Origin of the sequence: Streptomyces sp. NRRL S-87 (assembly GCF_000719335.1) — a bacterium.
Taxonomy (GTDB): Bacteria; Actinomycetota; Actinomycetes; order Streptomycetales; family Streptomycetaceae; genus Streptomyces.
In genome coordinates this window covers 1-41,879 of record NZ_JOGB01000060.1, presented here as the reverse complement: position 1 = coordinate 41,879, position 41,879 = coordinate 1, and the positions used below count along the sequence as shown (strand labels likewise).

The following is a 41,879-nucleotide window of genomic DNA, read 5'->3' as shown; positions in this document are numbered from 1 at the left end:
CCCCACACCCACCCGAACCCCCCCAGTCCCCTAGATGAACCCCTGCCGCATCGCATAAGCCACCGCGTGCGAGCGGTTCCGCAGCTGCAGCCGCGTGGTGACGTCGTGGAGGATGTTCTTCACCGTCCGCTCCGAGAAGGCCAGCGCCCGCGCGATCTCCGCCGTGTCGCTGCCCTCCGCGACCAGCCGCAGGACGTCGATCTCGCGCGGCGCGAGCCCCGTGAAAGCCAGCCCCCGGGGGTCGAGCACCTGCCGCTGCAACCGCCCCACCTGGTCCAGCAGCCGGCCCAGCAGGTCCGCCGGCACGCTGCCCTCGCCCCGCGCCGCCGCGGTGATGACCTGTACCAGCCGCTCCGCCGACGCCTCGGCCCGCCGGACGACCCCGACCACCCCGCATTCGACCGCGGCCACCAGCCCGCCGTCGTCGATCTCCGTCACGACCAGCACGATCCGCCCCTGGCCCGCCCGCTGGAACCGGCGCAGCGTCTGCAGCTCGGCCTCCCCGACGCGGTCGGCGGAGACCACCGCCACGTACGGCCGGTCGTCCCCCGCCCCGTCCTCCTCGCCCAGCAGCCGCAGCTCCGGGCAGGTGCGCAGCTGCCCGGCCAGCCCCGCCTGCGAGATCGGGTCCTGCGCGGTCAGCCGCACCGGAACCCGCTCCGCACCGCTCTCACCCTGGTACCGCATGGCACGTACCCCCCTTGCTCGGCGCCCCGCGCCCGCGCGAGATCCCCACCTGTCCCCTCTGCGGCGTCCAGTGAACACCCGGGCAGTCAGCAGGCACTTAACGAGGACTCAACGGGCAACGCAGCATGCCCTCGCGTGTGTCCGTCCGGATCCGGCGCCCCCACACACCCGTCCCTAACGTCCTGACCATGACCACTTCCGCTCACCTGGACGCCTCCCCGACCTCGGTGCTGCCCGGGGAGGAGGTCCGGATCCCGCTGGAGCTGCGCAACAGCGGGAACGTCGTCGAGGCGTACAGCTTCGAGGTGCTCGGGCCCGCCGCCCGGTGGTCGGTGGTGGAGCCGGCGACGATTTCGCTGTACCCCAACACGGCAGGTCAGGTGGAACTGGTCGTCCGCCCGCCGCGCGATACGACCGTCGCACCGGGCGAGCTCACGTACGGGGTGCGGGTGCTTCCGCAGGAGCAGCCGCAGCACGCCACCGTGCCCGAGGGCGTGCTGCACGTCCGCCCGTACGCCGAGTTCGCGGCGGAGCTCACGCCGCGCATGGGAACGGGGCGCACCGGCGCCGGCTACCGCGTCGCGCTCGACAACCGCGGCAACTACCCGCTCTCGGTTGCCCTTTCGGGCAAGGACACCGGTGACCTGCTGAAGTTCGGGCTGCCCTCCGGGCCCACGCTCGTGGAGCCGGGCCGGGCGGCGTTCGTCAAGGTGCCGGTGAAGCCCAAGCGGTGGTTGTGGCGCGGCACGCCCGTCCCGCACGCGTTCCAGCTGCACGCCGTTCCCGCGGCCGGCCCGGAAGGCGCCCCCGAGGTCGCGCCCGTCGCGCTGGACGGCAGCCTCCTCCAGCGCCCGGTGCTCTCGCCCGGGCTGCTGAAGGCCGTGCTGGCGGTGGTGGCGCTGGCGGCCGTACTGGCCGGGCTGTGGTTCGGGGTGCTGCGGCCGGTGGTCCGGTCGGCGGCCAAGGAGGCCGTCAAGGAGCCGGTCAAGGCGGCCCAGGCGAAGGCGGAGGAGGCCAAGAAGGCCGCCGAGGACGCGAAGAAGGCGGGCGGCGGCGACGGCGGCTCGGACGGCAAGCCGGGCGGCAAGCCAGGCGGCCCGGGCAGCTCCCCCTCCCCCTCCCCCTCCCCGTCACCGAAGAAGCCGGGCGAGGGTCCCGGTCCGCAGCCGCAGGCCGCCCTCTTCTCGGCCCGTCTGACGGCCGCCGCGGCCGCGGGCGGCTCGGACACGGCGACGTACACGGTCCCGGAGGGCAAGGTGCTGCGCCTGACCGGCCTCATCCTGGAGAACCCGCAGGGCGACAACGGCACGGTCGTCTTCTCGGTCGGCGGCAAGCCGCTCCTCGCGCCGGCCCTGGAGAACTTCCGCGAGCAGGACTTCCACTGGGGCTCCGGGCTCCTGGCGGCCGAGAAGCAGGAGGTCACGATCACCCTCACGTGCCGCACCGTGGGCCGTCCCCCGGCCGCCCCCGCACCGACCAAGTGCTCCGCCGCGGCCCTCCTCAACGGAACCCTGGAGTGAGGCGGCCCAGCCCAGCCCGCAGCCCAGCCCAGCCCGGCCCACAGCCCAGAACACCGCAGAACCCACCCCAGAACCCACCCCAGAAGCCCCGACCCGGAACCTCCGGACGGCCTCCAGAAGCCCGACCGACAATCCGGCCGCTCCCCACCCGTACCCCGAGCCCAGCCCGTCGTTGACCAGGGCATGGTGCTCTGGCTGCTCAACAACGTCGGTACGTTCTTCCTCGCCGTCCTGATGGTCGGCGGTCTCGTCCTCCTGGCCGTCGCGGGAAGCCTCGCCGCCCGGCGCCGCTTCCCGCACCTGGCCCAGGGCGAGCACAACGAGATGGTCGGGGTCGCGCTCGGCATGTTCGGCGCGATCTACGGCATCATCCTGGCCTTCGTCGTCGTGAACCTGTGGACGCAGCTGGAGACCGCCGAGAACGTCATCGCGAGCGAGTCCACCGACCTGGCACTGATCGTCCGCAGCGCCGAATCCTTCCCGCCGGCCGACGGGGCCCGCATCAACCGCTCCGTCAGCGACTACGTCCACGCCGTGGTCACCGTCCAGTGGCCCAAGATGCAGGACGGAACCCCCAGTTACGAGGCCACCGCCGGCCAGGTGCAGGCCATGTACCGGGCGCTGCAGGCGTACGAGCCGACCACGTCGCGCACCCAGACCTTCTACGAGGAGGCCGCCGCCCGCCTCAACGACGCCGCCGCCCAGCGGCGGGCCCGCGTGACCATGGCCGAGCGCCAACTGCCGGGCCTGCTGCAGGTGCTGGTCTACGGCGGGGCACTGGTCATCCTGCCGCTCACCTTCCTCTTCGGGCTGCGCAGCCTGCGCATGCAGCTGCTGTTCGTTTCGGCGGTGGCGGCGCTGATCGGCTTCAGCCTGCTGCTGGTCCTGGTCCTGGACCGGCCGTTCGCGGGGGAGCTGAGCGTCAGTCCGAACCCGTACAAGGAGGGGGCGCTGGCCCAGTTCTGGCCGTAGGGACCCGGCGCGGCGGCCGAATTCCCGGGCTCCCGGGCTACCGGGCTCCCGGGCTTCCGAGGTCCCCCGGGCGGCAGGATGAGGGCATGGCTGTCATCCACCACACCACCATGAGTCCCACCAAGACGGAGCTGCTGGCCGCATGGCTGCCCGCGCAGCCCTGGTAAGCCGGCGACCCCGCCCTCGACCCGCTGCTGACCCGTGTGGGCGGGTTCCGGCTCGACGAGCCCGAGGGGGAGGTGGGCATCGAGTTGGCCGACCCGGGAGCCGACCCGGGAGCCGGCTCGGGCGACGGCGTCGAGCCGCAGGTCGTACGCGTCCTGCGGGCGGGCTCCGACACCGAGGAGCGGCGCGGCCACGTGGCCACGGCCTGGCGCCTGCCGTCCGGGCCGGCGGAGTTCCGGGGCGTCTTCGCGGTCCTGGCGGCCCCGGGGGCCTGAGACGGAGGCGGGGCCGGGCGGGGTCGAGGGGGGGCCGAGGGGGGGCGGAACACAGGGCGTGACCCCGCGAGGGCGGCCGGGGCTCGGGGAAGGCTCGGCCGCGCTGCTCGCGGGGTCACGTCGGCGGGACAGGGCCCCGGGGACCGGGCGCTGCCGGGGAACCCGCCGGACCGTACAGCGCGTGGGGCGTGGCGTGCGGGCCGGGACCGGCCCGGGGTTACAGGCCGTCGATGCTGTCGCCCGCCCAGCCGCCGGCCGCCTTCAGCGGCGGGGTGAGCGCGGGGGCGGCCCCGCCCAGGGTGGCGCCGAGGGCCTCGTCGGCGGCGACGCTCGCGAACTCGGCCTGCTCGACGGCCTCGTCCGGGTTCTCCGCGAGGTCCAGGACCTGGGAGGTCACCTCGGCGGCGGGCAGCTGCGGGAGCTTCGCACCCGTGAGGTCCGGCACGCCGGCCGTGGGGACGTCGAGGACGTCGGGCATGCCGGCCAGCGGGACGTCCGGGAGGTCCGGCAGCGGGGCGGCCTGGGCGGCGGTGGAGGCCAGGCCCAGGGCGGCGCCGGCGAGGGTGATCGCGGCGGCGGCGCGCTTCACGGTGCTGAGGGTCTTGTGGTTCTTGAGGTCCATGCCCCGGACAACGAAGCGGGGTCGGCGCGGTCACCGGGGGTGGCGGTCGAGGTCCCACCATTGGGCGTACCCGTGCCACTACCGGGTCGGGTTCGCTGTGCGGGCTTTACCCCTCGGCTTGCCGCCGCGTGTCGGCTGCGGGCCGTCGCCCTGCGGCGTCGGTCCCCACCCGCCCTTCCCCCGTTATCCGGGACCCCGCCCCGGACCCCACGCCCGCGGACGCCGGGCGGCCCCAGCCCGGGCCTGGGACTCCGCACCGGCTACCCGGGCCCGGCCGGCCCCCGCCCGGGCCGGTGGCTCCGCGCCGGCTACCAGACGATCGACTGCACCTCGCTGTACGCGTGCAGGGCGTACGAGCCGACGTCCCGCCCGACCCCGCTGCGCTTGAAGCCGCCGAAGGGGGCCTCCATGTTGCGGCCGATCGTGTTGACGCCCACCCCGCCGGCCCGCAGCCGGCGCGCCACCCGGAACGCCCGGGCAACGTCCCCCGACCACACGTAGCTCAGCAGCCCGAAGTCGCTGTCGTTGGCCAGCCGTACCGCGTCCTCCTCCGCGTCGAAGGGCAGGACCACCACCACCGGCCCGAAGACCTCCTCCCGCACCACCCGCATGTCCGCGGTGCAGTCCGCGAGCAGCGCCGGGGCGACGTAGAAGCCCTTGCCGTCCTCGCGGACCGTCGGTCGGGTGCCGCCCGCGACCAGCCGGGCGCCCTCCTTGCGGCCCAGCTCGACGTACGACTCGACGCGGTCGCGGTGCGCGGCGGAGATCACCGGGCCGACGACCGTGCCCTGCGCGGCCGGCTCCCCGACCTTCATGAAGGCGAGGTAGCCGGTGAGCTTCTCGATCAGCTGCTCGTACACGCCGCGCTGGGCGATGACCCGGGTCGGGGCGGTGCAGATCTGCCCGCTGTAGAAGGAGAAGGTGGTGCCGATGCCCATGACGGCCGCGTCGAGGTCGGCGTCGTCGAAGACCACCGCCGCGCCCTTGCCGCCGAGCTCCATCAGCTGCCGCTTCATCCCGCGCCCGCAGACCTCCGCGATCCGCTGCCCGACGGCGGTGGAGCCGGTGAAGGAGACCATGTCCACGTCCGGGGAGTCGACGGCCGCCTCGCCGACGGCCACCGACTGCCCGTTCACGACGTTGACGACCCCGGGCGGGGCGCCGGCCTCGTGCAGCGCCTCGGCCATCGCGAACACCGACAGCGGGTCCTGCGGCGCGGGCTTGACGACCACCGTGTTGCCCATGGCCAGCGCGGGGGCCACCTTGCCGGCCGGATTGGCCCACGGGTTGTTGTACGAGGTGATGCAGGTGACCACGCCGACCGGCTGGCGCACCTCCAAGGCGCCCAGGGCCGCCGCCGGACCCATCGGGCCGGCGTCGGTGACCTGCGGCGGCAGACCGCGCTCGACGGGTTCGAGGGCTCCGCGCGCGTACCGGCGGAAGCGGGAGACGCCGACCCCGACCTGCATGCCGCGGGCGATGCCCGTGGGGGCGCCGGTCTCCGCCCGCGCGAGCCGGACCAGCGGCTCGTAGCGCTGCTGGATCAGGTCGGCGGCCCGGTCGAGGATCGCGGCCCGCTCCTCGGGGCGGGTGCGCGACCAGCTCTCGAACGCCTCGCGGGCGGCGGCCGCGGCCGCGCGCACCTGGTCCGGGGAGGCCTCGGGGGCACGGCCGACCACGCTCTCGTCGCCGGGGTCCACGACGTCGTAGTGGCCGTGGTCGGGGGCCACCCACGCGCCTCCGATGTACAGCGCCTGCGCGTCCGCGGTCATCGCGTGCTCACCGTCCTCGTGTCGCGGCCCGAGCGCAGGACGGTGCCGGGCAGTGCGCCGGTGACCACGTCGTCGCGGATAGCCTCCACGCCGTTGACGCGTACGGAGACCACGCCGACGGCCTTGGAGTCCAGCCGCGGGCTGTCGCCGGGCAGGTCGTGCACGAGGGTCGCCGGGCCGGCCTCGATCCGCTCGGGGTCGAAGAGCACCAGGTCGGCGTGGTACCCCTCGGCGACGCGGCCGCGCTCGCGCAGTCCGAAGAGCCGGGCCGGGTCGTCGGTGAGCATCCGCACCGCCTGCTCGAGCGGGACCAGCCGGCGCCCGCGCAGGCAGTCGCCGAGGAAGCGGGTGGTGTACGGGGCCCCGCACATGCGGTCGAGGTGCGCGCCGGCGTCGGAGCCGCCGAGCAGGACGTCCTCGTGCTGCCAGGTCTCGGCGCGCAGGGCCCAGCTGTCCGGGTCGTTGTCGGTGGGCATGGGCCACAGCACCGTGCGCAGGTCGTCGGCGGCGCAGATCTCCACCAGGCAGTGGAAGGCGTCCTGGCCGCGTTCGGCGGCGATGTCCTTCACGACGCGGCCGCTCAGGCCCTCGTTGGCGGGGCTGTAGGTGTCGCCGATGACGTAGCGGCCGAAGTTCGCCAGCCGCCGGAACACCCCCGCCTCCTTGCTGTCGGCGCGGCGCAGCAGCTCGGCCCGGACGTCGGGGTCGCGCAGCTTCGCGATCCGCTCGGGCACGGGCAGGCCCAGCACCTCGCCCCAGCCGGGGATGAGGTTGAGGGCGCAGAAGGTGCCCAGCGACATGTTCATGGGGGTGAGGATCGGCATGGTGAGGGCGACGATCCGGCCGCCGGCCTTGCGGGCCCGCTCGCTGGGCACCAGCTGGCGGGGCACGCGCTCGGGGACGGCGGCGTCGACGGTGAGGACGTTCCAGTTGAGGGGGCGGCCGGCGGCCGCGGACATCTCGACGAGGAGGTCGATCTCGTCGTCCGAGAACTGGTCGAGGCAGCCCGCGACGATCGCCTCCAGCTGGGTGCCCTCGTGGTCGGCCACGGCCCGGGAGAGGGCGAGGAGCTCGTCGGGGCGGGCGTGGCGGGAGGCGACCGGTTGCCCGTCGCCGTCGGAGTGGGTGGCGGACTGGGTGGTGGACAGGCCCCAGGCACCGGCGTCCATCGCGTCGTGGAAGAGCCGCAGCATCTCGTCGAGCTGGGCCGGGGTGGGCTGCCCCCCGACCGCGTCGGCGCCCATGACGTGGCGGCGCAGGGCGCAGTGGCCGACCATGAAGCCGGCGTTGACGGCGATCCGGCCCTCCAGGGCGTCCAGGTACTCGCCGAAGGTGTGCCAGCTCCAGTCGACGCCCTCTTCGAGGGCGGTCAGGGACATGCCCTCGACCTTGCTCATCATGCGGCGGGTGTAGTCGGCGTCCTCGGGCCGGTCCGGGTTGAGCGGGGCGAGGGTGAAGCCGCAGTTGCCGCCGGCGACGGTGGTGACGCCGTGGTTGAGGGACGGGGTGGCGTACGGGTCCCAGAAGAGCTGGGCGTCGTAGTGCGTGTGCGGGTCGACGAAGCCGGGGCAGAGCACCAGGCCGGCGGCGTCCTCGGTGGTGCGGGCCGGTTCGGTGACCGTGCCGGGCTCGGCTATGACGGCGATGCGGCCGTCGCGCAGGCCGACGTCCGCGGTGAAGGCGGGGGCGCCGGTGCCGTCCACGACGGTGGCGCCCCTGATCAGGTGGTCGAGCATGGCGTCCTTCCTGGCAGTGCGGCCGGGGCGGGAGCGACCGCCGGCCGGGCGTGAGCGGGCGGCCGGGGGCCGGCCGGGCGTGAGCGGGCGGCCGGGGCGTGAGCGGGCCGGGGCGCGTACGGCAGGCCGCTGCCGCACGCGCCCCGGCCGGTTGCGGGGCGGTGGTCCGGGAAGACACCGCCCCGGTACGGGGCCCCGGTACGGGGCTACGCCGTCACGCCCCGGCGGCCTCGCGGAAGCGCGTGGTGCGGTGCACCGGGTCCGTGTCGATCTTCGGGATGACGTGCTCGCCGATGAGCCTGATGGTGTTCATCGTGTCCTCGTACGAGACGCCCGTCGGCAGACCGAAGGACAGCTGGTCGGCGCCGGCCTGCTCCCAGCGCTTGCACTGCGCGAGCACCTCGCCCGGGTCGCCGCAGATCAGCAGCTCCTCGGCGATCAGCAGCTCGATGATCTCCGCGTTGTACTCGGGCAGGATCTCGGGCCACTGCGGGATCGCCTCGGGCCGCGGGAAGGTGTCGTGGTAGCGGAAGACCAGCGACTGGAAGCGGTTCATGTTCGCGTTGACCGCGATCTCGACGGCCTTGTCGTGGGTCTCGGCGCAGATCGCGGTCGAGGTCACCATGACGTTGTCGTTGACGAAGGCGCCGATCGCCTTGGCCTCCTGGATCGCGGTCTTGTACTGCTCCAGCACCCACTCCATGTCGGAGACCTTCTGGACGCTGAAGCCGAGGACGCCCAGGCCCTTCCTGGCGGCCATGGCGTACGAGGACGGCGAGCCCGCGGCGTACCACATGGCCGGGTGGGCCTTGCCGTACGGCTTCGGGAAGATCTTGCGCGGCGGCAGCGACCAGTGCTTGCCCCGGAACCCCTCGTACTCCTCCTGGAGGAACATCTTGGGGAACTCCGCGATGGTCTCCTCCCAGATCTCCTTGGTGTGGTTCATGTCCGTCACACCGGGGAGGAAGCCGAGGATCTCGTGGCTGCCGGCGCCGCGGCCGGTGCCGAACTCGAAGCGGCCCCTGGAGAGGTGGTCGAGCATCGCGACCTTCTCGGCCACCTTCACCGGGTGGTTCACCGGCGCGAGCGGGTTGAAGATGCCGGAGCCGAGGTGGATGCGCTCGGTGGCATGGGCGAGGTAGGCGAGGAAGACCTCGTTCGCCGACAGGTGCGAGTACTCCTCCAGGAAGTGGTGCTCCGAGGCCCAGGCGTACTTGAAGCCGGACCTGTCGGCCTGGATGACGTACTCGGTCTCCTCGATCAGCGCCTTGTGCTCTGCTTCGGGGTCGACCTTGGACCGCGCCTCAGGCACGTATCCCTGCACGAAGAGACCGAATTCCAAGGGGGTTCACCGTCCTTTGGTTTCTGACTGTCCGTCAGATAACGATGCAGTCGACTGTTCCACTGCGGGCGGGGACCGTCAATACCTGACGATCCATCAGATAGGTCTGCGGGAGTGCCCCTCAGAGCACGCTGACGCCGGCCGTCCAGCCGCCGTCGATGACGAACGGCTGGCCGGTGATGTACGACGAGTCCTCGGCCGTCAGGAACAGCGCCAGCCGGGCCACCTCCTCGGGCCGCCCGGCCCGCCCCAGCGGCACCACCCGCTTGTACAGCTCCGCCATGGCCTCGGTGGCCTCCGCGGAGGGCCCGTCGGGGTCCAGCAGGGCCGGGTTGGCCATGGGGGTGTCCACCGCGCCGGGACACATGGCGTTGACGCGGATGTTCCTGGCGGCGAGCTCCAGGGCGGCCACCCGGGTCAGGCCGACGACGGCCGCCTTCGTCGCGGCGTACGCGCCGACGAACGCCATGCCCGTCAGACCCGTGTAGGAGGAGGTGTTGACGATCGTGCCGCCGCCCGCGGCCGCGATCTCGGGGGCGACGTGCTTGATGCCGAGGAAGGCGCCGATCTGGTTGACCTGGACGATCTGCTGGAACTCGGCCAGCGGGGTCGCGGTCAGCTCGTTGAAGCGCAGGATGCCGGCGTTGTTGACCAGGCCGTCGATCCGGCCCCCGAACGCGTCCTTCGCGGCGGCGACCGCGGCCGTCCAGTCCCCCTCGCTGCCCACGTCGAGGTGGACGTACCGGACCCGGTCGGAACCCAGGTCCGCGGCCAGCTCCCCGGCCACCGCCCGGCCCTGGTCGTCCAGCACGTCCCCGAGCAGCACGCGGGCGCCCTCGGCGGCGAACAGCCGCGCCTCCTGCTCGCCCTGACCGCGGGCGGCTCCGGTGACGATGACGACGCGTCCGTCCAGCTTGCCCATGGGTACTCCTTGACGAGGGATGGAAGAGAGCGGCTCAGGCATTGAGGAGCGGGCCGACCTCGGCGCCGAAGGACGTGATCTGGTCCACGAGTTCGGCCCGGTCGCGACTGCGGAACCGGACCTGGATCTGGTCCACGCCCAGGGCCCGGTACTCCCGCAGCGACTCGGCCAGCTCCTCCGGCTTGCCGGTGCGGGTGCGGCGGCCCGTCGCCCAGGCCGGCTCGCCGACGTACAACGGCTCGGTGATCGCACCGATCTCGATCGGGTCCGCGATCCCGGCGGCCTCGCGCAGCTGCCGGATGCGGCCGATCTGCGCCGGCAGGGCCTCGCGCGGGTCGCCCTGCGGGAGCCACCCGTCGCCGCGCACGGCCGCACGCCGGACGGCCGCCGGCGAGGACCCGCCGACCCACACCGGCACCCGCTCCTGCGCGGGCCGGGGCAGCTGGCCCAGGTCCCGGAAGGACAGGCTCGGCCCCTCGAACTCCGGGTACTCGGCCGGACCGAGCGCAGCCCAGAGCGCGTCGACGGTCTCGTCCAGCAGGGGTCCGCGGCGGGCGAAGTCCACGCCCAGCGCCTCGAACTCCTCCTGCACGTGGCCCGCGCCGACCCCGAGGACCAGCCGGCCGCCGGAGAGGTGGTCGAGGGTCGCGTACTGCTTGGCCGTCGCCAGCGGGTGGCGCAGGGCGACGATCGCGACATGGCTGAGCAGCCGGACCCGCTCGGTGGCGGCGGCGAGGAACGCCAACGTCGCCACCGGGTCGTACCAGACCGTGCTCATCGCCCCCGCGAGCCGGCGCGGGATGGCCACGTGGTCGCACGAGGCGAGGTAGCCGAAACCGGACCGGTCGGCGGCCCGGGCGATCTCCAGGAGGTCACCCGGGGTGGCGGCGGCCTCCCAGGGTTCGGCGTAGATGGTGCTCTGCGACTGGATCGGGAGCTGCATCCCGTACACCAGCCGGCCTTCCGGAAACACGCGCGCCATGGGCTCCGCCCCGCCTTCCGCCTCACCTGACGATTCGTCACATCAGTGCGTGCGGTGCCCATGCTGGTAGCTGACGCCCCGTCAGGCAAGACCCGGGCGCGCACGAGCTGCGCACCCGAAACCACGGGGCGGCCGCCCCCGAAGCGAGCCCACCCCCCACCCCCACCGGGCAGGCCCAGATCGCCCCGCCCCGTGGAGATCAGGCGCCCGCGGGACCCATGACGATGACCGGGCGCCGGGCGGGGTCCAGGGTCCGCAGGAGGGTCTCCATGGCCTGCTTCGGGATGCCGACGCAGCCCTGGGAAGGGCCGTCGTGGTCGACGTGCAGCCAGATGTTGCCGCCCTTGTCCTCACCCTCGGGCTTCTCGGGGTCCAGGGGGGACGTGCCGGGCACGCGGTTGAAGTCGATGGCCACGACGTGGTCGAAGGAGCCCTCCAGCGACTCCCCCTCGACCCCGAGCCCGGACGCGACGAAGCCCTCGTTCTCGTCGTACGGCAGCCTGGTGCCGGGCGGCGGGGGCAGCAGGCCGCCGGCGTCCGTCAGGCGGAACACCCCGACGGGCGAGGTCAGGTCGCCGCCCCTGCGGTCGACGGACCAGCCGTTCGCCCCGTTGCGGCCGTTCCAGCTGGGACCCGGGGTCCAGTCGGGGGAGCCGGGGGTCCGGGTGTAGAGGGTGACGGTGTTGTACGAGGAGTCCTCGCCGTCCCCCCTGACCACGACCGCCTGGAGCGAGTCGGCCGGGATCCGGCCCCGGGTGGCGGGGCTGATGCCGGGGATGCGGCCGGGCGTGGCGGCGCGCGGCGGACCGGGGTGGGGCGGGGCGGCCCGCCCCGGGGGGCCGGCCGCTCCCCGGCCGCCGGGTGCGGGGGGCGGGGAGGCGGGCCCGCCACCGGGAGCCGTTCCTCCGCCGTCCGGGCGGCCGGCTGCCGCTCGGTGCGGTACGGGCCCGTCGTGGGCCACGTAGGCCCAGCCGCCGAGGCCGAGCAGGGCGGCGATCCCGGCCGCGGCGGCGGCCCACCACCATCCGCCGCCGCGCCGGCGGTCACGCGGGCGGGAGCGGGTGGCTTTTGTCCGGGCATGTTCGCTCATCGCCCCAACCGTACCCAAGGTCCGTTCCGTTCCTCCTGTCTTCTACCCCCGCCCGGGTGGTGCCCGCCCGGCCACGCGGCCGAGCAAGCCGGCGATCGTGACGTAACACCAGGTCAGACAGGTCGAACCAACCAGACGTAACACCAGGCCGGACACGTCGAGCCGACCAGACGCAACACCAGGCCGGACACGTCGAGCCGACCCGACGCAACACCAGGTCAGGCCCCCGCCCAGAGGCCGTCCGGGGTCAGGCCGAGCAGGTCGATGGCATTGCCGCGCACGAGCCGGTCGACCACGTCCGGCGGCAGGTGCCCCATCTGCGCCTCGCCGACCTCGCGCGACTTCGGCCACGTGGAGTCCGAGTGGGGGTAGTCCGTCTCGTAGAGCACGTTCCCGACGCCGATCGCGTCGAGGTTGCGCAGCCCGAAGGCGTCGTCGAAGAAGCAGCCGTAGACGTGCTCGGCGAAGAGCTCCGACGGCGGCCGGGTGACCTTGTCGGCCACGCCGCCCCAGCCGCGGTTCTCCTCCCAGACCACGTCCGCGCGCTCCAGGATGTACGGGATCCAGCCGATCTGGCCCTCCGCGTACATGATCCTCAGACGGGGGAAGCGCTCGAACTTGCCGCTCATCAGCCAGTCCACCATCGAGAAGCAGCAGTTGGCGAACGTGATGGTGGAGCCGACGGCGGGCGGGGCGTCGGCCGAGGTCGACGGCATCTTCGACGAGGAGCCGATGTGCATGGCGATGACCGTGCCGGTCTCGTCGCAGGCCTCCAGGAACGGGTCCCACTCGTCCGTGTGGACCGACGGCAGCCCCAGGTGCGGCGGGATCTCCGAGAAGGCGACCGCCCGGACCCCGCGGGCGGCGTTGCGGCGCACCTCCGCCGCGGCCAGCCGGGCGTCCCACAGCGGGACGAGGGTGAGCGGGATGAGCCGGCCGTGCGCCTCGGGGCCGCACCACTCCTCGACCATCCAGTCGTTGTACGCCCGTACGCCGAGCAGTCCGAGCTCGCGGTCCTTGGCCTCGGTGAAAGTCTGGCCGCAGAAGCGCGGGAAGGTCGGGAAGCACAGCGCCGACTGGACGTGGTTGACGTCCATGTCCGCCAGCCGCTCGGGCACGGAGAAGGAGCCGGGGCGCATCTGCTCGTACGTGATGACTTCCAGGCGTATCTCGTCGCGGTCGTAGCCGACGGCCGTGTCGAGGCGGGTCAGCGGCCGGTGCAGGTCCTCGTACACCCACCAGTCGCCGATCGGCCCCTCGTCCCCCCTGGCCCCCATGACCGGGGCGAACCTGCCGCCCATGAAGGTCATTTCCTTCAGAGGGGCGCGCACGACGCGGGGGCCGACGTCGGCGTACTTCGACGGGAGCCGGTCCCGCCAGACGTGGGGAGGCTCAACCGTGTGGTCGTCCACCGAGATGATCTTCGGGAAGGTCTCCATGCCCTCCACGGTAGCGTTGATCTGACGAACCGTCAGCTCCTCTGTCCATCGGGAAGGCGCGACCGGGGTCGCGGGAACCGCCGACCCCCGTTCCGGTGTCCGTTCACCGGTGCGCAGCACACCACTCCCGGGCTGACGCACCAGCCCGGGACAAGGCAGACTGACCAATGCGAACTTCGCCGCTCCGGAAGGCAAGGGGGATCAGATGGACGGCACTCCGCCCGTTCCGCAGCAGCGGAAGCACCCCGCGACACCCGCCGGCGCCACTCCCGCCACCCCGTCCCCCGCTCCCGCCGGCGCCACGCCCGCCACCCCGCCCCCCGGACCCGCCGGCGCCACTCCCGCCACCCCATCCCCCGGGCCCCCCGACGCCGCCCGCTTCGCCGTCCTCGGACCCGTCCGGGCCTGGCGCGGCGGCGAGCCGCTCGCCTCCGGCTCGCCGCAGCAGCGCGCCCTGCTCGCGGCACTGCTGCTGCGCGAGGGCCGGACCGCCACCGCCCCCGAGCTGATCGACGCCATCTGGGGCGAGGACCCGCCCTCCCAGGCGCTGGCGGCGGTCCGCACGTACGCCTCCCGGCTGCGCAAGGTCCTCGCCCCCGGCACCCTCGTCAGCGAGTCCGGCGGCTACGCCATCCGCACCCCGGCCGCCGCCCTGGACGTCGGCCTCGCGCGCGGCTTCGCCGCCGACGCCGACAAGGCCCGTACGGCGGGCGACCGCACGCGGGCCCGGACGTTCCTCAACCACGCCCTGGACCTGTGGGACGGCGAACCGCTGGCCGGCGTGCCCGGCCCGTACGCCGAGACCGAGCGCACCCGCCTCGCCGAGTGGCGGCTCTCCCTCCTGGAGACCCGCCTCGACCTCGACCTCGAGGTCGGCAACCACGCCGAGGCCGTCTCCGAGCTCACCGCCCTCACGGCCGCGCACCCGCTGCGCGAGCGGCTGCGCGAGCTGCTCATGCTCGCCCTGTACCGCTCCGGCCGGCAGGCCGAGGCGCTGGCCGTGTACGCCGACACCCGCCGCCTGCTGTCCGAGGAGCTCGGCGTCGACCCGCGCCCGGAACTGGCGGAGCTCCAGCAGCGCATCCTGCGCGCCGACGCCGAACTCGCCCGCGCCGCCGAACCCGCCCCGGCCGCCGCGCCGGCCACCGTGCGCCCGGCCCAGCTGCCCGCCACCGTCCCGGACTTCACCGGACGGGCCGCGTTCGTCTCGGAGCTGTCCGAGATCCTCTCGGCCGCGAGCACGGACGGCACCGTCATGGCGGTCTCCGCCCTCGCCGGCATCGGCGGCGTCGGCAAGACCACCCTCGCCGTGCACGTGGCGCACGCCGCCCGCCCCCACTTCCCCGACGGCCAGCTGTACGTCGACCTCCAGGGCACCGACGCGCGGGCCGCCGAGCCCGAGGCGGTGCTGGGGGCCTTCCTGCGCGCCCTCGGCACCGCCGACTCGGCGATCCCCGACACCCCCGAGGAGCGGGCCGCGCTCTACCGCTCCACGCTCGACGGCCGGCGGGTCCTCGTCCTGCTGGACAACGCCAAGGACGCCGCCCAGGTACGCCCCCTGCTGCCCGGCACCGCGGGCTGCGCGGCCCTGGTCACCAGCCGGGTGCGGATGGCCGGGCTGGCCGGGGCTCACCTGGTCGACCTCGACGTGATGAGCCCGGAGGAGGCCCTGCAGCTCTTCACCCGGATCGTGGGCGAGGAGCGGGTGGCCGCGGAGCGGCAGGCCGCCCTCGACGTGGTCGCGGCCTGCGGCTTCCTGCCGCTGGCCATCCGGATCGCCGCCTCCCGGCTGGCCGCCCGCCGCACCTGGACGGTGTCGGTCCTGGCGGCCAAGCTCGCCGACGAGCGGCGCCGGCTGGACGAGCTCCAGACCGGCGACCTGGCCGTCAAGGCCACCTTCGAGCTCGGCTACGGGCAGCTGGAGCCGGCCCAGGCCCGCGCGTTCCGGCTGCTCGGGCTGGCGGACGGGCCCGACATCTCGCTGGCCGCCGCGGCCGCCGTCCTGGACCTGGCCGAGCACGACGCCGAGGACCAGCTGGAGGCCCTCGTCGACTGCTCCCTGCTGGAGTCGGCCGCCCCGGGACGCTACCGCTTCCACGACCTCGTACGCCTCTACGCGCGTGCCTGCGCCGAGCGGGACGAGCAGCCGCCGAGCGAGCGCGGCGCGGCCATGTCCCGCCTCCTGGACTTCTACCTCGCCACCGCCTCGGGCGTCTACGCGCTGGAGCGGCCGGGCGACCGCACCGTCGACCACCTCGCCGCGACCCGGCACGCGGGCATCGTGTTCCCCGACAGCGCCACCGCCCTGGACTGGCTGCACCGCGAGGCCGACTGCCTGCTGGCGTGCGCCCGGCAGTCCCTCGGGGAGGAGCAGATCGACCGGGCGGTCGACCTGCTCCTCGCGGCCAAGGACCTCGCCGAGTCCGGGGCCAGCTCCCGCGCGTACGAGCGGGCCGCCGGCGCCGCCCGCGACGCGGCGCGCCGGCTGGGCAACGCCCGCGCGGAGGGGCGCGCCCGCACGACGCTCACCCAGACGCACCTGACGGCCGGCCGCTTCGACGACGCCGACGCCGAGGCCCGGGTCGCCATGGAGCTGGGACGGGCCGCCCAGGACCCGTGGACCAGTGCGAACGCGCCCAACGAGCGCGGGATCATCGCGATCTACCGCAAGGACCACACCGACGGCGAGCGCTACCTCCAACAGGCGATCGACGCCTTCCGGGAGGACGGGAACCGTCCCGGCGAGGCGAGCGCGCTGTGCAACCTGTCGCGCATCCACCTGGCCCTGGACCGCACCGCGAGCGCCGTCGAACTGGCCCGCCAGGGCATCGAGATCTACGACCGGCTCGGCCTGGAACTGCGGCTGGCGAACGGCCGCTACGCCCTGGGGCTCGCCCTGGCCCAGGGCGGCCTGACCACCCAGGCGCTGGCCGAGTTCACGCAGGCCCTGGACATCTTCCACAACAACCGGCACCGGCTGTGGGAGGGCGTGACGCACTTCCGCATCGCCGAGGTCCACCTGGCCGCCGGTGAGGCCGCGCGCGCCGCGGCCCACGCCGAACAGGCCATCGCACTGCGCGGCATCGGCGGGATCTGGCGCCGGGGCACCGTGCTCCAGGTCCTGGGCCGGGCGCTCATGGAGCTCGGGCAGCCGGACCGGGCCCGGGCGTGCTGGCGGGAAGCCCTGGCGATCTACGAGGAGTTGGGCTCGGCGGAGGCGGCCGAGGTACGGCTGCTCCTGGCCATGTCGACCCCCGTCTGAACCGCGCCGGCCGCCCGGTCCGGGGGGCCACCTGCACCGATGCACGGCGCGGACGAACCGTTCATCGTTCGTTTATCGCCGTTCGGCACTCTGATGGTGTCGATCCGCCGCATCGGGGGGCAGGCGGCCCGGCAGTTGGGGTCACCCGTTAGGGTGCGGGCCCCAGACACACCGTCCGGCGGCCCTCGGGGGAGTCGCCGGACGGACCGTCGACAGACGACAGACGTGACAGGAGTGTTCGCCATGACCGACGCCACCAAGCCCAACGAGCCGGCCAAGCCGCTGGACAGCCACGCTGGTGCCGAGCCGCTGGCCACCATGGACAGCCACGCGTCCAGCGAGCCCCTGAAGCTCCAGGACAGCCACGCGTCCGGCGAGCCGCTGAAGCTCCAGGACAGCCACGCGTCCGACGAGCCCCTGGCCACGATGGACAGCCACGCGTCCAACCCGCTGCCGAAGTAACCGGCGGCACGCTCCGACGACCCGCGCGGGGCCACGGGGGTACCCACGGGGGCACGGGGGAACCACGGGGGACCACGGGGGAACGGCCGCGGGGGTTCGGGGGAAACCCCGCGGCGCACGGCAACGGGGACCACGGGGGAAAGCACGGGGGACCACGGGGGGAAAGACCACGGGGGACCGGCCGCGGGGGATCGGGGGAAACCCCGCGGTGCACGGCAACGGGGGGACGGTCGCGGTGGCCCGGAGGGGGGACCACCGCGACCGTCGTGTTTCTGCGTACGCTCAAGGGGTGTTCACCGCCGAGGGACCCACCTTCCGCGAGCTCGCCGTCCAGGCGCTCTCGTCCGTCGAGCGCGGCTACGACCTGCTCGCCCCCACGTTCGACCACACCCCCTTCCGCACCCCCGACCGGGTGCTCGACGCCACCGCGGAGGCGCTCGCCGGGCTCGGGCCCTTCGACGCCGGGCTCGACGTCTGCTGCGGCACCGGCGCGGGCATCGGCGTCCTGCGTCAGCTGTGCCGCGAGCGGGTGACCGGTACCGACGTCAGCGCCGGGATGCTGGCCGGGGCCCGGCGGGCGCACGCGGGGGCCCGTACCCCGGCCGTGGACCTCGTCCGGGCCGACGCCCGCGCGCTGCCCTTCGACGCCGCGTACGACCTGGCCGTCTCCTTCGGCGCCTTCGGGCACTTCCTGCCCGCGGAGCGCCCCGCCCTGTTCGCCGGGGTGCACCGCGCGCTGCGGCCCGGCGGGGTCTTCGCCTTCCCCGTCGGGGCACCACCGCGCCCGTCCTCGCCGCTCTACTGGGCGGCGCTCGGCTTCGACGCCGGGATGCGGGTGCGCAACGCACTGTGGCGGCCCCGGTTCGTGATGTACTACCGGACCTTCCCGCTGGGCGGCGTACGGACGGACCTGGCCCGGGCCGGGTTCCGCGTCGGGCTGCTCCCCCTGGAGCACTTCGGCCGCCGCCCGGACGGCAGTCCCCGGGCCCGCCTCGTCGTGGCCCGCAAGGGCGCCCCGCCTAGGCCGTCCGGGAGCGGAGCTCGCGCTTGAGGACCTTGCCGCTCGCGTTGCGGGGGAGCTCGGCGACGAACTCGACGGTGCGCGGCACCTTGTAGTTCGCCATCTCGCGCCGGGACCAGGCGACGAGGTCGTCCGCGGTCAGGGTCGCGCCGGGGCGGCGGACCACGTAGGCCTTGCCCACCTCCCCCAGTCGCGGGTCGGGCACGCCCACCACCGCCACGTCCGCGACGTCCGGGTGCAGGCCCAGCAGCTGCTCGATCTCCGCCGGGTAGGCGTTGAACCCGCCCACGATGAACATGTCCTTGATCCGGTCGGTGATGCGCAGGTTGCCGCGGGCGTCCAGCACCCCGACGTCGCCGGTGCGCAGCCAGCCGTCCGGCGTGACGGCCGCGGCGGTCGCCTCCGGGTCCTCGAAGTACCCGGACATCACGTGGTGCCCGCGCACCCACACCTCCCCCGGTTCCCCCGGCGGCAGCGCCCGGCCCGGGTCCTCCCCCGCCACCACGCGCACCTCGGTCCCCGGGATCGCCCGCCCCGAGGTCTCGGCGACGGTCTCCGCCGGGTCGCCCCGCCGGCACATGGTCACGATGCCGCTGGCCTCGGACAGCCCGTACGCGGTGAGCACGGTCCGGATGCGCAGCTCGCCGCGCAGCCGCTCGACGAGCCGCAGCGGGACCACGGCCGCTCCGGTGACCACCAGCCGCAGGGCGGACAGGTCGTGGTGGTCGCGGGCGGGGTGGTCGAGGATCGACTGGTGCAGGGTGGGCGGTCCGGGCAGGACGGAGATCCGCTCGGCGGCGATGTTGGCGAGCACGGTGTCGACGTCGAACACCGGCTGCGGGACCATCGTCGCCCCGCGCATCAGGCACGCGATGATGCCCGCCTTGTAGCCGAAGGTGTGGAAGAAGGGGTTCACGATCAGGTAGCGGTCGCCCTCCCGCAGCCCCGCGAGTTCGCTCCAGACCTGGTAGCAGCGCAGCGACTGGGCGTGGGTGATCACCGCGCCCTTGGGGCGTCCGGTGGTGCCGGAGGTGAAGACGATGTCCGAGGGGGCGTCGGCGGGCACCGCTTCGGCCCGGCGGCGGACGGCGTCGGCGGCCACCGCGTCCCCGCCGGCGAGGAAGTCCTTCCACGTGCGGAATCCCGCGGGCGCGTCCTCGGCGAGCACCACGGCCTCCTCGAGGTGCGGCAGGCCCGGCAGCGGACCGGTGCCCGGCCCGTCCCCGGCGGCGCGGCGCAGCGAGGCGACGTACGAGGTGCCGAGGAAGGTGCCGGTGACGAAGAGCAGGCGGGCGCGGCTGCTGTCGAGGACGTACGCGGCCTCGGCACCCTTGAAGCGGGTGTTGAGCGGGACCAGCACGGCGCCCGCGGAGACCGCGCCGAGGGCGGCGACGATCCAGTCGAGGGAGTTGGGTGCCCAGACGGCGACCCGGTCGCCGGGTTCGGTGCCGGCCGCGAGGCAGGCGGCCGCGGCGCGTTCGACGCGCTCGCCGAGTTCGGCGTACGTGACGCGGACCCGGCCGTCGACCACGGCCTCGCGGTCGGCGTAGCGGGCGGCGGCCTCGCGCACCAGGCGCGGGACGCTGCCCCAGCGCAGGTCGCCGCGCGGGTCGACGTCGTCCGTGCCCGGGTCCTCGCCACCGTGCCGGCTGTCGTTCATCAAGGCCTCCCCACCCGCCCCGTTCCCAGTAGCTGACTAACCGTCAGATTAGCTGTAGCCTTCCCCGCTGTCAGCACTGATGCGGCGCACCGGCGCACCCCCACGGAGGTGGCGATGGCGGCAACCCTGAAGGACGCCACGGCGATAGTCGGGATCGGGCAGACCGCCTTCGCCAAACGGCTCCCGCAGACCGAGAAGGAGTTGGCCTGCCGGGCGATCCTGGCCGCGCTCGACGACGCCGGCATCGCGCCCGCCGAGGTCGACGCGTTCGCCTCGTACACGATGGAGGAGACCGACGAGGTCGAGGTCGCCAAGGCGATCGGCGCCGGCGACGTCACCTTCTTCTCCAAGGTCGGCTACGGGGGCGGCGGTTCGTGCGCGACGGTCGGCCACCTCGCCGCCGCGGTCGCCACCGGCCAGGCCACGGTCGGGGTCGCCTGGCGGTCCCGCAAGCGCGGCTCGGGCCCCCGCCCGTGGAAGAACACGGCCGTGCAGCTGCCCACCCCCGGCCAGTGGACCCGGCCCTTCGGCCTGCTGCGGCCGGCCGACGAGATCGGCATCCTCGCGCGCCGCTACATGCACGAGTACGGCGCCACCCGCGACCACCTCTTCAACGTGGCCCTGGCCTGCCGCAACCGCGCCAACCAGAACCCCGCCGCGATGATGTACGAGCGTCCGCTGACCCGCGAGATGTACATGACCGCCCGCTGGATCAGCGAGCCGCTCTGCCTCTTCGACAACTGCCTGGAGACGGACGGGGCGCTGGCCTGCGTCATCGTCTCCGCCGAGCGGGCCCGCGACTGCCGGCAGAGACCGGTGTACGTGCACTCCGCCGCCCAGGGCCTGCCCGCCCAGCACCACGGCATGGTCAACTACTGGAACGACGACCCGCTGTCCGGCCCCGCCTGGACGGCCGCCCGCCACCTGTGGAAGCAGGCCGACTTCGGTCCGCAGGACGTGGACGTGGCCCAGATCTACGACGCCTTCACCCCGCTCATCCCGCTCTCCCTGGAGGGCTACGGCTTCTGCGGCCGCGGCGAGGGCGCGGCCTTCACCGAGGGCGGCGCGCTGGAGATCGGCGGCCGGCTGCCCCTCAACACCGGGGGCGGCGGCCTGTCCGAGGCGTACGTCCACGGCTTCAACCTGATCAACGAGGGCGTCAAGCAGCTGCGCGGCACCTCCACCGCCCAGGTGCCGGACGCCACCACCTGCCTGGTCACGGCGGGCGAGGGCGTGCCGACGTCCGCGATCCTGCTGCGCGCGTGACCGCCGCGGCCCACCCCCGATCCGACGACGTGAGCGAGGAGCCGGAGCGAATGACCGACACGATGACGGCGGACGGCCTGCTGCTGCCGGTGCCCGACGAGGACGGGGCCCCGTTCTGGGAGTACGCGGCCCGCGGCGAACTGCGCGTCCAGGCCTGCGCCGACTGCGGGCGGCTGCGCTTCCCGCCGCGTCCCTGCTGCCCGCACTGCCAGTCGTTCACGAGCGAGTGGCGGCTGATGAGCGGACGCGGGCGGATCTGGTCGTACGTGCTGCCGCACCCCCCGCTGCTGCCCGCGTACGCCGCCCAGGCCCCGTACAACGTCGTCCTCGTGGAGCTCGCCGAGGCCCCGCAGATCCGGCTGGCCGGGAACCTGGTGGCCGCGCCGGACGCCCCGCTGGACTCCGTGGACCCGGCGCGGCTGCGCATCGGGGCGCGGGTGCAGGTGGCGTTCACCGAGGTCGGGGGCGTGAGCGTGCCGCGCTGGCTGCTGGAGCGGGCGTGAGCGCCGGCTCCGGCCCCGGCCCCGGCTCGGGTGGTGCCGACCCGGGTGGTGCCGACCCGGGTGGTGCCGGCTCGGGCTCCGGCGGGGTCCGGGTCGAGCGGGACAAGGCCACCGGCGTCGCGGTGGTCACCCTCGACCGGCCGGCCCGGCACAACGCCGTGGACCTCGCCATGGCCGCCGAGCTGGCCGCCACCTGGCGGGCGTTCCGCTTCGACGACACCGTCCGGGCGGTGGTCGTGACGGGCGCGGGCGACGCCGCGTTCTGCACCGGCATCGACCGCTCGGTGGAGGTGGCCCAGCCGCCGACCCCGTTCGGCATCGAGGACCCGATGATCGGCATCGGCCCGAAGGCCGCCGGGCTGTGGACCCCGGTGGTCGCCGCCGTGAACGGCATGGCCTGCGGCGGGGCCTTCTACCTGCTGGGCGAGACGGAGTTCGTCGTGGCCTCGACGTCCGCGACCTTCTTCGACCCGCACACGACCTACGGCATGGTGAGCGCCTACGAGGCGGTCTACATGGCCCAGCGGATGCCGTTCGGCGAGGTCGCCCGGATGTCCCTGATGGGCACGGCGGAACGGCTCTCGGCCCGCCGCGCGTACGAGATCGGCCTGGTCTCCGAGCTCACCGAGCCGGGCGCGGAGCTGGCCGCCGCCGTGCGGTGCGCGCAGACCCTGGCCGGGTATCCGGCGACGGCCGTGCAGGGCACCGTACGGGCCCTCTGGTCCGCCAAGGAGGCGGCCAGGGCCGCGGCCCTGGCGCAGGCCCCGCACCTGGTCACGCTGGGCAACCTGGCACCGGAGCGGCAGGCCGAGCTGTTCAGCTCGCGGCGGGCGACGGGCTCGGGGAGCCCGGGTCCGGGGTTCCGGCTCCGCTGACCGGCGTGACGGACAGGACCACGCAGCTGGTGACGTCCCCGGCCCGCGCGGGCTTCGTCATGGGCACGGTGAGCGGCCGGCTGTCGAGGGCGTCGAGGGTGACGGCGACGGTGTTGCGGTCGGTCTCGACGTCGGCCGCGGTGCCCGTGTCGCCCCGGAAGGCGACGGTGACCTCGAACGTCTGCGTCGTGGAGAGCCGCGAGTGGACCTGGACGGTGGAGGCGGTGGCCGGTCCGGCCTTCTTCCCGCCCGGGGTCCGGGTCGTCCCCCGGGAGCCGGCGCAGGTCAGGACGTAGGCGTAGCCCGGCTCGGCGGAGGCGGTGGGGGCGGGGGCAGAAGTACTGCCGCCCTGACCGCTGCTGCTGCCGCTGGTGCCGTCGGTGCCGTCCGTGCCGTCGTAGTCGGTGTCGGAGTGCGTCCCGTTGTGCTTCTTCGAGCTGGAGCAACCGCCGCCGGACCCGCCGTCCTTGTGGACGGAGCCGCCGCCCGAGCCGTGGCCGTGGCCGGAGAACCCGGTCAGACCGAGCACGACGGCGGTGGTCACGGACGCGAACCTGACGCGGCGGCGCAGCATGGCCGAATTCCCTCCCCTGGGCGAACCCGGGGCACGCTACCAGGAGGCGCGGGAACGGGTCCGGAGCCCCCGGCACCGCGCATGCCGGAGGGCCTCCCGGGTAGCCGCGGAGAGGCGGTCCCGGACCCCGTCGGGGTGGGAGTGCGCCGGGTCCCCGGCGGGCGTAGCGTCGGGAACGAGAGCCCGCACCCAGGAGGCCGAGATGGTCCGCAACGTCCTCGGTTCCGTGGTGGGGCTCGTGGGAGCGACGGCCGCCGTCCTCAGCCCCTTCCGTGCCTGGTACGACGGCCGTCTCGGACGCGACTACCGTCTCGGGGAGCTCTTCTCCGCCGAGGGGATCAGCGACGCGCACGCCACCGTGATGTGGTCGCTGTTCCTGCCCTTCGCGTGCGCGGCCGTGCTGACGCTGGTCGCCGTGGTCCTGCGGTCCCGGATCCTGATGGCCCTCGCGGGCGTCGTGGTGCTCGGCTTCACCGTCCTGTGGATGGTCCGGCAGGGCCAGGCCGCGGGCGAACTGGCCGTGGGGAACGGTGCACAGGGCCTCGGCCCGGGCGTCGCGAACGCGCTCGGCGGCGGCCTCTTCCTGCTGATCGGCGCGGCCGTCATGAGCGGCCGGCGGCCCCGGCAGCGGGTCGGCGGCTACGAGGCCGACACCGCCCGCGGCGCCCCGCCGGGCCGCGACACCGCGACCGCCCGCATCCCGCGCGCGTACGACCCCGGCGGCCAGGGCCGGCACCGCGCACCGGACGCCGGGGCCGACCACGGCCCGGCACTCGGCGCACCGCTGCACGAGACCGAACCGGGCCCCGACGCCGCGGACCACGGCCCCCCGCTCGGGCCCCCGTCGCACGGCGGGCCCCCCGGCCCCACGACCGCCCAGGACGACGAACACGGCCCGGCACTCGGCGCACCGCTGCACGAGACGGAACCCCGCCCCGACGGCCCGGACCACGGTCCCCCGCTGGGCCCGCCCTTGAACAGCCCCTGAGGGCTGCGGCTGCCCCGCAACCGGCCCCTGGCCCGACCCGGGACCCCCGCGCCTCCGACGCCCGGCGGCGCTGGATCTTCCAGCCCCGCCGGCGTCGGAGGCGATCACCCCGCCGTACGGGTCCCCGTCCCCTTGGCCGCGTCCAGCGCGTACACGCAGCGGTCCTTGCTGCACGCGTAGACCACGCCCGCCTTGGCGACCGGCGAACCGGTGATCTCGCCGCCGGTGGCGAGCTTCCACCGGAGCTGCCCGCCGGCCGCGTCCAGCGTGTACAGGCAGTGGTCGGCGGAGCCGAAGTGGACGCGCCCCTCGGCCACGGCCGGAGCGCCGGTGATCTCGCCGCCCGCGGCGAAGCGCCACTTCGGCGTGCCCGTGACCGCGTCCAGCGTGTAGAGCGCCGAGCCGGCGCCCAGGTGGATGCTGCCGCCCGCCACGATCACCGGCTCGGCCGACTGGCGCGGCTCGGTCGCGATCCGCCAGCGGTCCTTGCCCGTGGTCGCGTCGAGCGCGTACACCGTGCCCAGGTAGTCGGCCAGGTACACCCCGCCGCCCGTGACCGCCGGCCCCGGCGCGAAGGCCGGCGGCGCCAGGAAGACGGCCGGCGCCTCGAAGTGCCAGCGGACCCGCCCGGTGGCGGTGTCGGCCGCGATGACCCGGGTGCCGGCGGCGATGTACACGTAGCCGTCCGGGGCGGGGGTGACGCGCACCGGGACGTTCCCGCAGGAGGCCGCGTCCCCGACGGGGTACGACCACTGCTCGGCGCCGGTACGGGCGTCCAGCGCGCGCAGCCGCGCGTTCTGCCAGACGTACACCGTGCCGTCGTGGATGACCGGCGCCGCCTCGGGCGTCTCGAAGTCGGTCTGGGCGCCGGAGGTCTCCCACAGCTGCTGGCCGTTCGCGGCCTCCCAGGCCTGTACGCCGCCGCCGCGGGTGGCGGTGACGACCGTGCCCCGGTCGGCCTTGAGGGCGTACACCCAGGCGTCGGTCTGGAGCCGCCACCGCTCGGTGCCGTCCTTGGCGTCCAGCGCGTACAGGGACGGGCCGTCGGAGGCGTGGATCCGGCCGTCCGCCACCTGCATCGCCCAGGCGACCTCGCGGGTCTTGAACTGGCGGCGGCCGCTGGCCACGTCGAGGGCGTGCACCTCGAAGGAGGTGACGTACAGCAGGTCCCCGTCGACGCTGGGCGTGCCCCAGACCTCGTTGGACATCCGGAACCGCCACGGCCGCCAGCGCCCGCTGTCCGGAGCGGGGCCGGGGCGCGGCACGGTGGACGACGCGGCGGCGCCGCCGTCGGCGGCGATGGACAGCGCCGAGGGGGCGGAGGAGGTCGCGGGGGCCGGCGGCGCGTCCACACCGGCCGGCGGGCGGATCCAGCCGGTGGCCGGCCCCGGCTCGGCCACGGCCGAGGCGGCGGCGGCCCGGCCGGCCCGCGGGCCGGGACCGATCGGCACGGGCGCGGCACCCAGGCGGACCGGTTCTCCGGAGGAAGCGGGCAGGGCGGGCCCCGCCGGCACCGGTGCGGCCCCCGGGCCGCGGCCGGCGCCCGGCGGGTGCGGCGGCCGCGGCGGCGTCGCCTGGCCGGTCCGCGGGTCGTTCGCCCAGGCCGGCTCCGGCCGCTCGCGGCGGTGGGTGGCCGGCCCCGCGGCGGGGCCGCCGTGGGGTTCCGGGGCGTTCCGGGCCGGACCGGGCCGGGCCGCGCCCGCCGCGCCCGGCGTGGTGGTCGTACGCCCGGAGGCTCCCGCGCGGCGCTGCTCGATCAGCTCCACCGCCCGGGCCGGCAGCCACGCCGAGGCCGTGCCGCTGTCGTCGCCGGCCGCGAACAGGTGCGGGGCCAGCTGGGCCTGCAGGTCGGCCGGGGTGGGCCGGAGCGTGGCGTCCATCTGCATGCAGGACTCGATGAGCGGCCGCAGCTCCTCGGGCAGCCCCTCCAGGTTCGGGCCCTCGCGCAGCAGCATGAACACCGTCTCGACCGGGTTCGCGCCGTGGAACGGCGGATGGCCGGTGGCGGCGAAGACCAGCGTCGAGCCGAGCGAGAAGACGTCGCTCGCGCCCTTCACGCTGCGCGAGTCCTTCGCCTGCTCGGGCGACATGTAGGCGGGGGTGCCGACCGCGACGTTCGTCATGGTCAGACGGGTGTTGGAGACGCCGCTCGCGATACCGAAGTCGATCACGCGCGGGCCGTCCTCGACGACCAGTACGTTCGACGGCTTCAGGTCGCGGTGGACCAGCCCGGCCCCGTGGATGGACTGCAGCGCCTCGGCGATGCCGGCCGCCAGCCAGCGCACCGCCTGCGCGGGCATCGGCCCGCACTCGTTGACGATCTCCTCCAGGGAGGGCGCGGGCACGTACGCCGTGGCCAGCCACGGGACCGCGGCCCGCGGGTCGGCGTCCACGACCGCGGCGGTGTAGAAGCCGCTGACCGCGCGCGCCGCCTCCACCTCGCGCGTGAAGCGCACCCTGAAGAGCTGGTCCTCGGCGAGCTCGGTGCGCACCGTCTTGATCGCCACGCGCCGTCCGGACGCCGAGCGCGCCAGGTACACCAGACCCATGCCGCCCGCGCCGAGTCTGCCCAGCACCTCGAACGGACCGATCCGTCGCGGGTCGTGCTGCGTCAGCTGCTCCATTACTCGCCTGCCACCTCCCCGTACGGGCCATCGTCCGGACCCGCTCCAAACAGCCCCGTGCAGCGTCTCACCCCGGCCCGCGGCCCGTGGTGTCCGGCCCGGGGAGGTGCTCCCCGACTCCGTCGGTCCTGACTCTGTCGGTCGTCCTGCTCTCTGATTCTGCCGGTCCCGATTCTGTCGGTCCGGGGCCGGATGGGCGAACCCGGGGGCGTCTCGGGGTGTCTCACCGCGTTCCGGACGACTCGGACGGCGTAAGGGGGCCGCGCACGGCCGGTACGGGAGCCCGCCGGACGCCCCCGGAGCGGGCCGGGCGGGGGCCGGAAGAGCGTGGTCCTGGGCGCCCGCCGGCGTCGCTCCGGGGCTCAGACGGCCTCGCTGAGCAGGGCGAACGCCGCGCCCTGGTTGTCCGCGACGACCGCCACCCGCCCGTACGGGGTGTCGAACGGGTCGGCGCTGACCCGGCCGCCGAGCCGGCGGACGGTGGCCACCGAGCGGTCGCAGTCCGGCACCGCGAAATACGCCAGGAAATGCGCCGGCATCGCCTCGGGGAACGCGTCCGTGATCACGCTGCGTCCGACGATCGCCGTGTCGGGCCCCGGTTCGGCGCCCGGCGGCGACCAGGTGCGGTACTCGATGCCCGCGTCGTCCCGGTCCTGGGGCACGTACCCGAAGACCTGGGCGTAGAAGGTGTCCACGGCGTCCCGGTCGCGGGTGTAGAGCTCGGTCCAGCAGTACGAGAACGGCTCGCCGTGGCGTTCGAAGCCGTGGTGCGTGCCGGGCTCCCAGAGGCCGAAGACGGCCCCGCCCGGGTCGGCGGCCAGGGCCACGCTGCCGTACGGGCCCACGGGCATCGGATCCATGATCACCTGGCCGCCCGCGCCGCGGATCCGGGCGGCGGTGGCGCGCGCGTCCTTGGCCGCGAGGTAGACGTTCCACACGGTGGGCATGCGGCCGTCGGGTTTGGGGGCGAGGGCGGCGACGTTGCGGCCCTCGCAGTAGGCCTGGGTGTAGCCGCCGTACTCGGGGCCCGCGCTGTCGCCGAAGGTCCACTCGAAGAGCTCGCCGTAGAACCGCTTGCCCGCCTCGACGTCGGGGAGCGAGGCGTCGACCCAGCAGGGCGTGCCCTCTGCGAATGCGGCCATGGACCGGTCCTTCCCTTGCGCGGGGGTCCCCCCTGCCCGTGCTGTCAAACTAATCGGCCCGCGCCCGTCACGCACCGAGAGCGGACCGCCGCCGGGGTCGCGTTCCGCGGCCGCCGGGGCGGGGTCCGCCACCGCGGGGCGGGCGGCCGGGCCGCGGGCCGCTTGTCCACCAGAGTTGTCCACAGCCTGTTGATAAGACTATTCGGGTGAGCGCGGTCCCGCCCGGTGCGCCGGACCGCCGGCCCCGCCGCCCCCGCCGCCCCGCCGGTCACGCTGCGCGGTCGACCGGAAGCATGGCGGAAACGGGGTCGGTGAGGGGTGGTGGCGAGCAGGCGCCTGGGGCGGCAGCGGGGCGGGAAACCGGCCGGGAACGGGGCCGGAACAGCCCCGGAACAGCCCCGGAACGGGGCCGCGAAGGCCCCGCCGGGAGCCGGTAACCCCATTTGCAGGCGGCCGAATCGCGCGCAGATCACCCCTCGGTAAGCTGACGGCATGACAGGACAAGTGCGCACCGTCGACGGCCGCGTGGCCGGTCGGCGTGGACAGGCGACGCGGCAGAAGCTGCTCGACTGCCTCAGCGAGATGCTCAGCTCCTCGCCGTACCGCGACGTCAAGGTCATCGACGTCGCCCGCAAGGCCGGGACCTCGCCGGCGACCTTCTACCAGTACTTCCCCGACGTCGAGGGCGCGGTACTGGAGATCGCCGAGGAAATGGCCACCGAGGGCGCCCAGTTGACCTCCCTGGTCGAGGGCCGCACCTGGGTCGGCAAGTCCGGCTGGCAGGCGGCCGAGGAACTCGTCGAGGGATTCCTGGACTTCTGGCGCAAGAACGACGCGATCCTGCGCGTGGTCGACCTCGGCGCGGCCGAGGGCGACAAGCGCTTCTACAAGATCCGCATGAAGATCCTGAACTCCGTCACCAACTCCCTCACGGAGTCGATGAAGGAGCTCCAGGCCAAGAACAAGCTCGACAAGGACGTCAGCGCCGCCGCCATGGCCGGCTCGCTCGTCGCGATGCTCGCGGCGGTCGCCTCGCACCAGAAGGGCTTCCAGACCTGGGGCGTCAAGCAGGCGGAGCTCAAGCCGAACCTGGCGCTCCTGGTGCACCTGGGCGTCACCGGCAAGAAGCCGACCAGGTGACCCCGGGCGGCGCCCGGTGAGGCCGGGCGACGCCCACTGACGACCGGGCACCGGACGGCCGCAGCGGGTCTCGGGGGAGATCCCGCGCGGCCGCCGACCCCGGCACATCCTGTCTGCGCGGCGGCGGGCCACTCGGGGGTCCGCCGCCGCGGTGCGCGTACGGGCGGCCACAGCGCGGTCGCGGTCCGTAAGCCGGTCGCGGCGCCCCGCATTCCGTACCGGCCGGCCGCAGCGCCCCGTACCGGCGGCCGCAGCGCCGCCGCGGTCCGTACCGGCGGCCGCAGCGCGGCCGTGGACCGCATACGGGCGGCGGCCAGCGTCGCGCCGCGCGCCCGAGCCCTCAGCGCCGCTCCAGGCGGAAGAGGCGGATCTCCCGCTCGATGCGGGCCTGGTACGTCGCGTACGGCGGCCAGAAGCCCAGTACCGCCCGCCACGCCGCCGCCCGCTCCTCCCCCGTCAGCAGCCGGGCCCGGACCGGGATGTCCTGCCCCTTCCAACTCACCTCCGCGTCGGGGTGTTTGAGCAGGTTGGCGGTCCAGGCGGGGTGCCCGGGGCGGCCGAAGTTGGAGCCGATCAGGATCCACGTGCCGGCACCCTCCTCCGGCATGCACGCCAGCGGCGTCGCCCGCGGCAGGCCGGACCTGGCGCCCTTGGCGGTGAGGATCACCCCGGGCAGCATCCTGGCGCTGAGGATGACCTTGCCGCGGGTGAGCCGGTGGACCGCGCGGTCCATGGCCGGGATGAAGTGCGGGGCGATCCTGGCGAACGTACGGGTCGAGGAGACCTTCTGCATCAGGCGGACACCGGGAGGCATCAGACGGCCACCCTTTCTTCTCCGGAGCCGGCGGGGCCGGCCGTGGGGACCGTGGCGGGGACCGTGGTCGGAACCGTGGCCGGAACCGTGGTCGGAGGCGAGCCGGGAGCCGCGGCGAACAGCCCGGCCCGGTCGGCGGCGTGCGCGCGGAGCCGGTGCACGGGCCCGAAGAGCAGCTCGTCGGCCGCCGCCCGCTTGAAGTACAGGTGCGCGTCGTGCTCCCAGGTGAAGCCGATGCCGCCGTGCAGCTGCACCGCCTCCGACGCGGCCGTGCGCAGCGCCTCCAGCGCCTGCGCGAGGGCGAGGCCGCCCTGTCCCGGGTCCCAGGCCGCGTAGTACGCCGCGGAGCGGGCCGCCTGCACCTGGACGTAGACGTCGGCCAGCCGGTGCTTGACCGCCTGGAACGAGCCGACGGGCCGGCCGAACTGCTCGCGGGTGCGGACGTACTCCACGGTCCTGGCCAGGGCCTGTCCGGCGGCCCCGGCGGCCTCGGCGGCCAGCGCCGCGGCCGCGCCCCGCCCCGTCCCGGCGAGCGCGGCGCACACGTCCGCCTCGTCGTCCGACCCGAGCAGCTCGGCGGGTACGTCGCGCAGCTGGACCCGGCCCTGCGGGCGCGTCTCGTCCAGGGCGGTCTGGCGGGCGCGGACCACGCCGGCGGCGTCGGCCCGTACGAGGAACAGCTGCGCGCGGCCGCGCGCGAAGCCGCCGGTGTGTGCGGCGACGACGAGGAGGTCGGCGCTGTGCCCGTCCAGGACCTGGGCCGCCTCGCCGTACAGCCGCCAGGCCCCGGCGCCGTCCCGCGCCCCGGCGCCGTCCCCCACCGCGGCGCCGTCCCGCGCCCCGGGCCGGTCCGGCTCCCCGCCCCCGGCCTGCTCCGCGGGCGTCGGCCGGGCCTGCACGCCGCCCGCGCGGCCGCCGCCGGCCCAGGCCCCGGGGGCGCTGTCGGCGGTCAGGTCGAGGGCGGTGGACAGGGCCGTGCCCGGCACCACGAGGGCGGCGGTGAGCGCCCCGGCGGCGAGGGCCGGCAGCAGTCGGGCCCGCTGCTCGGTGGTGCCGAGCGCCGCGATCAGCGGGGCGGCCAGCAGGGACGTGGCCAGCAGGGGCGAGGGGGTCAGTGTGCGCCCGGTCTCCTCGCAGGCGAGGACCAGCTCGGTGAGGCCGCAGCCGACCCCGCCGGCCTCCTCGGGCAGCGCGAGCCCGGGCAGTCCGAGCCGGTGGGCGAGCAGCTGCCAGAGCTCGCGGTCGTATCCGGGTGCGGTGCGTACGGCGGCCTTGACCTCGTCCGGGCCGCTGCGTTTGCCCAGCAGTTCCCTCAGCGTGCGCCGGATCTCGTCCTGCTCCGCTGTGAAGGCGGCGTCCATCGGCGGGCTCCTCCCGTATCTGACGGCGCGTCATATTAGGCCGGGCGGGCGGGAATGCCCAGCGTCACGCGACGCCCGACCGGAGCGCCCCGCCGGCGGCGGCCGGCGGGGGCCGGCCGCCACCCCCTTTCGCGCCCGCCACGCCTGACGTACCGTCAGATCCATGTCAGCAGCCACCCTCCACGCCCCCTCCCCGGCCCGGTCCGGCCCCCGCCGCCGGGTCGCGGTCGTCGGCGTCGCGCTCTCCGACTGCGGCCGGGTCGACGAGGCCACCCCGTACGCCCTGCACGCCCAGGCCGCGCGGCGCGCCCTCGCCGACTCCGGCCTCGACCGCTCGGTCATCGACGGCTTCGGCTCGGCCGGCCTGGGCACCCTGGCCCCGGTCGAGGTGGCCGAGTACCTGGGCCTGCGGCCCACCTGGGTGGACTCGACCGGGGTGGGCGGCTCGACGTGGGAGGTGATGGCCGCGCACGCGGCGGAGGCCATCGCCGCCGGCACGGCCAACGCCGTCCTGCTGGTCTACGGCTCCACGGCCCGCGCCGACATCAAGGCCCGGCGGCGCACCTCGAACCTCTCCTTCGGCGCCCGCGGCCCGCTCCAGTTCGAAGTCCCGTACGGCCACACGCTGATCGCCAAGTACGCCATGGCCGCCCGCCGCCACATGCACGAGTACGGCACCACCCTGGAGCAGCTCGCCTCGGTCGCCGTCCAGGCGCGGGCGAACGCCGCCACCAACCCCGACGCGATGTTCCGGACCCCGATCACCGTGGACGAGGTCCTGTCGGGCGAGATGATCGCGGACCCGTTCACGAAGCTGCACTGCTGCATCCGCTCGGACGGCGGCTGCGCGGTGCTGCTGGCCGCCGAGGACCACGTCCCCGACACCGCCAAGGAGCCGGTCTGGATCCTCGGAGCCGGCACCTCGGTGTCCCACACCACCATGTCGGAGTGGCAGGACTTCACCGTCTCCCCCGCCGCCGTGTCGGGGCGGCTCGCCTTCGAGCGGGCGGGGGTGCGGCCGGCCGACGTCGACCTCGCCGAGATCTACGACGCCTTCACGTACATGACCCTCGTGACCCTGGAGGACCTGGGGTTCTGCGCGAAGGGCGAGGGCGGTGCGTTCGTGGAGAAGGGCCGGCTGCTGCGCGACGGCGAGCTGCCGGTGAACACCGACGGCGGCGGGCTGTCCGCCTGCCACCCCGGCATGCGCGGGCTGTTCCTGATCGTGGAGGCCGTCCGCCAACTGCGCGGCGAGGCCGGCGCGGGCCAGGTCCGCAAGGCCGGCGGGCGACTGCCGGAACTGGCCGTCGCCTCGGGCACCGGCGGCTGGTTCTGCTCCTCGGGCACGCTGGTCCTCGGCCGCGGCTGAGGACCGGGCCCGGCCGGGTCGGAACGGGCGTCGGGAAAAGGCGGTTGACCGGCGCGGCCCGGCCGGATTGGGTGCGGGGATGAGCGGGCTGCGCATCACCACACCGACCGGGGACACCGCCCTGGAGCACTGGCGGTACGTGCACAACGAGATCGTCCCCCCGGACGCCCTCTCCCCAGAGCAGGTCCGGGACCGGTCCGTCCGCCACCACCTCGAGGTGGCGTACCTGGGGGACGTACCCGTCGGCTGCACCACCGTCCGGCCGCCGGCCGCCGTCGCCGCGGCCGCCGCGGCGGACGGCCTCGCGCCGCCGGCCCGCCCCACCGCCACGGTCATCGCGCGGGTGCTCCCCGCCCACCGCGGCCGGGGCTTCGGCACCGAGCTCTACGCCCGCGGCCTGGCCACGGCCCGGGAACTGGGCGCCGAGGCCGTCGAGACCGTGGTCCTGGCCTCGAACCCCGAGGGCCTGCGGTTCGCCGGCGCCCGGGGCTTCGTGGAGTTCGACCGGTACGTCCTGCCCGGCGACACCGTCGCGTACGTCGAACTGCGCCTGGCCGGGCTCACGCCCCTCACCCCGCCCGCCGGCTCACCAGCGCCACGATGAAGCAGGCCGAGGAGGCCAGCGAGGCGAGGGCCCGGACGTGGTTGCCCGCCGTCCACACGCGTACGTAGTCCAGCCACGGCTGCACGCTGCCCGGCGCGGCCGGGTCCAGCGCGGCCAGCGCGTCGTTGCGCGGGATGTGGAAGCCCATCGTCCACAGGAACGAGCCGATGAGGTAGAGCAGCGCCCCCGCGAGCATCCAGCCCGCCCCCGGCGCCTTCCAGTGGGTGACGGCGTAGATCCCGGAGGCCAGCGCGAGGGCGGCGGCGCCCATGAACGCACCCAGGAAGGCCGGGTTGATCACCGCGACGTTGATCGACTGCATCGCGGTGATCCCCTCCTTGGGCGAGAGCGCGGAGAGCGCGCTCATCACGCCGGTGGAGAAGGCGTAGAAGACCCCGGCGACGAGCCCGGCGGCCAGGGCGGAGGCGAGGACCAGCGAGAACGAGACCTTGTTTTCCATGTCCCCATCACATCGGGATCTCGGCGCGGAAGACATGCTTCAGACGCTCCGGGGCCTGTTCGTCCGTCTCACGCCCCCGCCGCTCTGCTTCGATGGCCCCATGACGACCACGCCCGAGGACTTCCACGCCGTCCTGCACGCCCTGCGCGTCTGGGACACCGACCTGCCCTCGTTCGACCCGGACTCCGCCCCCGAGGCCCCGCTGCCGCTGTTCCGGGACTGGTTCGCGCACGCGGCCAAGGCCGGCCAGACCGAGCCGCACACCATGGCGCTCGCGACCGCGGACCCCGACGGGCGGCCGGACGTCCGCACCGTGATGCTGCACGAGGCGGACGAGCACGGCTGGCACTTCGCCTCGCACTCGGGCAGCGCGAAGGGCCGGCAGCTCGCCGCCCGCCCCGAGGCCGCTCTCGGGTTCTACTGGCCCGCGGTCGGCCGCCAGGTCCGGGTACGGGGCGAGGTGCACGCGGCCACGCCCCAGGAGAGCCGCGCCGACCTGGCCGTACGCTCGCGGGGCGCGCTCGCGGCCGCCCTGACGGGCCACCAGAGCGAGGTGCTGGGCTCCCGCGAGGAGCTGGCGGCGGCCTCGTCGCAGGCGTGGGAGCGGGCCGGGCGGGAGCCGGACGCCCCGGCGCCGACCTGGACGCTGTACCTACTGCGGCCGCGCGAGGTCGAGTTCTTCCAGGGCGACCCGGAGCGCCGCCACGTCCGGCTCCGCTACCGCCGCGACCCCGCCGACGCGGCCACCTGGGTCCGGGAACTGCTCTGGCCCTAGGGTGCCGGCGCGTCAGGGCCGGGCCCGGCCCTGATCGCCGGAGACCCCCGGCCCGCGCCGCCAGGGGGCGGGGCGGCCCCCGGCGCGCCCACGCCCCTCAGGCCAGGGACCCCTTTGCCGCGGCGTCCGCGGTCCCCGAGGAGGGCCGGAACACCGGGACCGCAGGCGCCTCACCCCCGCCCTCACCCCCACCCCCGCGGCGGAACGCCACCTCCAGGGGCATCCCGATCCGCAGCTCCGCCCCGGGGCAGTCGACGACCTCGGTCATCATCCGCGGCCCCTCCGCGAGGTCCACGACGGCGGCGACGTAGGGCACCCGGCCGCCGAAGGGCGGCAGGTCGTTGCGGTGCACGACGGACCACGTGTAGAGCGTCGCGCGACCGCTCGCCTCCTCCCACCCCGTCTCCTCGCTCCAGCAGTACGGGCAGAACTCGCGCGGGTAGTGGTGGGCCCGCCCGCACCCCCCGCACCGGCGCACCAGCAGCCGCCCCGCCCCGGCGGCCTCCCACCACGGCCGTGTGAAGGCGTCGACCTCCGGCAGGTCGAACCGCGGGCCGGCGGCCCGCGCGGCGGGACCGGGGGACGCGGCGGCGGAGCCGACCGCGGCGGTCGGGGACGTACCGGCCGCGGCGGCCGCAGCTCCCGTAGCCCCCGTAGCCCCCCCAGCCCCCGCAGCTCCCGGCGGCGTACCCGCGGATGCGCCCGCGGCGCTCGTGGAGGCGCTCAAAGGAACAGTCCCATCGCCCGGTCCGCCGACCACACCTGCCAGCTCATCGCGACCAGCGCGACCACCGAGATCAGCGCCATCATCGCGTTCTGCCCCTGCTCGGCCCAGTCGTGGATCATCAGCACCAGGTAGAGCAGGTTCAGCAGCAGCCCGCCCACCAGCGCGACCGGCGTCAGGAGGCCCACCACCAGGCCGAGGCCGACGGCCAGCTCGGCGTACACCACGACGTACGCCATCAGCCTGGGCCGGGGTTGCACGACCTGCGCGAAGCCGGTCCGCACGAGCGGCCAGCGGTGCTTCCCCGCGACGTCCGCCGCCCACGCGATGCCCGTGCCGCGCTCGAACCAGCCCTTCTTGTCCTTGTGCCGCCAGCTCTCCAGCCACCACAGGCCGAGGCCCATCCGCAGGACGGCGACCCACTCCGCCCCGCTCAGCGCGATGCTCCGCACCGGCCCACCACCTCCCTCGCGCTCCCGCACCCCCACCTATCTGACGGTATGTCAGTTCAGCGGATCCCGAGGCCGCCGCACAAGCCCCCCGACACCACCTCGCACACCCGCGCCCTCCCCTTCGGCCACCCGCGACCGCACCCCGACCGCCGCCGCGACCCACCCCGTGATCGATTCGCAACCGATTCCCGGCTTGACCGAGACCCATCAACGCTGCGTGCCGATACGCTCACGGCCCATGCTGGAAAACGCCGACCCCGCCGACCTCGGCGACTGCACCGAGCCCCGCCCCGTCTACGTCATCGGCGCCGGCCCCGGCGGCCTGGCCGCCGCCGCGGCCCTGCGCGCCCGCGGGGTCCGGGCGGTGGTGGTCGAGAAGTCCGGGGAGGTCGGGGCCTCCTGGCGCCGCCACTACGACCGGCTGCACCTGCACACCACCCGCCGCCTGTCGGCCCTCCCGGGCCTCGCGATACCCCGCCGGTTCGGGCGCTGGGTGGGCCGCGACGACGTCGTCCGGTACCTGGAGGGGTACGCCGAGCACCACGACCTGGAGCTGATCACCGGCGTCGAGGTGACCCGGATCGACCCGGCGCCGGACGGACCCGACGGCCCCGGCTGGGTGCTGCACGGCACCGGCGGGCGGGAGCTCGCCGCCACCGCCGTGGTGGTCGCCACCGGCTTCAACCACACCCCGCACCTGCCGGACTGGCCGGGCCGCGGGACGTTCACCGGCACCCTCCGGCACGCGGGCGAGTACCGCAACGCCGAGCCGTACGCGGGCCTCGACGTGCTCGTCGTCGGCACCGGCAACACCGGCGCCGAGATAGCCGTCGACCTGGTCGAGGGCGGCGCGGCGCGGGTGCGGCTGGCGGTGCGCACCGCCCCCCACATCGTGCGCCGCTCGACGCTGGGCTGGCCCGCCCAGCGGACCGGCATCCTGGTCCGCCGGCTGCCGGTGCGGCTCGTGGACCGGCTCGGGGCCTGGGTCGCGAAGGTCTCGGTGCCCGACCTCTCGGAGCACGGGCTGCCGCGCCCGGAGACCGGCCTGTACAGCCGGGTCCGGGAAGGCGCGATCCCGGTGCAGGACGTGGGCCTCATCGACGCGGTGCGCGCCGGGAAGGTCGTACCGGTGGCGGCGGTGGAGTCCTTCGACGGCGCCGAGGTGGTGCTGGCGGACGGCAGCCGGATCACTCCGGACGCGGTGGTCGCGGCCACCGGGTACCGGCGCGGGCTGGAGGGCCTGGTCGGACATCTGGGCGTGCTGGACGAGCGGGGCCGGCCGCGGGCCCACGGGCCGCACCCGGCCGGCGACGCGGCGGCGCCGGGGCTGTACTTCACGGGCTACACGAACCCGATCAGCGGCATGTTCCGCGAGCTGGCCCTGGACGCGGAGCGGATCGCCCGCGCCGTCGCCCGGGCGCGGGCAGCGGCCCGCAAGGCCGAGCGGGCCCGCGACCGGGCGGCGGGCAAGGCCAGCTCCCGCGCCGAGGCCAAGGCCCGCTCCCGCGCCGCGGCCAGGACCGGGCCGCGCGCGGCGGCCGGGTCCGACGTACGGGCGGCCGGGGCCCCCGGGGCCCGTACGGCGCCCCCCGGCGAGGCCCGCCCGGGCGCGGTCGACCCCGCGTAGCGCGGCGCCCGCCGGGAGCCGGCCCGAACCCGCCTGCACACTCCCGCTTCCTGACTGCTCGTCAGTTCAGTAATCTGACAGTAATCTGACTACACGTCAGTAATCGCGACCGCTGCTCCTGCCCGCTCGGCCGGCAGGACGCGGCCGCGTGCAGCCGTACGGCGTCAGTCCTTGGAGCGTCATCGAGCAGGAGCGGGCGGAACGATGCTTGGATCTACTCACGGCACCCTCACCACCGACTTCCGCGCCCGTGTCGAGGCCTGCGGGGAAACCCCCCGCCAGGCCGTCCATTCCACGGCCCCGGCTTCCGCCGGCGCGGCCGCGGACCTGGACGTCAGCGGGCGCCCGCTGCACGCCGACGTGCCCGACCTGGACCGGTTCTTCCGGCCCGGGTCGGTGGCCGTCGTCGGCGCGTCCGACGCCGAGGGCAGACCCAACACCGGCATCACACGGCAGCTGCTCGCCTGGGCCGAGCGGGTGGGCGCGCGCCTGCACCCGGTCCACCCCACCCGCACGACCGTCTTCGGCCTGCCCTGCGTGGCCTCGGTGGCCGACCTGCCCGAGCAGGTCGACCTGGCCGTGCTGCTGGTCGCGGACCCGCTGCCGGTGATCGAGGAGCTGGCCGAGGCCAAGGTGAAGTTCGCGGTCGCCTTCGCCTCGGGCTTCGCCGAGACGGGCGAAGCGGGTGCCCGGGCCCAGGAGCGGCTCGCGGCCGCCGTGCAGCGCTCGGGGCTGCGCCTGCTCGGCCCCAACACCAACCTCAACGCCTTCGAGCGCTTCCGGGACGACCTCGACGGGCCCGCGATCGCCCTCATCACCCAGTCCGGTCACCAGGGCCGGCCCGTCCACGCCCTCCAGGAGCTCGGCATCCGGCTCTCCCACTGGGCCCCGACCGGCAACGAGGCCGACCTGGAGACCGCCGACTTCATCTCGTACTTCGCCGAGCGCCCCGAGGTCGGCGCGATCGCCTGCTACGTCGAGGGCCTCAAGGACGGCCGCTCGTTCCTGCTCGCCGCCGACCGCGCCGCCCGCAACGGCGTACCGGTCGTCGCCGTCAAGGTCGGCCGGACCGAGGCCGGCGCCCGCACGGCCGCCTCGCACACCGGCAAGCTGACGGGGGCGGACACCGTCGTGGACGCGGCGATGCGGCAGTTCGGGGTGATCCGGGTCGACGGGCTGGACGAGCTCCAGGACACCGCCGCGCTGCTCGCACGCGCCCGGCCGCCGCGGGCGGACGGGGTCGTCGTGTACTCCATCTCCGGAGGGACGGGCGCCCACTTCTCCGACCTGGCCACCCAGGCGGGCCTGTCCCTGCCCACCCTCCCGCAGGCCAAGCAGGACGAACTCCACCAGTGGATACCCGAGTTCCTCGACGTCGCGAACCCCGTCGACAACGGCGGCCACCCGGTCGGCGACTGGCGCGGCCGGAAGATCATCGACGCGATCCTGGCCGACCCGTCGGTGGGCGTGCTGATCTGCCCGATCACCGGACCGTTCCCGCCCATGAGCGACAAGCTCGCACAGGACCTCGCCGACGCGGCCGAGGAGACCGACAAGCTGGTCTGCGTGGTGTGGGGGTCGCCGGTCGGGACCGAGGACGCGTACCGCACGACCCTGCTCGGCTCCTCGCGGGTGGCGACGTTCCGCACGTTCGGCAACTGCATCACCGCGGTCAAGGCCTACCTCGACCACCACCGCTTCACGGCCGGGTACCGCTCGCCGTTCGAGGACGCGCCCCGCACCCCCTCCCCCTCGTACCGCAAGGCGCAGGGGCTGATGCGGCCCGGCCAGCAGCTCAGCGAGCACGCGGCCAAGCAGCTGCTGCGGGCGTACGGGATCCGGGTGCCGCGCGAGCAGCTGGTGACCAGCGCGGCCGCGGCGGTCCGGGCCGCGGGGCTGGTCGGGTACCCGGTGGTCATGAAGGCCTCCGGGCCGCAGCTGGCCCACAAGACGGAGCTCGGGCTGGTGAAGGTCGGGCTGACCTCCGCGAGCCAGATCCGGGACGCGTACCGGGAGCTGACGGACATCGCGCGCTACGAGGGCGTCCCGCTGGACGGGATCCTGGTCTGCCAGATGGTGGAACGGGGCGTGGAGATGGTCGTGGGGGTCACCCAGGACCCGCTGTTCGGCCCGACGGTGACCGTGGGGCTGGGCGGGGTGCTGGTGGAGGTGCTCCAGGACGCGGCCGTGCGGGTGCCGCCGTTCGGCGAGCAGCAGGCCCGCGCGATGCTGCGCGAACTGCGCGGGCACGCCCTGCTGGAGGGCGTGCGCGGGGCGCCGCCGGCGGACGTGGACGCGCTGGTCGAGGTGGTGCTGCGGATCCAGCGGATGGCGCTGGAGCTGGGCGGCGAACTGTCGGAGCTGGACATCAACCCCTTGATGGTGCTCCCGCGGGGCCAGGGCGCGGTGGCGCTGGACGCACTCGCGATCTGCCGATGACGAGGCCGGAGGCCGCCATGGACGACGTACGGAACGCCGACGCACCGGGCCCGACGGGGGCCGCCGGGGCCCAGCCGGACCCGGCCCCGAAGGCGGCGGCAGGCCCCGCAGCAGAGGCACCGCCCGCCACGGACGGGCCCGAACCGCCGGACGACGTCCTCCACCGCCTGGAGAACGGCGTCTCGTGGATCACCCTCAACCGCCCCGCCGCCCTCAACGCCCTCACCTGGGACCAGCGCGAGCGGATCATGGCGCTGCTCGCCGAGGCGTCGGCCGACCCCTCCGTCCGGGCCGTCGTGGTGACCGCCACCGGCAAGGGCTTCTGCGCGGGCGCCGACCTGCGCGGCGGCCCCGCGGCCGCCGGCGACCGGGTCGTCGGCGACGTCGCCCGGCTGATCCGACAGGGTGCGCAGCGCTTCGTCACGGCCGTGATGGACTGCGAGAAGCCGGTGATCGCCGCCGTCAACGGCACGGCAGCCGGCATCGGGGCACACCTCGCCCTCGCCTGCGACCTGGTGCTGGCGGCCGAGTCGGCGAAGTTCATCGAGGTGTTCGTACGCCGCGGGCTGGTGCCGGACGGGGCGGGGGCGTACCTGCTGCCCCGGCTGGTGGGCCCGCAGCGGGCGAAGGAGCTGATGTTCTTCGGCGACGCGCTGCCGGCCGCCGACGCGCTGCGGCTGGGACTGGTGAACCGGGTGGTCCCCGACGCCGACCTGGCGGGCCTCGCCCGCACCTGGGCCGAACGGCTCGCGCAGGGCCCGACCCGGGCCCTGGCCCTGACCAAGGCGCTGGTCAACGCCTCCCTGGACACCGACCGCGCGACCGCGCTGGCCGCCGAGGCGGTGGCCCAGGAGCTGAACATGACCACCGCCGACGCCACCGAGGGCGTCGCCAGCTTCAAGGAACGCCGCACCCCCAAGTACCGGGGCCTGTGACGGCGCCGCTCAGACGTCGAGGACGGCGGCCCGTCGCTTCTTGCCCACCACGCCGATCAGCATGCCGGTGTGATAGACGGCCATCCTCACGCGGCGGCCTCGCCGGGGCGCGTCCGGCCGAGGATCGCGTCCACTTCGGACTGCTCCTCGGCGGTCAGCTCGATCTCGTCGCCGGGCCACACCTCGGGGGCGGCCCTGACCTCGGCGTCCACGCGGGCCCCTTCGAAGGTCTCGAAGACCCGCCTTATCCGATCCTGCTCGTCCATCTGCGCCTGCGCCGCGATGACGAGGTAGGTCGACACGTCGAGACCCGCCGCGGCCGCGTACTCCCTGATCCGGGCGCGGACCTCGGACGGCATGCTGATCGACAAGCGCTCGGTCGCCATCACCACAACGTAACACCACGTATTACGCCGCGCCCGCACGCGAGACCCCGCCCCCTCCACACGCGGAAGACGCCCCGGTCGCGGCCCCGCCTCCCTTCCCATCTGACGAGCCGTCAGGTTCAATCGAGCCATGATGGGACACGCAGGGATGGCGGCCACCGTCATCCGATACCTCAGGACCACGGGCGCGCCCACCGCCGCGCCGACCCCCGTCGACCCCCATCCGCGCCCCGAGCTGCGCGCCGTCCGGGACGACGAGCGCGCGCCCATCGGCAGCGGCGAATTCCGGTCCGTGCTGGGCAACTTCGCCAGTGGGGTCACGGTAATCACCGCCCCCGCGGCGGACGGCGACGGGGACGGCCCGGCCGGCTTCGCCTGCCAGTCCTTCGCCTCGCTCTCCCTCGACCCGCCGCTGGTGACGTTCATGGTGGGCCGCACGTCGACCACGTGGCCCCGCATCGCCCGGGCCGGGGTGTTCTGCGTGAACATCCTCGGCGCCGAACAGGGCGGCCTCTGCCGGTCCTTCGCCGTCAGCGGCGCCGACAAGTTCGCCGGCGTCGCGCACACCCCGGCCCCCGTGACGGGGTCGCCCCAACTGGCGGACGTACCCGCCTGGATCGACTGCCGCATCCACGCCGTGCACACCGGCGGCGACCACCTCATCGTCGTGGGCCGCGTGGAGGCCATGGGCGCCGCCCAGGAGGGCGAGCCGCTGCTGTTCCACAAGGGCAGGTTCGGCCGTTTCGCCTCCTGACCGGGTCCACGCTCGGTACCGGCCGACATCCCGACGCCCGTGGGTCCCGTGGTGTGTGGGGGAGGCGCTTGACAGGGGTGGCAGGCTGGTCCGGAGGCAGGCCCGGGCCAGGGGTGGCCGCAGGCCAGGGCGAAGCCC

35 protein-coding genes and 2 pseudogenes are annotated in these 41,879 nt (G+C 74.9%); 18 read left to right on the top strand and 19 right to left on the bottom strand.

Annotation, left to right across the window (positions count from 1 at the left end):
• Nucleotides 1-30: 30 nt before the first annotated feature.
• Nucleotides 31-687 carry a response regulator transcription factor gene (locus IF43_RS0129240; RefSeq protein WP_030207421.1) on the bottom strand — a complete coding sequence of 219 codons (657 nt, stop codon included), beginning with the start codon at nucleotides 685-687 and terminating at the stop codon, nucleotides 31-33.
• Nucleotides 688-875: 188 nt separating this feature from the next.
• Here IF43_RS0129240 and IF43_RS0129235 point away from each other — a divergent pair, with 188 nt between their 5' ends.
• The 3 genes and pseudogenes from IF43_RS0129235 to IF43_RS43150 all read left to right on the top strand — a co-directional run.
• Nucleotides 876-2,207 (top strand): hypothetical protein, encoded by a 1,332-nt coding sequence (locus IF43_RS0129235; protein ID WP_030207418.1) that lies wholly within the window; start codon nucleotides 876-878, stop codon nucleotides 2,205-2,207.
• A gap of 183 nt (nucleotides 2,208-2,390) precedes the next feature.
• A complete protein-coding gene (locus tag IF43_RS0129230) occupies nucleotides 2,391-3,179 on the top strand; it encodes a DUF4239 domain-containing protein (RefSeq protein ID WP_030207415.1) in 789 nt (262 codons plus the stop codon).
• Between the two features lie 86 nt (nucleotides 3,180-3,265).
• Nucleotides 3,266-3,430, top strand: a pseudogene (locus tag IF43_RS43150) (1,4-alpha-glucan branching protein); the annotation flags it as partial.
• Nucleotides 3,431-3,836: 406 nt separating this feature from the next.
• Here IF43_RS43150 and IF43_RS0129215 read toward each other — a convergent pair.
• The 8 genes from IF43_RS0129215 to IF43_RS38385 all read right to left on the bottom strand — a co-directional run bounded on the left by IF43_RS0129215 (nucleotide 3,837) and on the right by IF43_RS38385 (nucleotide 13,524).
• Entirely contained in the window at nucleotides 3,837-4,241 is a 405-nt protein-coding gene (locus IF43_RS0129215) for a hypothetical protein (protein ID WP_030207408.1), read from the bottom strand.
• Nucleotides 4,242-4,549: 308 nt separating this feature from the next.
• On the bottom strand, nucleotides 4,550-6,013 hold the full coding sequence (locus IF43_RS0129210; RefSeq protein ID WP_030207404.1) for an aldehyde dehydrogenase: 1,464 nt from the start codon (nucleotides 6,011-6,013) through the stop codon (nucleotides 4,550-4,552).
• Nucleotides 6,010-7,749 (bottom strand): amidohydrolase family protein, encoded by a 1,740-nt coding sequence (locus tag IF43_RS0129205; protein ID WP_030207401.1) that lies wholly within the window; start codon nucleotides 7,747-7,749, stop codon nucleotides 6,010-6,012. The genes IF43_RS0129210 and IF43_RS0129205 overlap by 4 nt, the downstream gene beginning before the upstream one ends.
• 214 nt (nucleotides 7,750-7,963) lie before the next feature.
• A complete protein-coding gene (locus IF43_RS0129200; protein WP_030207397.1) occupies nucleotides 7,964-9,091 on the bottom strand; it encodes an LLM class flavin-dependent oxidoreductase in 1,128 nt (375 codons plus the stop codon).
• 121 nt (nucleotides 9,092-9,212) lie between these two features.
• Nucleotides 9,213-10,013: an SDR family NAD(P)-dependent oxidoreductase gene (locus IF43_RS0129195; protein ID WP_030207394.1), complete on the bottom strand. Its 801-nt coding sequence runs from the start codon at nucleotides 10,011-10,013 to the stop codon at nucleotides 9,213-9,215.
• 34 nt (nucleotides 10,014-10,047) lie between these two features.
• Entirely contained in the window at nucleotides 10,048-10,995 is a 948-nt protein-coding gene (locus tag IF43_RS0129190) for a TIGR03619 family F420-dependent LLM class oxidoreductase (protein WP_030207391.1), read from the bottom strand.
• A 199-nt stretch (nucleotides 10,996-11,194) separates the two neighbouring features.
• Nucleotides 11,195-12,085, bottom strand: coding sequence for a L,D-transpeptidase family protein (locus IF43_RS0129185; protein ID WP_030207388.1), 891 nt, complete (start codon nucleotides 12,083-12,085; stop codon nucleotides 11,195-11,197).
• A gap of 218 nt (nucleotides 12,086-12,303) precedes the next feature.
• A complete protein-coding gene (locus IF43_RS38385) occupies nucleotides 12,304-13,524 on the bottom strand; it encodes an amidohydrolase family protein (RefSeq protein WP_051796390.1) in 1,221 nt (406 codons plus the stop codon).
• Nucleotides 13,525-13,729: 205 nt separating this feature from the next.
• Here IF43_RS38385 and IF43_RS0129175 point away from each other — a divergent pair, with 205 nt between their 5' ends.
• The 3 genes from IF43_RS0129175 to IF43_RS0129165 all read left to right on the top strand — a co-directional run bounded on the left by IF43_RS0129175 (nucleotide 13,730) and on the right by IF43_RS0129165 (nucleotide 18,299).
• On the top strand, nucleotides 13,730-16,786 hold the full coding sequence (locus tag IF43_RS0129175; RefSeq protein WP_037890522.1) for a BTAD domain-containing putative transcriptional regulator: 3,057 nt from the start codon (nucleotides 13,730-13,732) through the stop codon (nucleotides 16,784-16,786).
• Between the two features lie 243 nt (nucleotides 16,787-17,029).
• A complete protein-coding gene (locus IF43_RS0129170) occupies nucleotides 17,030-17,248 on the top strand; it encodes a hypothetical protein (protein WP_030207382.1) in 219 nt (72 codons plus the stop codon).
• Between the two features lie 289 nt (nucleotides 17,249-17,537).
• Entirely contained in the window at nucleotides 17,538-18,299 is a 762-nt protein-coding gene (locus tag IF43_RS0129165) for a class I SAM-dependent methyltransferase (RefSeq protein ID WP_051796386.1), read from the top strand.
• Here the strand turns inward: IF43_RS0129165 and IF43_RS0129160 are convergent.
• Nucleotides 18,268-19,929: a FadD3 family acyl-CoA ligase gene (locus IF43_RS0129160; RefSeq protein ID WP_051796384.1), complete on the bottom strand. Its 1,662-nt coding sequence runs from the start codon at nucleotides 19,927-19,929 to the stop codon at nucleotides 18,268-18,270. The genes IF43_RS0129165 and IF43_RS0129160 overlap by 32 nt on opposite strands.
• 114 nt (nucleotides 19,930-20,043) lie before the next feature.
• Between IF43_RS0129160 and IF43_RS0129155 the strand changes: the two genes are divergently transcribed.
• The 3 genes from IF43_RS0129155 to IF43_RS0129145 are packed head-to-tail and all read left to right on the top strand — an operon-like array spanning nucleotide 20,044 to nucleotide 22,573.
• Entirely contained in the window at nucleotides 20,044-21,195 is a 1,152-nt protein-coding gene (locus IF43_RS0129155; RefSeq protein ID WP_030207373.1) for a lipid-transfer protein, read from the top strand.
• 50 nt (nucleotides 21,196-21,245) lie between these two features.
• The gene (locus IF43_RS0129150) at nucleotides 21,246-21,698 is read left to right on the top strand and encodes a Zn-ribbon domain-containing OB-fold protein (protein WP_234332577.1); all 453 of its coding nucleotides are present in this window, start codon (nucleotides 21,246-21,248) and stop codon (nucleotides 21,696-21,698) included.
• Nucleotides 21,695-22,573: an enoyl-CoA hydratase/isomerase family protein gene (locus tag IF43_RS0129145; RefSeq protein ID WP_078910549.1), complete on the top strand. Its 879-nt coding sequence runs from the start codon at nucleotides 21,695-21,697 to the stop codon at nucleotides 22,571-22,573. The genes IF43_RS0129150 and IF43_RS0129145 overlap by 4 nt, the downstream gene beginning before the upstream one ends.
• On the opposite strand, the gene IF43_RS0129140 is transcribed toward IF43_RS0129145, so the two are convergent.
• On the bottom strand, nucleotides 22,515-23,147 hold the full coding sequence (locus IF43_RS0129140; protein ID WP_051796382.1) for a hypothetical protein: 633 nt from the start codon (nucleotides 23,145-23,147) through the stop codon (nucleotides 22,515-22,517). The genes IF43_RS0129145 and IF43_RS0129140 overlap by 59 nt on opposite strands.
• A 202-nt stretch (nucleotides 23,148-23,349) precedes the next feature.
• Between IF43_RS0129140 and IF43_RS38380 the strand changes: the two genes are divergently transcribed.
• Complete coding sequence (locus tag IF43_RS38380; protein WP_063753416.1) at nucleotides 23,350-24,135, top strand: hypothetical protein; 786 nt, start codon at nucleotides 23,350-23,352, stop codon at nucleotides 24,133-24,135.
• 104 nt (nucleotides 24,136-24,239) lie between these two features.
• Here IF43_RS38380 and IF43_RS0129130 read toward each other — a convergent pair whose 3' ends face one another.
• Together IF43_RS0129130 and IF43_RS0129125 are read right to left on the bottom strand one after the other, a co-directional pair.
• A complete protein-coding gene (locus tag IF43_RS0129130; RefSeq protein WP_030207360.1) occupies nucleotides 24,240-26,759 on the bottom strand; it encodes a PQQ-binding-like beta-propeller repeat protein in 2,520 nt (839 codons plus the stop codon).
• 362 nt (nucleotides 26,760-27,121) lie between these two features.
• Nucleotides 27,122-27,901, bottom strand: a complete 780-nt coding sequence (locus IF43_RS0129125; RefSeq protein WP_030207359.1) for a VOC family protein — start codon at nucleotides 27,899-27,901, stop codon at nucleotides 27,122-27,124.
• A gap of 492 nt (nucleotides 27,902-28,393) precedes the next feature.
• Here IF43_RS0129125 and IF43_RS0129120 point away from each other — a divergent pair, with 492 nt between their 5' ends.
• Nucleotides 28,394-29,041 (top strand): TetR family transcriptional regulator, encoded by a 648-nt coding sequence (locus IF43_RS0129120; RefSeq protein WP_030207357.1) that lies wholly within the window; start codon nucleotides 28,394-28,396, stop codon nucleotides 29,039-29,041.
• Nucleotides 29,042-29,381: 340 nt separating this feature from the next.
• Here the strand turns inward: IF43_RS0129120 and IF43_RS0129115 are convergent, their stop codons facing one another.
• Nucleotides 29,382-29,855 carry a nitroreductase family deazaflavin-dependent oxidoreductase gene (locus tag IF43_RS0129115; protein WP_030207354.1) on the bottom strand — a complete coding sequence of 158 codons (474 nt, stop codon included), beginning with the start codon at nucleotides 29,853-29,855 and terminating at the stop codon, nucleotides 29,382-29,384.
• On the bottom strand, nucleotides 29,855-31,216 hold the full coding sequence (locus IF43_RS0129110) for an acyl-CoA dehydrogenase family protein (RefSeq protein ID WP_078910548.1): 1,362 nt from the start codon (nucleotides 31,214-31,216) through the stop codon (nucleotides 29,855-29,857). The genes IF43_RS0129115 and IF43_RS0129110 overlap by 1 nt, the downstream gene beginning before the upstream one ends.
• 163 nt (nucleotides 31,217-31,379) lie before the next feature.
• Between IF43_RS0129110 and IF43_RS0129105 the strand changes: the two genes are divergently transcribed.
• Together IF43_RS0129105 and IF43_RS0129100 are read left to right on the top strand one after the other, a co-directional pair.
• Complete coding sequence (locus IF43_RS0129105; protein WP_030207349.1) at nucleotides 31,380-32,585, top strand: acetyl-CoA acetyltransferase; 1,206 nt, start codon at nucleotides 31,380-31,382, stop codon at nucleotides 32,583-32,585.
• Between the two features lie 79 nt (nucleotides 32,586-32,664).
• Nucleotides 32,665-33,189: a GNAT family N-acetyltransferase gene (locus IF43_RS0129100; protein WP_051796381.1), complete on the top strand. Its 525-nt coding sequence runs from the start codon at nucleotides 32,665-32,667 to the stop codon at nucleotides 33,187-33,189.
• Here IF43_RS0129100 and IF43_RS0129095 read toward each other — a convergent pair.
• Entirely contained in the window at nucleotides 33,155-33,649 is a 495-nt protein-coding gene (locus tag IF43_RS0129095) for a DUF1772 domain-containing protein (protein WP_030207345.1), read from the bottom strand. The genes IF43_RS0129100 and IF43_RS0129095 overlap by 35 nt on opposite strands.
• Nucleotides 33,650-33,749: 100 nt before the next feature.
• On the opposite strand from IF43_RS0129095, the gene IF43_RS0129090 reads away from it, so the two are divergent.
• Complete coding sequence (locus tag IF43_RS0129090) at nucleotides 33,750-34,424, top strand: pyridoxal 5'-phosphate synthase (protein ID WP_030207343.1); 675 nt, start codon at nucleotides 33,750-33,752, stop codon at nucleotides 34,422-34,424.
• A gap of 97 nt (nucleotides 34,425-34,521) precedes the next feature.
• Here IF43_RS0129090 and IF43_RS0129085 read toward each other — a convergent pair whose 3' ends face one another.
• Together IF43_RS0129085 and IF43_RS0129080 are read right to left on the bottom strand one after the other, a co-directional pair.
• Complete coding sequence (locus IF43_RS0129085; RefSeq protein WP_051796387.1) at nucleotides 34,522-34,965, bottom strand: Zn-ribbon domain-containing OB-fold protein; 444 nt, start codon at nucleotides 34,963-34,965, stop codon at nucleotides 34,522-34,524.
• 182 nt (nucleotides 34,966-35,147) lie between these two features.
• A complete protein-coding gene (locus IF43_RS0129080) occupies nucleotides 35,148-35,600 on the bottom strand; it encodes a DoxX family membrane protein (protein WP_030207337.1) in 453 nt (150 codons plus the stop codon).
• 238 nt (nucleotides 35,601-35,838) lie between these two features.
• Between IF43_RS0129080 and IF43_RS0129075 the strand changes: the two are divergent.
• The 3 genes and pseudogenes from IF43_RS0129075 to IF43_RS0129065 all read left to right on the top strand — a co-directional run.
• A pseudogene (locus IF43_RS0129075) lies at nucleotides 35,839-37,023 on the top strand (flavin-containing monooxygenase); the annotation flags it as partial.
• A 408-nt stretch (nucleotides 37,024-37,431) separates the two neighbouring features.
• Nucleotides 37,432-39,666, top strand: coding sequence for an acetate--CoA ligase family protein (locus tag IF43_RS0129070; protein ID WP_030207331.1), 2,235 nt, complete (start codon nucleotides 37,432-37,434; stop codon nucleotides 39,664-39,666).
• The gene (locus IF43_RS0129065; protein WP_234332576.1) at nucleotides 39,663-40,601 is read left to right on the top strand and encodes an enoyl-CoA hydratase/isomerase family protein; all 939 of its coding nucleotides are present in this window, start codon (nucleotides 39,663-39,665) and stop codon (nucleotides 40,599-40,601) included. Before IF43_RS0129070 ends, IF43_RS0129065 begins: the two co-directional genes overlap by 4 nt.
• An 86-nt stretch (nucleotides 40,602-40,687) precedes the next feature.
• On the opposite strand, the gene IF43_RS0129055 is transcribed toward IF43_RS0129065, so the two are convergent.
• Nucleotides 40,688-40,987 (bottom strand): hypothetical protein, encoded by a 300-nt coding sequence (locus tag IF43_RS0129055; protein ID WP_030207325.1) that lies wholly within the window; start codon nucleotides 40,985-40,987, stop codon nucleotides 40,688-40,690.
• A gap of 148 nt (nucleotides 40,988-41,135) precedes the next feature.
• On the opposite strand from IF43_RS0129055, the gene IF43_RS0129050 reads away from it, so the two are divergent.
• On the top strand, nucleotides 41,136-41,741 hold the full coding sequence (locus tag IF43_RS0129050) for a flavin reductase family protein (RefSeq protein WP_030207321.1): 606 nt from the start codon (nucleotides 41,136-41,138) through the stop codon (nucleotides 41,739-41,741).
• Nucleotides 41,742-41,879 lie beyond the last annotated feature (138 nt).

Coding starts and splice junctions, on each gene's coding strand:
- IF43_RS0129050 (WP_030207321.1), top strand. CDS start 41,136: ATGGCGGCCACCGTCATCCGATACCTCAGGACCACGGGCGCGCCCACC.
- IF43_RS0129120 (WP_030207357.1), top strand. CDS start 28,394: ATGACAGGACAAGTGCGCACCGTCGACGGCCGCGTGGCCGGTCGGCGT.
- IF43_RS0129215 (WP_030207408.1), bottom strand. CDS start 4,241: ATGGACCTCAAGAACCACAAGACCCTCAGCACCGTGAAGCGCGCCGCC.
- IF43_RS0129235 (WP_030207418.1), top strand. CDS start 876: ATGACCACTTCCGCTCACCTGGACGCCTCCCCGACCTCGGTGCTGCCC.
- IF43_RS0129150 (WP_234332577.1), top strand. CDS start 21,246: ATGACCGACACGATGACGGCGGACGGCCTGCTGCTGCCGGTGCCCGAC.
- IF43_RS0129090 (WP_030207343.1), top strand. CDS start 33,750: ATGACGACCACGCCCGAGGACTTCCACGCCGTCCTGCACGCCCTGCGC.
- IF43_RS0129140 (WP_051796382.1), bottom strand. CDS start 23,147: ATGCTGCGCCGCCGCGTCAGGTTCGCGTCCGTGACCACCGCCGTCGTG.
- IF43_RS38385 (WP_051796390.1), bottom strand. CDS start 13,524: ATGGAGACCTTCCCGAAGATCATCTCGGTGGACGACCACACGGTTGAG.
- IF43_RS0129160 (WP_051796384.1), bottom strand. CDS start 19,929: ATGAACGACAGCCGGCACGGTGGCGAGGACCCGGGCACGGACGACGTC.
- IF43_RS0129095 (WP_030207345.1), bottom strand. CDS start 33,649: ATGGAAAACAAGGTCTCGTTCTCGCTGGTCCTCGCCTCCGCCCTGGCC.
- IF43_RS0129210 (WP_030207404.1), bottom strand. CDS start 6,013: ATGACCGCGGACGCGCAGGCGCTGTACATCGGAGGCGCGTGGGTGGCC.
- IF43_RS0129055 (WP_030207325.1), bottom strand. CDS start 40,987: ATGGCGACCGAGCGCTTGTCGATCAGCATGCCGTCCGAGGTCCGCGCC.
- IF43_RS0129230 (WP_030207415.1), top strand. CDS start 2,391: ATGGTGCTCTGGCTGCTCAACAACGTCGGTACGTTCTTCCTCGCCGTC.
- IF43_RS0129110 (WP_078910548.1), bottom strand. CDS start 31,216: ATGGACGCCGCCTTCACAGCGGAGCAGGACGAGATCCGGCGCACGCTG.
- IF43_RS0129125 (WP_030207359.1), bottom strand. CDS start 27,901: ATGGCCGCATTCGCAGAGGGCACGCCCTGCTGGGTCGACGCCTCGCTC.
- IF43_RS0129190 (WP_030207391.1), bottom strand. CDS start 10,995: ATGGCGCGCGTGTTTCCGGAAGGCCGGCTGGTGTACGGGATGCAGCTC.
- IF43_RS0129105 (WP_030207349.1), top strand. CDS start 31,380: ATGTCAGCAGCCACCCTCCACGCCCCCTCCCCGGCCCGGTCCGGCCCC.
- IF43_RS38380 (WP_063753416.1), top strand. CDS start 23,350: ATGGTCCGCAACGTCCTCGGTTCCGTGGTGGGGCTCGTGGGAGCGACG.
- IF43_RS0129115 (WP_030207354.1), bottom strand. CDS start 29,855: ATGCCTCCCGGTGTCCGCCTGATGCAGAAGGTCTCCTCGACCCGTACG.
- IF43_RS0129185 (WP_030207388.1), bottom strand. CDS start 12,085: ATGAGCGAACATGCCCGGACAAAAGCCACCCGCTCCCGCCCGCGTGAC.
- IF43_RS0129065 (WP_234332576.1), top strand. CDS start 39,663: ATGACGAGGCCGGAGGCCGCCATGGACGACGTACGGAACGCCGACGCA.
- IF43_RS0129100 (WP_051796381.1), top strand. CDS start 32,665: ATGAGCGGGCTGCGCATCACCACACCGACCGGGGACACCGCCCTGGAG.
- IF43_RS0129155 (WP_030207373.1), top strand. CDS start 20,044: ATGGCGGCAACCCTGAAGGACGCCACGGCGATAGTCGGGATCGGGCAG.
- IF43_RS0129175 (WP_037890522.1), top strand. CDS start 13,730: ATGGACGGCACTCCGCCCGTTCCGCAGCAGCGGAAGCACCCCGCGACA.
- IF43_RS0129240 (WP_030207421.1), bottom strand. CDS start 687: ATGCGGTACCAGGGTGAGAGCGGTGCGGAGCGGGTTCCGGTGCGGCTG.
- IF43_RS0129070 (WP_030207331.1), top strand. CDS start 37,432: ATGCTTGGATCTACTCACGGCACCCTCACCACCGACTTCCGCGCCCGT.
- IF43_RS0129195 (WP_030207394.1), bottom strand. CDS start 10,013: ATGGGCAAGCTGGACGGACGCGTCGTCATCGTCACCGGAGCCGCCCGC.
- IF43_RS0129205 (WP_030207401.1), bottom strand. CDS start 7,749: ATGCTCGACCACCTGATCAGGGGCGCCACCGTCGTGGACGGCACCGGC.
- IF43_RS0129130 (WP_030207360.1), bottom strand. CDS start 26,759: ATGGAGCAGCTGACGCAGCACGACCCGCGACGGATCGGTCCGTTCGAG.
- IF43_RS0129170 (WP_030207382.1), top strand. CDS start 17,030: ATGACCGACGCCACCAAGCCCAACGAGCCGGCCAAGCCGCTGGACAGC.